This window comes from Pseudomonas sp. PvP089, from assembly GCF_017875165.1.
GTDB lineage: Bacteria > Pseudomonadota > Gammaproteobacteria > Pseudomonadales > Pseudomonadaceae > Aquipseudomonas > Aquipseudomonas fortuita.
Genome location: NZ_JAGGME010000001.1, coordinates 6,154,329 through 6,211,999 on the forward strand (window position 1 = coordinate 6,154,329; position 57,671 = coordinate 6,211,999).

General features: G+C 56.1%; 40 protein-coding genes and 1 tRNA gene (2 of these 41 cut by a window edge). 4 read left to right on the forward strand and 37 right to left on the reverse strand.

Annotated features, from left to right (window positions below):
• Window positions 1–500: the 5' portion of a GntR family transcriptional regulator gene (locus tag J3A71_RS28155; protein WP_016484361.1), read on the reverse strand. It extends 250 nt beyond the left edge of the window; 500 of the gene's 750 nt are visible here — the first part of the coding sequence; it begins with the start codon at window positions 498–500; the stop codon falls past the left edge of the window.
• A gap of 301 nt (window positions 501–801) precedes the next feature.
• Here J3A71_RS28155 and J3A71_RS28160 point away from each other — a divergent pair.
• Window positions 802–878, forward strand: a tRNA-Arg gene (locus tag J3A71_RS28160).
• A gap of 375 nt (window positions 879–1,253) precedes the next feature.
• On the opposite strand, the gene J3A71_RS28165 is transcribed toward J3A71_RS28160, so the two are convergent.
• Genes J3A71_RS28165 through J3A71_RS28175 form a run of 3 tightly spaced genes read right to left on the reverse strand, consistent with a single transcriptional unit; the run spans window position 1,254 to window position 6,620 of the window.
• Window positions 1,254–1,859 (reverse strand): hypothetical protein, encoded by a 606-nt coding sequence (locus tag J3A71_RS28165; RefSeq protein ID WP_209953533.1) that lies wholly within the window; start codon window positions 1,857–1,859, stop codon window positions 1,254–1,256.
• A 52-nt stretch (window positions 1,860–1,911) separates the two neighbouring features.
• Complete coding sequence (locus J3A71_RS28170; RefSeq protein WP_209953535.1) at window positions 1,912–3,804, reverse strand: hypothetical protein; 1,893 nt, start codon at window positions 3,802–3,804, stop codon at window positions 1,912–1,914.
• Window positions 3,801–6,620 carry an AAA family ATPase gene (locus tag J3A71_RS28175; protein WP_209953537.1) on the reverse strand — a complete coding sequence of 940 codons (2,820 nt, stop codon included), beginning with the start codon at window positions 6,618–6,620 and terminating at the stop codon, window positions 3,801–3,803. The genes J3A71_RS28170 and J3A71_RS28175 overlap by 4 nt, the downstream gene beginning before the upstream one ends.
• 231 nt (window positions 6,621–6,851) lie before the next feature.
• Between J3A71_RS28175 and J3A71_RS28180 the strand changes: the two genes are divergently transcribed.
• The gene (locus J3A71_RS28180) at window positions 6,852–8,381 is read left to right on the forward strand and encodes a glycosyltransferase family 9 protein (RefSeq protein WP_209953539.1); all 1,530 of its coding nucleotides are present in this window, start codon (window positions 6,852–6,854) and stop codon (window positions 8,379–8,381) included.
• Here the strand turns inward: J3A71_RS28180 and J3A71_RS28185 are convergent.
• The 27 genes from J3A71_RS28185 to J3A71_RS28315 form a co-directional block, all read right to left on the reverse strand.
• Window positions 8,336–9,070: a capsular polysaccharide synthesis protein gene (locus tag J3A71_RS28185; protein WP_245353439.1), complete on the reverse strand. Its 735-nt coding sequence runs from the start codon at window positions 9,068–9,070 to the stop codon at window positions 8,336–8,338. The genes J3A71_RS28180 and J3A71_RS28185 overlap by 46 nt on opposite strands.
• Before the next feature lie 62 nt (window positions 9,071–9,132).
• Complete coding sequence (locus tag J3A71_RS28190; RefSeq protein WP_079380346.1) at window positions 9,133–10,257, reverse strand: hypothetical protein; 1,125 nt, start codon at window positions 10,255–10,257, stop codon at window positions 9,133–9,135.
• A gap of 2 nt (window positions 10,258–10,259) precedes the next feature.
• Complete coding sequence (locus J3A71_RS28195; RefSeq protein ID WP_209953542.1) at window positions 10,260–11,126, reverse strand: histidinol-phosphatase; 867 nt, start codon at window positions 11,124–11,126, stop codon at window positions 10,260–10,262.
• Window positions 11,123–12,151 carry a radical SAM protein gene (locus J3A71_RS28200; protein WP_209953544.1) on the reverse strand — a complete coding sequence of 343 codons (1,029 nt, stop codon included), beginning with the start codon at window positions 12,149–12,151 and terminating at the stop codon, window positions 11,123–11,125. The genes J3A71_RS28195 and J3A71_RS28200 overlap by 4 nt, the downstream gene beginning before the upstream one ends.
• 159 nt (window positions 12,152–12,310) lie before the next feature.
• The gene (locus tag J3A71_RS28205) at window positions 12,311–12,922 is read right to left on the reverse strand and encodes a hypothetical protein (RefSeq protein WP_209953546.1); all 612 of its coding nucleotides are present in this window, start codon (window positions 12,920–12,922) and stop codon (window positions 12,311–12,313) included.
• A 79-nt stretch (window positions 12,923–13,001) separates the two neighbouring features.
• On the reverse strand, window positions 13,002–14,804 hold the full coding sequence (locus J3A71_RS28210; RefSeq protein WP_209953547.1) for a hypothetical protein: 1,803 nt from the start codon (window positions 14,802–14,804) through the stop codon (window positions 13,002–13,004).
• The gene (locus J3A71_RS28215) at window positions 14,804–17,248 is read right to left on the reverse strand and encodes an AAA family ATPase (protein ID WP_209953549.1); all 2,445 of its coding nucleotides are present in this window, start codon (window positions 17,246–17,248) and stop codon (window positions 14,804–14,806) included. The genes J3A71_RS28210 and J3A71_RS28215 overlap by 1 nt, the downstream gene beginning before the upstream one ends.
• Window positions 17,248–18,738 (reverse strand): hypothetical protein, encoded by a 1,491-nt coding sequence (locus J3A71_RS28220; protein ID WP_209953551.1) that lies wholly within the window; start codon window positions 18,736–18,738, stop codon window positions 17,248–17,250. The genes J3A71_RS28215 and J3A71_RS28220 overlap by 1 nt, the downstream gene beginning before the upstream one ends.
• The gene (locus J3A71_RS28225) at window positions 18,722–19,954 is read right to left on the reverse strand and encodes an AAA domain-containing protein (protein WP_348635374.1); all 1,233 of its coding nucleotides are present in this window, start codon (window positions 19,952–19,954) and stop codon (window positions 18,722–18,724) included. The genes J3A71_RS28220 and J3A71_RS28225 overlap by 17 nt, the downstream gene beginning before the upstream one ends.
• Before the next feature lie 80 nt (window positions 19,955–20,034).
• Window positions 20,035–20,790, reverse strand: coding sequence for an IS21-like element ISPpu7 family helper ATPase IstB (istB, locus tag J3A71_RS28230; RefSeq protein ID WP_019437637.1), 756 nt, complete (start codon window positions 20,788–20,790; stop codon window positions 20,035–20,037).
• Between the two features lie 17 nt (window positions 20,791–20,807).
• The gene (istA, locus tag J3A71_RS28235; RefSeq protein ID WP_019437638.1) at window positions 20,808–22,322 is read right to left on the reverse strand and encodes an IS21-like element ISPpu7 family transposase; all 1,515 of its coding nucleotides are present in this window, start codon (window positions 22,320–22,322) and stop codon (window positions 20,808–20,810) included.
• Window positions 22,323–22,473: 151 nt separating this feature from the next.
• Window positions 22,474–24,717, reverse strand: coding sequence for an AAA domain-containing protein (locus J3A71_RS28240; protein WP_245353438.1), 2,244 nt, complete (start codon window positions 24,715–24,717; stop codon window positions 22,474–22,476).
• A gap of 6 nt (window positions 24,718–24,723) precedes the next feature.
• Window positions 24,724–26,148, reverse strand: a complete 1,425-nt coding sequence (locus J3A71_RS28245; protein ID WP_209953553.1) for a lipopolysaccharide kinase InaA family protein — start codon at window positions 26,146–26,148, stop codon at window positions 24,724–24,726.
• 5 nt (window positions 26,149–26,153) lie between these two features.
• On the reverse strand, window positions 26,154–26,843 hold the full coding sequence (locus J3A71_RS28250; RefSeq protein ID WP_209953555.1) for a PP2C family serine/threonine-protein phosphatase: 690 nt from the start codon (window positions 26,841–26,843) through the stop codon (window positions 26,154–26,156).
• Complete coding sequence (locus J3A71_RS28255) at window positions 26,843–27,514, reverse strand: VWA domain-containing protein (protein WP_209953557.1); 672 nt, start codon at window positions 27,512–27,514, stop codon at window positions 26,843–26,845. Before J3A71_RS28255 ends, J3A71_RS28250 begins: the two co-directional genes overlap by 1 nt.
• A gap of 166 nt (window positions 27,515–27,680) precedes the next feature.
• On the reverse strand, window positions 27,681–29,477 hold the full coding sequence (locus J3A71_RS28260) for a DUF262 domain-containing protein (protein ID WP_209953559.1): 1,797 nt from the start codon (window positions 29,475–29,477) through the stop codon (window positions 27,681–27,683).
• 30 nt (window positions 29,478–29,507) lie between these two features.
• Window positions 29,508–30,482: a 5'-nucleotidase gene (locus J3A71_RS28265; protein WP_209953561.1), complete on the reverse strand. Its 975-nt coding sequence runs from the start codon at window positions 30,480–30,482 to the stop codon at window positions 29,508–29,510.
• 23 nt (window positions 30,483–30,505) lie between these two features.
• Window positions 30,506–31,207 carry a GTPase gene (locus J3A71_RS28270; protein ID WP_209953563.1) on the reverse strand — a complete coding sequence of 234 codons (702 nt, stop codon included), beginning with the start codon at window positions 31,205–31,207 and terminating at the stop codon, window positions 30,506–30,508.
• Between the two features lie 3 nt (window positions 31,208–31,210).
• On the reverse strand, window positions 31,211–32,074 hold the full coding sequence (locus J3A71_RS28275; RefSeq protein ID WP_209953565.1) for a GTPase: 864 nt from the start codon (window positions 32,072–32,074) through the stop codon (window positions 31,211–31,213).
• A 247-nt stretch (window positions 32,075–32,321) separates the two neighbouring features.
• The gene (locus tag J3A71_RS31790) at window positions 32,322–33,434 is read right to left on the reverse strand and encodes a restriction endonuclease subunit S (protein ID WP_348635373.1); all 1,113 of its coding nucleotides are present in this window, start codon (window positions 33,432–33,434) and stop codon (window positions 32,322–32,324) included.
• Window positions 33,431–35,014 (reverse strand): class I SAM-dependent DNA methyltransferase, encoded by a 1,584-nt coding sequence (locus J3A71_RS28285; RefSeq protein ID WP_209953568.1) that lies wholly within the window; start codon window positions 35,012–35,014, stop codon window positions 33,431–33,433. The genes J3A71_RS31790 and J3A71_RS28285 overlap by 4 nt, the downstream gene beginning before the upstream one ends.
• Window positions 35,014–36,864, reverse strand: coding sequence for a DNA recombination protein RmuC (gene rmuC / locus J3A71_RS28290; protein WP_209953570.1), 1,851 nt, complete (start codon window positions 36,862–36,864; stop codon window positions 35,014–35,016). Before rmuC ends, J3A71_RS28285 begins: the two co-directional genes overlap by 1 nt.
• Before the next feature lie 8 nt (window positions 36,865–36,872).
• Entirely contained in the window at window positions 36,873–40,253 is a 3,381-nt protein-coding gene (locus J3A71_RS28295; RefSeq protein ID WP_209953572.1) for a DEAD/DEAH box helicase family protein, read from the reverse strand.
• Between the two features lie 48 nt (window positions 40,254–40,301).
• Window positions 40,302–41,783, reverse strand: coding sequence for a sigma-54 dependent transcriptional regulator (locus J3A71_RS28300; RefSeq protein ID WP_197864455.1), 1,482 nt, complete (start codon window positions 41,781–41,783; stop codon window positions 40,302–40,304).
• Between the two features lie 224 nt (window positions 41,784–42,007).
• Window positions 42,008–42,292 (reverse strand): hypothetical protein, encoded by a 285-nt coding sequence (locus J3A71_RS28305; protein WP_197864445.1) that lies wholly within the window; start codon window positions 42,290–42,292, stop codon window positions 42,008–42,010.
• An 11-nt stretch (window positions 42,293–42,303) separates the two neighbouring features.
• Entirely contained in the window at window positions 42,304–43,464 is a 1,161-nt protein-coding gene (locus J3A71_RS28310) for a site-specific integrase (protein ID WP_197864444.1), read from the reverse strand.
• Window positions 43,457–43,690, reverse strand: a complete 234-nt coding sequence (locus J3A71_RS28315) for a hypothetical protein (RefSeq protein WP_019341962.1) — start codon at window positions 43,688–43,690, stop codon at window positions 43,457–43,459. Before J3A71_RS28315 ends, J3A71_RS28310 begins: the two co-directional genes overlap by 8 nt.
• 147 nt (window positions 43,691–43,837) lie before the next feature.
• Here J3A71_RS28315 and J3A71_RS28320 point away from each other — a divergent pair, with 147 nt between their 5' ends.
• Entirely contained in the window at window positions 43,838–44,050 is a 213-nt protein-coding gene (locus J3A71_RS28320) for a helix-turn-helix transcriptional regulator (RefSeq protein WP_041110558.1), read from the forward strand.
• Between the two features lie 17 nt (window positions 44,051–44,067).
• On the opposite strand, the gene J3A71_RS28325 is transcribed toward J3A71_RS28320, so the two are convergent.
• Window positions 44,068–47,181, reverse strand: a complete 3,114-nt coding sequence (locus J3A71_RS28325; protein WP_209953574.1) for a hypothetical protein — start codon at window positions 47,179–47,181, stop codon at window positions 44,068–44,070.
• A complete protein-coding gene (locus J3A71_RS28330; RefSeq protein WP_197864442.1) occupies window positions 47,178–49,568 on the reverse strand; it encodes a site-specific integrase in 2,391 nt (796 codons plus the stop codon). The genes J3A71_RS28325 and J3A71_RS28330 overlap by 4 nt, the downstream gene beginning before the upstream one ends.
• Window positions 49,569–50,112: 544 nt before the next feature.
• On the opposite strand from J3A71_RS28330, the gene J3A71_RS28335 reads away from it, so the two are divergent.
• A complete protein-coding gene (locus J3A71_RS28335) occupies window positions 50,113–50,670 on the forward strand; it encodes a hypothetical protein (RefSeq protein ID WP_197864441.1) in 558 nt (185 codons plus the stop codon).
• A gap of 65 nt (window positions 50,671–50,735) precedes the next feature.
• On the opposite strand, the gene J3A71_RS28340 is transcribed toward J3A71_RS28335, so the two are convergent.
• The 4 genes from J3A71_RS28340 to J3A71_RS28355 all read right to left on the reverse strand — a co-directional run.
• Window positions 50,736–51,341: a DUF6088 family protein gene (locus J3A71_RS28340; RefSeq protein ID WP_209953576.1), complete on the reverse strand. Its 606-nt coding sequence runs from the start codon at window positions 51,339–51,341 to the stop codon at window positions 50,736–50,738.
• A 2-nt stretch (window positions 51,342–51,343) separates the two neighbouring features.
• Window positions 51,344–51,607 carry a BPSL0761 family protein gene (locus tag J3A71_RS28345; RefSeq protein ID WP_060499449.1) on the reverse strand — a complete coding sequence of 88 codons (264 nt, stop codon included), beginning with the start codon at window positions 51,605–51,607 and terminating at the stop codon, window positions 51,344–51,346.
• 1,665 nt (window positions 51,608–53,272) lie between these two features.
• On the reverse strand, window positions 53,273–54,463 hold the full coding sequence (locus J3A71_RS28350; protein ID WP_232107015.1) for a Wadjet anti-phage system protein JetD domain-containing protein: 1,191 nt from the start codon (window positions 54,461–54,463) through the stop codon (window positions 53,273–53,275).
• A protein-coding gene (locus J3A71_RS28355; protein WP_209953578.1) for an ATP-binding protein crosses the window boundary here: on the reverse strand, window positions 54,414–57,671 show its 3' portion. The gene runs 48 nt beyond the window's last position; the window shows 3,258 of its 3,306 coding nt (coding positions 49–3,306); its start codon lies off the right edge, out of view — the gene reads right to left on this strand; its stop codon occupies window positions 54,414–54,416. Before J3A71_RS28355 ends, J3A71_RS28350 begins: the two co-directional genes overlap by 50 nt.

Sequence of the window (57,671 nt, forward strand, 5' to 3'; positions counted from 1 at the left end):
TCGCGGGTGACCAGGTCGGCCTTCTCCAGTTTTTCGCCGACAGCCTTGGGCAGCCAGGTCAGTTCAAGCGATACCGGCTCGCGGTTGATCAGCCGCACCCGGCGGATCTCGGTCACCAGGCTGCCCTCCTCGACCTGCAGCCGGGCGGCCACCAAAGCGTTGGCCGGCACATGGCGCAAGCTACGCAGGCGGTTGATCACCTCGTAGCCCATCTGCGTCATCGACTCACCCAGGCCCTGCAGGGTACTGACGTTCTGGAACGCCTTGGGCTTGGCGACGAATGTGCCTTTGCCGTGGATCTTGAAGATCAATCCTTCCTTCTGCAGGTCGCCCAGCGCCTGGCGCACGGTGATGCGGCTGACGTCGAAAGCCTTGCCCAGCTCGCTTTCAGACGGCATGCGGCTGTGCGGTGGATAAGTGCCGTCGAGGATGCGCTCGCGCAGCAGTTCCTTGAGCTGGGTGTAGAGCGGTACCGGGGACAGGGGGAGCAGTTCGGCCATGGGATCTCTTCGCTGATCTATTACTTGTTATAACAAGTTGTGACCAGAGGATAGTGGGCATAAACCGCCTAGCGGAAATATTCATTTCGCATATGGATAGATGAAATCCTGGCTGTCGGTGCTGGCAACAGAGGAAAAAAGGCCACAGATCAAGGCGATGGACGCCACCGATTCAGATGGGTATCATGCGTGCGCGTTGCACTCGTAGCTCAGCTGGATAGAGTACTGCCCTCCGAAGGCAATACTCATCGAGTTGAGAAGGGTGTCAGCTAATGGTCAAATAGGCCGCCGCAACAATTACGCACCAGTAGCTCAGCTGGATAGAGTACCGCCCTCCGAAGGCGGGGGTCGTGGGTTCGAATCCCGCCTGGTGCGCCATATCTGTATGATTTAAAAGCCTTTTCCTACAGCTCTGCCGATCCAGATCCCGAATTGGCTAATCTCTCAAAATTGATCTCCATGCGGATACTCAGATTGTGGTGAGTACTGCCCGCAGCGCTCCTTTCCGACTCATTTTCGGGCTGTGCCAATTCTGTGCCTAAACCGTGCCTCAAAGTCTGGCCCCCTATTTTGCGAGCGGGGATTTTGAGTACTAGCCATAAAGAGTTGCAGCCACAACGCTCTGTTCTGTTAAGCAAGGTTGCATGGTTCGGCCATTTGCCCGAGAACTGCTGGCCGGCTTTAGCCGTCCCTGCTGATGCTTTGAGCGCCGCCGGCCACCCTCTGGCAGCGCCGGCAGCGAAAAACACATGATCACTCGTGGAGATATGCCCAGCGCCCCAGCAGGGTTTTCGATTCGACCTGGTCGTAATTCTGCTTTGGTAAATAAACAAGTTGGTCCCAGTTCAAACCACTACCCGCTTTGAACAGCAGGGCCCATTGATTGCCATAGAAATCTTTGAGATCCGCCTCGCCCGTTACAATCTCAAGTGGCGGCAGTCTGCCTGGGATCGCCTCGACAAAATCAGGTACAAGTTGTTCCAAGCGCTCAGGTGGCTCTCCGGTTGCCTCAATGTAATGCTCTATCGCAGTGACCAAAACAGCAGCCCGCTCACCCGCCCGTTCATAGCCTTCCATTCTCATTGCTGTTCCCGCCTGCAAACCTGCAAGGCCACCCAGAAGCACACCCAGCATGATGGCCGGGAAATACTCCCGCCACTTTCGGGTGACCAGCATAACCAGCAGCGCAACAAGCACGTGGATGACGGAATAAGCCACTACGAAGAAAACAACCAACTCCAGGCTGGTACGCCCCCACGGCGCGTAACCCAGAAAAGGCAGCGCCCCCATGATCAGACTTGGAACGGCCGCAAGGGATGCTGCCTTGAAAAGGCCGGACTGCAGAATTTTCTTTCGCAATTATTCGTCAACTCTCAAAAGAGCCAGAAAAAGACCAACGAGTAGCCGCCTGCTACGGTTGGATGGAAATGGCCTTCCATCCCCAGCTTTCACGCTTCTTGTTGTAGGCCTGTACCGCTGTACCGGAAACCTGCTGACCGTCTTTGATCTCGCAGTGCTCCACCAACGCCGCCGGAATAAATATTTCGCCCGGGGTAAAGCCCATGCCGTTAGAGACGCGAACCGCCTCGGTGAAGTCTTTGCGTAACAAATCGCCTGGCACTTTTTTGCTCGCCTTTGCGGCAAGCACGCGGTATTGAGGACCACGCTTCGAAACGTAGCGAACAAGCTGCACCTCGATGGCATCGCCCTCGGCAAACGCACACGGCAATGCCGACATCGGGATCTCACCATTGATCTCCCGGCTGACGATATAGCGAATGGCCTGTTTGTCCTCATTCACCTGGTTCACAACTCCTAAAAGCTCGGGCGCGATATCCCACGCAGTTGCGCCAGTCCGGCGCTCCAACACAAACAGGTTGAAGCGCTGATTATCATCAAACTCACCCTTGACCCTGACGGCATCTCCGGCCGCAAGATTCATCCGCGCGACCTTTGACTCAGGAATCGACACCTCCGAGGGGATTGAGCCTGTTTTCAGGAAAACCTTGCGCTTGGGCTTGTTCTCTCTGCCCGGCACGACAAAGGTCTCGCCCAGGCAGGCATCAATCCAGAGCAGGTCATTGAACAGCAGCGCTTCAGCCGCCTTTGCATGAAGCCTGTAGTAGTCACTGTTGGATGCCTTGGCCTGCACCCCGGCAAACCAATCCTGCGCGGCAATGCTGGCAACAGCCTCGGGGATCTTATAACCCTCCTGCTCCTTGGCTCGAATAATGGCTTCGACTTCGTGCTTGGCTGCTGCACAGTCGTTGGCCTCCAGCATGCGCTCGGCGACTTCCAGGCGAATTTTCCCTGTGAACTTGTCTTCTGCCGGACAGGTCAGCGCCTTGCAGTAACAGCCCAACGCAGCGTCTGGATCCTTCTGCGAGACAATGTCACCCAGCAGTCCCCAGGCCCAGTAGTCGTTTGACTTGGCCTTGGTCACTGCAATCCCGAAAGCCAGCGCCTCGTCATGCCGGCCCAGCGCGAGCAGCAGCTTGGCCTTGTTCAGCTTGAGAAATACATTGTCCGGAAAGCGCCCCATAGCACCATCAATGAAGGGCAGCATGTACGCCTGCCCGTCCGCATCATCGGCAGCAGCCGCTTCCTTGCCAGCCTGCTGGATGACTTTCTCAGCTAGTGACGGAAACTCCCTGCCATCCTCGGCGCGATAGCGCTCATAGTCGTCCTCGCGCAGATGCTGAAGATTCCAATGGCGGGAAAAGGCCAGCATTTTCAGCTTGTCCTGCCCGGCCAGCTTGGCGGCTAAGCGCAGTATGCGAGAGTGGAGCGAAGAGGGCTTTTCGATCGCCAGCTTGAGGTAGTCACTTAAATTACGCTTGGCCTCACCAACGTTGAAGTCCTCCCCGGCCATCAGTGCCTTGGTGTGCTGGTAAAGCTCCCAGCCGAAACTGGTCTGGATATCCTGATCGACAGCGCCGTTCATCCATACCTTGCGGTAGATTGCAGCCGCTTGCGCGTGCTGCCCGCTCTTGCTGAGCGCCTTGGCCTCGCTGATCTGCTGCCCAAAGGGATTGCACAGCGAGAGCGTATGGCGAACGCCTTTACTCAGCACATCGTCAGCAGGATCGACAACAATGCTCTCCAGCTGACTGCGATAGTGCGGCAGGCTCTCCAACTGCCCATCCTTGACGTCACGCTTGATCAGGTCGATCAAGCACCAGGCAAATGCCTTGCGGTCCCATTCATCGGCCTGCGGCGCAGCCATCAACTCAAGCGCCATCGCGTAGGCTTCGTCGATTGCCCCTTCCCTGCGCTTGGCGAATACCTCCTTGTTGCTAATCATGCCTGCATACCTGCGGTAAGCAGTTGCCCGACCTCAGCGACCATAGTGCCCGGTGAGCACGCTGCGACCACGGGCTGGCATTTCGTGAACTGGTCTTTGCCGTTGTACCAGATGTCATAAACGGCCACAGCACCATCGCGGGTAAAGCTGTAGCGCTGGCACCACTGCTGCTCAACCACCTTTTGCAGCGTGATACCACTGTCCGCACACAGGTTCAGCACCTTGGCGTGAAACTCATTGAGGAACGGCTTGGCGAAATGAACATCGGCAACCCCTGCCGTCCCGCCATCCGCAAGCGGCAAGCCCTTGAGCGCGGCCAGCACAGCACTCAGTTCGCCGCTCAACTCGGAAAGATAAGGAGCCGCTACACCGGTAATCTTGCTCTTGCCGTTATAGGCAATGTCTATACGGGCAGACTCCCCATCACGGCTGAAGAGATATACCTCCTGGTACTGGTGATGGAGAACGTCCTCGATACTGATCCCCCGCCCGGCAATTAACCGACGTACCTCGGTCAGCAACGCGAGCAGCACTGTTGCACTGGCGGGGATGCCGAATGTTTCGTCCTGCGGCGCAGGGGCAACCGCTGCAAATGCTGGCGCTGCAACGCTGGGAGCCGGAACCGGAGCCGCGGGCATGCTGGGCGCCGCGCCGAGCATCTCCAGCGCCGGATTGGCCACCATCTGAATACCACTCCACGGCTGGTGGTTCGGCGGATCGAGCAGATACAGGTGGTGCGCCGTGCGCGTAATCGCCGTGTAGAGCCAGCGGAAGTAGTCAGCCGTGAGCTGGCTTTGGTGGCTTTTGCATTTCACAAACACATGATTCCACTCACTGCCCTGCGCCTTGTGGCAGGTGATGGCGTAACCGAACTTGAGCCTCAAGGCATTGAAATACGGATCCGCCATCAGGGCGTCCTTGAACGCCTTAGTCCGCCTTGGCAAGTGCTTGTGGCGCATGCAGAAGTCGAGGTATAGCGCCTTGTTCTCATCTGACGAGAGCGTTGGCTCCTTGCTGTAAAGCAGATCCTCGATGATCTTGGCCGGGAAGAAATGCGCTGTGCCATCAAGGTCACGGAAGCCTGCCAGTACGTCCCTGAAGCGCAGCGGCACAACAATTTCCTCGACCACTGCAGTTTCGGGATTTCTCCGCCTCAGCTTGACGCTGCGCTCTTCAACCTCTCCGAGCACCTCACGAATCAGGCCGAAATCACCGTTCGAGATAAAGAATCCGTGCGCATTGCTATTGGCTACAGCCATCACCTTGTCTCCCGGCATCACCTGCGCGCAGCCGGGGAAGAAGTGTTCGCGAATTAGCCGATTGTAATCGCCCACGTCAGCGTTGGAGTGAGCAATGACGATGGACTCGCCGTTGATCTTGCCGCCACAGGAATCCAGATAACGCTGCAACAGCGCCTGATGTTCGACCTTCTCAACGTCCGGATAGGAGAGGTCCATGGTCAGGCGGTTGAACACCTTGCTCTGCAGTGACTGTCGCAGGGGCTGAGCATTGGCCAGAATGCCGCTCTGCGCTTTCTGCCGCACCACCTCAGACAGCTCGTATTCGCTGCAACGGACGCGATGATGACGCAACAGATACTCCGCATCCAGCGCCGGCGAAAAGCTCATGCCCACGGGAGGCAACTGCGCATCGTCACCGATGAAGATGACCTTCTTGCGGTGATCGTTATGGTCCGGATTGACGAACTCGAATAGGTCGGCAAGCAGATAGCCAGACCCGAAGCGGAAGAACTCCGCCTCCTGGTAGATATCCGCCACCATGGACGCCTCATCCACGATGTACACCGTATCCACAGAAAGCGTGTTCACCGCCAGCTTGGCGTAGAACTTGAAGGTCTCGGAGCCCTCGGTGTCTGCATCGCGGTACTCGTCCATATCGTCAAACGCATAGAGAGTTTTGTGCAGGGTGTAAGCCGGCGACTGGGTTTTGCTGGCGATCACCTTCGCGGCCTTGCCGGTTGGCGCAGCCAGTACATAGTTGCGGCCAATCGCCCGGAAATATTCGGTCAGCCCCTTGGTGATAAAGGTTTTACCGGTACCGGCGTAGCCCTTGAGGAGGAAGACGTTCTGCGTATTGCTGGCGAGGAAATGCTCGAGCTGATTGACCAGCTCCGTCTGGCCGCTGGTCAGCGTATAACCGGCAAAGGCATCGTGAATGCTGAGATGCCGGCGCGTGTTCGCGGCGCTGAAATCGATGCTACCCAAGGCATGAGCCGAGGCGCACTTGAAATCATCCAGCCTGGCCTGATCAGGTGTTGGGGTTATTGACGCAGCTACAGCCTGAGAGTCTTTCTCTGCAGCTTCCAGGCCGCTCAACTCGTCTTTCGCTAAGGCCAACTGCTCGGCAGGGTCTTCTGCAGGGCCGCCCTGCTCCGAGGCTTCTACAGGAGCCGTGAAAGGCGGATAGGTGTCGGCAGACTCACCGCTGTAGGTCTTGAAGAACCACTGGCCGATCAAATACGCATCCCAAATCAGGGCAAGCGAGATGCTGGCGTCGATTAAACTGCCATGGGCGGCTTTATTGCCGATCATCCGCAGGGCGTGCAGCTTCTGCAGCACGATGTCGCCAACTACCTCCTGAAAGGCAGGATATTTGAGCTTCTCGAAGAACCCATCGGACGGTTCACTGGGCAGGCTCAAATCTCTGTAGAGAACGCCAACCAGAACCTCTGCAAAGCAGCGGAGTTTTATGACAGCAGTGTGCGGGTCGGCAAACACATAGCGCTCAGCAAGCGAGGCGTGCATATACAGCTCGGGCCAGCGAGACTTCAGCGGGGCAAAATTATCAGAAACCATTCATTATCCTTACGCGACCAGGCGGCCCCCTTACGAACCATCGATTCCTTTACTAGCAGAGTGCCTTATAGCGCCCTTTAGCAGACTGACGAAAGTCAAATGGCTACTCAATCACTGGCCGTCATTTGCCCTTTCAACGGCGAATGCTCGAGGCCAAGCCTGTTTTGATAGGCAAACACTCAGCTCTGCTTTAGTGTCTATGCGGCCCCGTGGAAAATTGAGCCTACAAAAATGTCATTTGTGCGAAACGCATCTAAAGCATGCATGCGTGTGGTGTTTCGCTTACTGGTCGATAGGTCGCTGCAGCCCAGGCCTACGGAAGGAAACCTGCACATTCTTATCCCTCGCTGGGATGCCAAGCTGGGCGACTCTATCGTTTCATCCTTCTTCTTTCGAGAGGCTCGCAAACTCAATGCCCGCGTGACCGTTCTGACGGTCGTTGAGCTTGCCCAGATGCACGCGCAGGACTTTGGCGTGGATCAAGTCGTGATTACGAACGCCAATCCTGGAGTACTCGAACTTCGCCGCCTAGCGCAGCAGCTTGGACAGGTCGATGTTGTGGTGCATCTGGTAGGGAGAATCCAGCCTGCGGAGATCCTGTTTTTGCGATTGCTGCACCCGGCCCGCGTGTACTCCCTCGATGACCGTTTGCGCTGTGTCAATCGCAAGTTCGGTGAAGCAACTGCCGGTCTCGACATGGCCGAGCGCTACCGATGCGTGCTTATTGACTTGGGTGCACGCATGGTCGATAGGAAGTACATCGTTCCCCTTCCTGACACGATGCCGAGCGCCACCTCAGCCCGGGAAATCCTATTCAACCCCTACGCCAGCCGCACAGATAAAAGCTTGGCCTTCGACCGATCCGTGAGCGTGCTGAACGCCATCGCCGACACTTATCCAACTCGGTCTATTGGAATCCTATACAGCCCCGTGACACGAGCAGATGCGCTGCGCATGGAAGTCGCGGTGGCTAGACGAAACGTGCGCGTCGTCCATGGACTGGCATCCCCTAAGGATGCCGCTGGACACATACGCTGCGCACAGGTCGTGGTCAGTGTCGACACGGCAATCGTTCACATGGCGGTCGGCCTAGAAACAAAGCTGGTGGCAATCTACCCAGCCATGGCTGAACAAGCTAACCCGTGGCTGCCCCCACCTTCTACTTTAACTCGGGTCGTCTATAGCCTGCAACACACTGATCAGGTTCGGCGCACCGGCAAGAGGGACATGAATGCGTTCTCAATAGAGGCTCTGTTGGAAAACCTTCATCAATTGTTGGTCACTACACCAGAAACTGAGCAGCTCCATTCGATCAGAGCGCGGTTAGTACGTGGTCTGGGCGTCGCACAGGGAACCCTCGCCCGTCAGTTACCCCTGATCAGCAAGGACTTCCCCGAGGTCGCTGACTGTTACCCTGGGACCATAAACTTGGAGCTCGAATGTCCTCTCGAAGTGACGCAGCCCGATCATCGCACTGCTCCGCTCGCCTGGACTCCGAGCGGACGGACGACTGAAGTATTCGACCTGGTACGCGTTGAGCTCGAGTTCAGCCCACCACCAACGCGCGTGCCCGCATGGTTGTACATTGCCCACGCATCCCCTCACCGTGGCACACCGACCGTCCATGAGGTGATAACTCAGCAGTTAAACCTTAGTGAGGTCAGTGAGTGCAAAATTCATCTGCGCGCAAGCGCAGTAACACTGACGCTCACACATCAACAAACGGTGCCCATCAGCCGCTCGCTCTCTCCAATCCAATAGCCACGATCAGCCTCGATGTGCAGGAACAAATTGGCCAGCAAGGTACCGCCAGAGAGAAACTCTTCAACAGATTCTATACGCGTGGCCGTACGCCGGAAGTAGGTGTTGTAGAGTTTGAGCATGGCAGTATCTCTCACTAGAAAGTCTACAACGCTGACATCCCGACGACGCATCACCTCACAGCTTGCGAAGTTGTACTTTGGACGGTAGCCGGGGTCGACGATATCTCCGGCTATAGGCACTACTTCGTCACCAGATTGATCCACGATGTCCTTGATACGCCCAGGATTGCCCCAAGCATGGGCGCCTGCCTCAAGCCCAGTAGCCAATGCGCGGGCAAGAAGTGGGTTTCCTGGTTGGGACGCAAAAATACATTCGTCATACCAATGCAGCTTATGACTGAGGCCTGCCGGAAACAGTAAGCTAGTTGGATCGCACAATAACAATGTGTCTGCATCCACCCACGCACCTCCATATTGATGGACGAAGGCCATGCGAATGAAGTCGCTCCTGGCAACTATGGCCTCGATCCCCTCCGCTAGAGTAAATGGCAACGGTTCAAAGGCCCAAGGTTTATTAAGGATTCGAGGGGCGATCAGGTCCTGGACCGTCCGCGGTGTAAGCAATTGAAAGCGCTCACCCAGGGCTCTACGCATCGAGACCAATGCCAGCGCGACATAGGCTGGCATGACCTGCCTAGGGGCATTTTCCCAATAGCTCACATATCGAACGGAACTATGAAGGCAGCTGTTCACGGGTGAATCGCCATGCCATTGGTACTTAGCAACCCGACATTCGTCAGGTACTCCCTCAACAACGCCATTGAAGGAGCGCATTGTGGCTGACCTAGAAACTCGTTACCCAAGGCCGACTTGTAGAGGCGCAGCCAGGTCAGCGCAGGCACCTTCGGCAGGAAGGTGGCGAGCGACTCTCGGTTTCCCTCCCCGAACAACAGGCGCAGGGTGCGCAGGATTGGTTGGTAGTCCCGCGCAGACAACAGCTCCGCAACGGTATCGTCCAGCCGTTGCTCAATCACCACACTATTCAGCCGATCCTCAACCGAGGCGTCGCCCAACGCCACCCGGGGGTCGATCGCCACGGGATAGATTGCGCGGAACGACTTTGCACCGTTACGCATGGATTCATAAAGCAGTTTGTCGGCAGTAGATCCGGTAACCAACACATCGTCGCCGAAGATCACATGCACACCGCTCCAACGATAAAAATTTTCAGCCGGAATGACATGATCCTGGACCAGATTGACGCGCTCCCGCTCCTCGGTGCTGAGGCTGGCGTAGTCCTCGCAGGGCGGCGCAATCCTGGGCAGCTTGACGTTGATGATGGTCGGCAACGCCATATGCGCCAATTTGACGTTGACCTCCTCTACCACGATCTCATAGAGCACGTTCGCCGTGGACGGCACGTTGCGCCAACCAGTGGTCATCATCACCACGTTGTCACCACAGACCTTGGCGTTCTGGAACAGGTATGACCATTGCGAGTCTGGCCTATCCAGCTCGCCACTAAGGTAGTCGATCAGCTGTCTTGCGAGATACCGGATGTCATGCACACCGCCGTATTTTGCACGGCTGTAGATCCCAGCCAGCGCTGTGGCATCGCTGCCCGAGGCCATGTCGCGGAACAACCCCGACTCGGCAGGTGTAAGGCAGTGCAAGGCAGTACCGCCAAAAATCGAAACATACTCGGTCATGCTGATCAGGTCACGTGCAAACAGGTCGGCTGCGAAAGCGCGGAAACCAGTTTTCACATCATCAGCACAGGGCTGAGCGGAAGCCTGACGAAACATCGCCAACTGGACATCAGCCGGGCTATTAAGTACCTCGGACCATAGCGGAGAATTTCCGGGGGAAATCATGTTCAAGGCCCTTCAAGTCCTGCTGTCAAAGTTGCCAGTGTGCCCGGTAACGTCAGGCTGTCGAGAGCGACATCGATTCGACGGCGCTTCTCGTAGTAACTAATGCTCTTCAGCCCCAGGGGCCTCAGGGTCTCAAACAGTTCAGCAATGCCCGCACCAGCGTCACTCGGGTCATGGGCATCAGACCCAACCGTGAAGGGCACTTCGTGTGCGATGAGCTGCGCCACCAATTCCCGAGACGGATAAGACCAACGGCCCTGAACCTCTCTCCCCGTTGCCGGGTCCAGGCTCGACTTTCGAAGACCTGAGGCATTGAGCTCGAATGCAATACCGCTTCGGGCGAGCGGCTCCAGCAAAGGTTCGAAACGGCGCAGGAAGATGTCTTCCGGCACACTGCGCAGCAAGGTGTCGGCGTGCCCTACGGCATCGAACAGTCCACTGTCCAGCAGACCTTCGAGATTGGCGAAGTAGCGATCTAGGAACACCTGCTCGGCAAGGCGTGGCAGCTCCCAGACCTTCACCATCGCTTCATCTGGAACCTCCACGTAATGAATCGAGCCGATTACGAAGTCCATCGGGTACCGAGCAAGCAGCTCGCGACTGAAGGCGTCGGTGCCTGGCATGTAGTCGAGCTCCAGGCCACACAGGATGGTGATCTGCCCCTGATAAATCTCCCGCGCCCGCTCGATGTCAGCGAAATAGCGATCAAGTTCGGACGCGAGCAGACGATTGTGCATATCCACGGGGAACGGTGCGTGGTCGGTGATGGTTAGGACGGTCACGCCGGCGGCGATCGAGGCGCGAACTAACTCGTCGACAGTACCGATCGCATGCTTTGAATAAAAGGTGTGGCTGTGTGAGTCGATCATGCAGCGTCCCACTGTTCAAGTAACCCGGCATGACCTGCCAGCTCCTTCACCAGCCAGTAGGGGTTGTTCGCCTTGGCGATGATCGAACGAAGCAGCTCAGTGTTATCAAGACGCGTCAGCAACTCGGTCAAGGGTTGAGTATAAAGTGCTCGGGTTAAGGGCGTTTCCCGCACGTGGTCGACCAGCCGTTGCCAGTCGACACGGTCAAAATGAATGTTGCCTAGGCGCTGATTCTCGATGCCATAAAGGTATATGTCACCACTAGGCTTCACCGTGACATCCAAGCCGTTGGCCTGCGGCGATTTGTTCAGGCTGCCGAAGGTGAAGGGCTTGTTGACCTTGGACTCGATCGCCTCAATGTAGCCCAACATATCCAGATAGCCGGGGGCGGTTCCCGGAGTAGGGTGTACGAGGTTCTTGTAGTCGATACCGAAGCAATCGCCGCCCGCAACCAGTACATCTTCCAACACGCTCTTCGGCTCGATGGTTGCCTCAAGTCCCCAGCAAGCCAGTTCAGACTTTAGGTAGTGACGAGTGAAATCGCGGTCGGTATCGATTGACCGGAACGAGAAACTCAGCCCAGACGGTCGCCGACGCCGCAGGAAGTCTAAGCTGAAACCGTGGGCCCGCCATTTGACCTTCTCGATATGATGGCTGTCGGCACTGAGGCGGATGTTGCAGGTATCACCATTGTCCATGACAATTTGGTTTGTCGTGTCGTAGAAGTCCGCCATCTTGTCATGTGGATAGAACCCGCTGGTGATGAATTCGAAGCACTTGCCGCCTTCGGACAATCCAAGAATCTCATGGAACACTTTAGCGTTGTTGAGTGGCTCGCCTTCACCACTAATAGAGATGCGCTTGACCTCCGAAGCATTGATCAGCCTGGCAAGGTTCTCCCGAGCCAGCGTTGATAGCTCCATGCTGGTGCCAGATTTGTGCTTGTCAGCATACATACAGAAGGCACAACCGATTCCGCATATCTGGGTGATGTCGATGTAAAGAAGATGACCTTCGAGATCCATGTCTGATGACTCTATAATCCCAGCGCCAGCAGCGCGAGGAACTGTTCTATGGAAAGTGCACAGTTGCTCATCACAGCAATTAACCTGAGCTACGATTTTGTCCTGAGTTAACAACTTTAACTAATTTATATAGACTTCCAGCTCGGAAGGTTGGCCCTGTTATGAGTCAGCTTCTAGCAGCCTGCCCTCTGTGTCGTAAGCCCTGCGAACAGGTTGAATATTTAAGCGCAGTCCATCACTGCAAACTGTCAATTCACCTCCACAACCTGGGTGTGTGAAACCTATTGGCTTTGGATCTGGGTAAATGCGGTCGAAGGATGCCGATATCGGTAAAATTGGCAAAATTGTGGATTGCTCAGAGCCACAGGTTAGGCATCGCCCCCCGCTTTTCCGATTAACCATAAGACTGCACAGTTGCTGCACAAGTCGAAGTCTTTCTTGAGCAGCTACAAGTTCAGATTTAGCGCAAATTAGTGCTGGGGTTTCCACTGCTCTTATCTGCCACCAGCGCCTAATCGGCGGGTTGTTCAACAGCTCGTTTTCAACCACGCCGTGTAGATGCTTAACCTCTTTGGCTATTTCTGCCTCAATGGCCTCATCAGGCTTGACCTCGATACCTGACAAATCGTGGCAGCTATCACACCAACCCATGGCAACACGCATCTTTAGCTCTTTGCCTTCAATTAAGTAAAAGCGATAACCCCAGGTTTGTGCATCCCATGCATGCAGATCACACCCAGTACACCCATAGGTTAAGACAGGCATCGACACATGCTTGCTCCTCAATACGCACCAATCAAAAAGCATTCAGATCTTCAAATTTCGCTATAACTCAATAGCAAATCTAAGATCAGCCTATAATCGACAACGCCCAGCCTCTACGACCCTGCGTCCGGAAATCGTACTTTCCACCCAAAAGCTGCTCATATTGGCGCTGCCCCTTGGGGCCACGCAGGTAGCGAACCGTCCCACACGAGTCACATTCTGCCCTGAATCCAGCCGGACTCTGGAAAATCAAACGCCCCTGTTTTTTGCATACGGGGCAGCACTGCAGATAAGCAAGTTCCTGGTTGCGCTCGAGCAACTCAGAACCAAGCCGAACTGCATTGGCGGACTTCAATGCCGCATGAAGATCCGAAAGGAGACCATCCCCTAGCATGTCTCGAACTTGCATCGTTTTGGTTTGTAGGTCGACTTGCAATGCCGACGCACCCTTGGTCAGGCTGATTGCTACTGTCGGAATTTTCTCCAGCAGCCGACCATAGCTCTCCAGTAAAATGCGTTGCAGCGTTTGGTCTACTAACAAGCCAAATCGTTCTTCGCAGTACATATCTGAAGGTGAAAGTGGCACCCACTGCCCCAGAAAGGCATCTCCCTGAAGATCGTGACCTATAGCAGGCCAGGCGATATACCGATTGGAAGGCACCTCCACCTCTGGTGCGTGATCAGTTGTCAGCCAGGGTACAACCGTCAGCAGTACTTCTTCGCCAGATGCGCGTGTAATCAGTAACTCCCATTCCAACCTCTTCTGACGGAGCTGCAAAGTTTTACCGGCCCAAATACCTTGATCCCTGCCACCAAGATAGGGGTGCAGTGCTCTGCGGAGGACAAGCCCTGCGTAACGTGAGTAAGCTTGAGCAAGATTTTGGTTCCGCTTAAAGCGCTCCTCTGCGTCTACAGTAGCGCCGGCGTGGGTCTTCCCAAGGAGCTCCCATAGTGTGGCCACATGCCTGTAATGTGGGTCGTGGCTGAGGATGTTGGTACGGTGTAACGCACTCGCAACCCGAGCATTGCGATCAACGAGTGTGTAGAGGCCGCTTTGCCGCAACCCAGAAATGGTTTTATGCAGAATTTCTAGTTTGTGTAGGTTTTCATTTAATACCTTGAAAACCTTCCCTGTAGAACTCTGGTCAAAGGTCATACCCCAGATATCGCACACAGCACGGGCAAGCCGATGGTCAATATCTGCTGACTTGTAAAACTCCATCGCTTGCTCAAGCGTTGCCTTCAAACTGCCAAGTGTTGAAAGGCGGGCCCGCAGATACCTATCTGTTTCGTCGAGTAGCCTTGCATAGAGACGGTTTTCGTAAATGCCGTAATCATCCTTACTGAATCGAGCCATCACCTTTCGTGGGATAACACCACTCAGCGTCTGTCGCTGCCAGCACTCCGAATGGGACGCAAGATGGACCAGCGCCCCTTTGGACAACCTACGTGCACGAGCAATATCGGTGACCTCATCCTCATAGTGCATGTCCAGCCGCGGGCGTTGAGAAATTCGATGGAGATGGCCTTCACGTAGTACCTCCAGCAATCGCTCCTCAAACGGCTGGAGATGTCCTTGATCATCGACAATCGCAGCCGGCATAAGCGGAGATATCAATGAACCTGCCTGCTGGAGATCGGCATCTATGGTGGTTATGGCCTTGAACAGAAGGTCGTTGCTCGCAGCATCGACCTGGATTGGCAGGATGAACGAGCGAACCTGATCATTGAGCTGGAAGCGCTGTCCTTCATCGCCCACCAAAATGCCCGAGAAATTGGGCGTATGACCATTCAGGGTCAGCCCGGTGGTGTCTGCCCAATACCGACCGGGTGCCACCTTTTCCGGAAGCACACGCAGCTCGTGACCTGTCAGCCTGTCCAGCCACATCAGTTGACGCCTTCCAGCCGACGGATATCAGCTTCTAACCATTGATTACAGCTTTGCGGCACACCATCAAGACCTGCTTCCTCCCAGAAAGTCAGCAGTGCATCTTGCAGTGATTTCAGTGCATCAAGGCTCACATCGTAGCGGCCGGTAACCTTACCCTTGCGCATCACACGCGTGGACAACAGATGGTCCAGAGCTTCACCCTCGGATCCACCCGCCGCTTTAATGACCGGAATGAAGCGCATCGCTTGCTTCTCAAACCGATTTCCCCAACCCAGCCCAAAATCTGTTTCCAATTGCTTGGTCAGATCATCCTCGCTGAGCCACTTCAGGAGGTCACCGACTTCCTGCCGATGTTTATTGCATGCCTCGTCGAAGGCTTTGTTCAGAGAGGCATACGAGAAACTTGCGGGGTCGTATTGTTTGATCGTGAAGCGGTGGTCCTGCTTCGGCAGTGTCATCACATGCGCGCGGTCATAGGTTTTATCAGCCAACTCATTGGTAGTTTCGTCATGGTTGGCGGTACCGATAAACCAGACGTTGCTAGGCACAAGAATCTTGCGCCCATCACGCAGCATGACAGGCGCATTGGGCATGGCCGTCTCTGCAAGGCTGATCAGACGCTCATCCCGATTGTTTTTCTCAAGAGCCGAGAGAAACTCTGCAAAGTACTGCTCGGGGCGAGAAAGGTTCATCTCGTCGAGAAGAATCACATTGCAGGTATCTCTCCAGCGCGGTGTTTGCGCCTTATAAAGGGCTTGCAGACAATCCTTCTCGTAGAAACGTCGCTCAAAGGCGTTGTAGTGGCCGAGCAAATCATCCCGATCACGCCAGCCCGCCTGGACGGCAATATCGGTACAGAAGCCGCCCATGGCCTTGGCAAAAGCCTTCGCCAGACTGGTCTTACCCGTACCACTAATGCCCTGGAAGACATGCAGCTGACTCATAGCCAATCCGCCTAGCAGCAGGCGAATATCTTCAAGGGGATAAAACAGCTCAACCTGCTCTTCCGCCGTAGCAATACGATGCTGGAGCTCTTCAGCAAACTGTTTGAGTCCAGGCACGCACTCGTGCTCCATGCTTGCTCGATATTCCTTTCCAGAATCCATCAGCGACATGGCTGGGAAAGGCGTCTGAGTCTTCTGGGCACTGGTTAACTGCTCTATGCGGCTTTCCAGATCATCAATGTGCACAGTCAGCGTGTTTTTATGCTGCTCAAGCACACGCTTTTCCCGAGCCACAGCCTCAAGCTCAGTTGAAGCAACACGCTTGCTACTCAACTCGCGCCGCGACTCATCCAACTCGGGTCTTATAACAGCAAGATCACGCTCGAGATCCGCCTTGCTGCTGCGCAGGTAGTCGATTTCACGCTGAAGCTCGGAAGTATCCGACTGCTCCAAACTGCGTTTCAGCATTGCGTTTTCACGCTTTAACTCATCGAGTTGTCCCAAGATATCCGCAGCGGATTGATCTCCGAGTGCCTGCGCCAGCTCCTGCAGGTCAGCGAGTTTCTCTTTGAGTTCATCGGCCTTATTCCAGGCCGAATCGCGCTGGCTTTCAAGTTTTGCTATTGCACGCTCGTGGCTTGCGCGCTCAGCTTCCATTTCAGCTGCAACACGTTGCTCAAGGTTGGCTTGCGTAGCTTTGATATCAGCCCACTCGCGATCCATACGACTGCGCGCACGATCAAGCTCCATCTTGCTCTGCTTGATTTCATGTTCACGATCATCGAGCTGCTTTATGCGCTCCGATTCTTCCTCGGAGCAGTTATATTTGATCTCTGCCAAGCGTCGGGCAGCTTGTGCCAGTTCGGCATCAAGCTTGCGCTTTTCATCCTGCAGCTCTCGTAGTGAGCTTTCTTGCTGCTTGATAAGTTGTTGTTGACGCCCCTCAAGCTGGCGCAAGGCCTGTTCATTCTGCTCGACAAAACCCGCCTGAGCGTTGGCTTCGCGCAGGTTAAGTGAGCGCTCTGCATCCAGCAGCTCTGATTTCTTAAGCGCCAGTTGGGCCTGCTCGTCTTCAAAGGCAGCCTTTGCTTGATCAAAGGCTGCCTTGGCAGTCGCGAAAGCATCCTGTTGCTCTGCAAGTGCCTGCTCCCTTGAGCCAATACCGGCGACTAGGTTGTTGGCCTGATCCCAGCGCTCTGCGTACTCCTCGTGTAAACGCTCCTTGAGCTTAACCAGCTCTTTGCAGAAATCGGCAAATCGCTCAATCCAGCGCGCTAGATCGGTGTCACCTTCGGCCTGAAACCTTTCAAGCACACTAAGTAACCAGTCCTGCTCCACATGGATACTCATGCTCATATCAAACGACTGGTAAACCTTGGAGGCGCTCTCAAATGAAGCCTCCCAAGTATGGAGCTGCTTCTCCAGCGAAGGACGTGATACTGCAGCTGCTGCAGGCACTTGTTGAGGGCCAAATTTATTCGCGCTCTTCTTCCCCATTACATCCATTCCTTAAACTGTGCAGTAAAGCTCAGGGCGAACTGGATACTGTCCAGCGCCACACGCGTCGTGAGTTGAATTGGTTGTTTGCCTGTAAAGCTGCTTTGGGCATGGCTGCTCTGATTTCGCAGATCTGCCAGCTCCAACAGCTTCTTAAGCTGCAGCTCGTTTTGACCCATCACCTTGAGAGGATGGCGTGACTCATTGAGTGTTCCCATGACCGCAGCAAAAAGCAGTGCCTTTAGTGAGGAAACAGGTGTAGCGCAGGCGCGAATGACCTGATCAAGTTTTTGCCTAGCCAGTAGATTGATGACATCAGCTGTTAAGGCAGGCACCTGCAAAGCCTTGAGAAGGTTCTGATTGAGCTTAAAGTCGAGTCTTTGCTGCGCGGGCAATACACCCACATCCGCAGGGTAGGTGCGAATTAGCCACTGCATCAGCACCTCAAGCAGCTTCTGACTTTCTACTAGGGCCGCATCCAGTTCCTGGTGGCTGTTATCACCCTGCTGCAGTTTCTCCCGACGCACCAGCAATGCAGCCAGATGCCGTTTGATATCCGGCTGGCGCTCCACCCAAGGATATTCAATCAGCACCTGAAGCTCTGTCTGTTTGCGCAGCGCTTCAAGCCACTCATCAACAGTCTGGTTTTCGATTCGCGCAATACCGACCAGGGTCTCAAGATGAGTAAGCAAGCGATCATCCTGTTCAATCGCTTGAAGAAGTGACTCCTGCAACCACCATGCATTCTCACGCAATCCAAAGGGATCCTTGACAGCCCACAGGCCCTGTCCATGCTCATCGGCTGTTACCCAAACCAGAACCCGAGCGGGCTGAGCAATGGCGTCCAGACGCTGAACACCTTGCAAGCTAGCGTGCTCAGGTAAACCCGTTGACTCTCCCAGTTGCCGTGACGCCGAGTGATCCTCACGGTAATCACGGTAGGCAAACATCAACGACTCATGATCAAGACTTGGTAGCTTGGTATGTGCAGCGGCAATCTTGAAGGGCCGGATGGATTGACCTGTTTTCCTCTCGATCATGAACTCGGGGAACCGAGCCATTTGGTCCACAGGCTCCATTTGGCTCAGTTGCACAACAAGGCGAGGCCAAAATTTTCCGGTGAGCGCGTCCTGCAATAAATAGCCGGATTTCATATTGGTATCAGCGACATCCTGATCATCCAAGAGCCTTTCGCCATTGAGTGTCAGGGCATCTGCGTTATCAACCAGCCATCCATTACTGACACACTGAGCCTGTATCAACTTGATCAGATTCAGGTGAAGCCCAGTCAATTCAGCAAGTTCCTCTGCACGCACAGTTTTGGCACGAACCAAACCAAGTACCGCTCGCTGCAGTAGGTTCAATTGTGGCCGTTTGGGGGCTGGATACAGAACACGGTGTACCAGTACCGGCCAAAGCAATGCCTTTCTCTTACCTCTGGGCTTAGCATCAAACTTTAGGTACAAGCCCGACTCAACGAATGCGGCCACGTTCACCTCCGCACATCTGATGGAAAGCAGCCAGCGCTGGTACAGCCTCAGTAGCCTCAGGTGCAGTGGCTAAAGCCGCATCACCGACGCAAATCAGCATTTGCCGCTGACGACTCATGGCTACGTTCATTCGGTTGGGTAAGCGTAAAAAACCAAACTGCCGATTTAGTTGCTTTTCACGCTCGGCATTATCGTCGGCGTTATGCAGAGGCTTTGCGGGGGTATAGGTACGAACGCAAGACAAGAGCACAACATCAAATTCTTTACCCTGGAAGGCGTCGACCGATCCGACCCGTAATCTTTCCTCCATACTTTCTGAGCCGTCCCCACGTACCTTTCTTGCCCACTTGAAATGCTCGTGCGGCTCGAAGGCCCCATTGCGGAACTCCATCAGCGGGGTATCGCCGATACGCTGCTCAGCGAGTTTTTCCATGATCAAGTCGCGCTGGGCTGCATAGAAGGTAATAACGCCGATCGAAAGGCTGTCGCCCCCCGCTTTCAGAAGCCTGACCACCTCATCCGCGATGCGTTGCGCCTCAGCCTCTCTGACTCGGCTTGTACCACTGCGCTGATCCTTGCCTTGCGATGCAGGCACATCAATCCACTGGCAAATCCGGTCATGATAATCAGCGGCCAACGGACCAAGACCGGCGAGAAATGCTTCGGTAAATGCAAATTCATCCGCGCAGCGAAGGGTGTGAATCTGGCCCAGGCCGACCGATTCATAAAACTGCTTGCTGACAAACTCACCGAGTAATGGATGCATACGAAACTGGGTATCCAGCATTACGACACGGCGAATGTTGTCTACCTTTTCCAAGTCTTGCAGCTTGACCCGCATGCGTTCGAAAAGACTGGAGCGAAAAGCCATCAACTGCAGTTCGGTGAGCAGATGTTCTTCTTGTAGCTGCCCTTCGATGTCTGGCTCAAGCATGTGCGGCAACTGCCGGTCATCCCCGACCAACACCACACGGCGTTTGGCCATGGACATGGGGATAAAGAGGTCTAGAGGGTTCGCTCGGGCCGCCTCATCGATCACTACAGTATCGAATTCGACACCAGGGCTATCCAGACCAGGGAGAGCCTTAAGGCTTGCCATCTGTTTGCCTGCTGCCTGCTGACAGGTAGCACCCACTACCATGGAATACTCATAAACAATTGCCTGCGCAGCCCTTCGGTCCATTTCCAGGCTGCGGATTCCACGCCATTCGGACACTCAGCCCACGCTGATCCGGACACCTGTTCCACGCTCATTCGGACAGGCAGTCGGAGCGCAGCGACGCAGGGGTGGCATTGTTAGTCCGGGTTGGCTGGCGTCGTCAATTTCTGCGTCCGTTTGCGCATTGATTCACCCTTCAGATTGATCCGATAAGCGTTGTGCACCAGGCGGTCGAGGATGGCATCGGCCAGGGTCGGATCGCCGATCAGTTCGTGCCAGTTGTCCACCGGCATCTGGCTGGTGACGATGGTCGAGCGCTGGCCGTAACGGTCGTCCAGTAGCTCCAGCATGTCGCGCCGTTGCTCGCCGGTGAACGGGGCCAGGCCCCAGTCGTCGAGGATCAGCAGGTCGGTCTTGGCGTAGCTGCTCATCAGCTTGGCGAAGCGGCCGTCGCCATGGGCCAGACCCAGTTCTTCCAGCAAACGTGGCAGGCGCAGGTAGCGCACGCTGTAGCCCTCCCGGCAGGCCTGGTGGGCCAGGGCGCAGGCCAGCCAGGTTTTACCGACACCGGTGGGGCCGCCGATGATCAGGTTGAGGCCGTCGCGCAGCCACTGACCACTGCTCAGTTGCAGGATCAGCGCCTTATCCAGTCCGCGCGGGCTGCGGTAGTCGATGTCTTCGAGGCAGGCGTTGTGCTTGAGCCGGGCCTGGCGCAGGCGGCTGCTCAGGCGCTTGTCATCGCGTTCGGTCAGCTCGCGGTCGACCAGCAGGCCGAGGCGTTCTTCGAAGCTCAGGCTGTCGATGTCCGGGGTTTTCAGTTGTTCATTCAGCGCCTTGAGCATGCCGTGCAGGCGCAGGGTTTGCAGCTTGTCCAGGGTCGGATGGGGCAGCATGGTGGGATTCCTTGGGGTCAGTGGTAGTAGGCGGATCCGCGCAGGTTGGCGTGGTCGTCCGGTAGTAGCGGCAGGTTGGTTTGAGCTAGCGGCAGGTTTTCCAGCCCCTGGCGCAGGATCGATTCGAGGCTCTTGTAGCTGCACGTGCCGAGGCTGATGGCGCGACGGCAGGCCAACTCCAGACGCGCCTCACCGTGGGTTTTACCCAGGCGCAGGATGCCCAGGCAGGCCCGGTAGCCCTGCTGCGGATGGATGCGCCGTTCGAGGATGTGCCGGATCACGCCGGCGGTGTTCGGCCCGGTCTGCTCGGCCCAGCGGATCAGCCGTTGCGGCGTCCACTCGGCATGCTCGCGATGGCTCTTGGGCATGTGCTCGGCCTGCGTGCTGTGCCTGCCCTTGTGCATTGAGCGCAGGTGGCTGGCCACTCGCTGGTTGGCGTGGAAAAACTCGACGGTGCGCGCCGTCAGGCGCACCTCCAGCTGCTTCTTCACCAGTTGATACGGCACCGAGTAGTAATGCCCATCGACCTCGACGTGGTAGTCGATGTGCACCCGCGCCTTCTTCCACTCGGCGTAGACGTAGGGTTGCTCCGGCAGGGGGCGCAGCGCCGGACGATCCAGGCTGTCGAAGGCCGACTGCCGGGAGCCCGGCAGCTTCTTGAACGGGCGTTGGTTGAGCCGCTCCAGCAGCCCGGCGATGGCCGTGTTGAGTTCATCCAGGGAGAAGAACTGCCGATTCCTCAGTGCGGCGAGGATCCAACGCTCGACCACCTGCACGCCGACTTCGGCCTTGGCCTTGTCGCGCGGTTTGCGTGCCCGCGCCGGCACCACCGCCACGCCATAGTGCTCGGCCAGATCGCGGTAGCTCGGGTTGATGTCCGGCTCGTAGCGGTGACTCTTGCTCACCGCGCTGCGCAGGTTGTCCGGCACCACGATCTCCGGCACGCCGCCGAGGAAGGCGAAGCAGCGGGCATGGGAGCCTAGCCAGTCCGGCAGCTGCTGCGACCAGGTGGCTTCGGCGAAGGTGTAGCTGGACGCGCCGAGCACCGCGACGAACACCTGCGCCTGGCGGATCTCGCCGCTGTGGCGATCGATAACCGGCACCGTCTGGCCGGCATAGTCGACGAACAGCTTCTCGCCGACGCGGTGCTCCTGACGCATCACCACGTCCAACTTGCCCTGCCAGGCTCGGTAGTGCTCACAGAACCAGCTGTACTGAAAGCCCTGAGGCTGGCTCAGGCGGTACTCCTGCCAGAGCAGCGCCAGGGTCACCCCGGGGCGGCGCAGTTCGGCATGCACCCATGCCCAATCGGGTAAAGGCCGCTTCTCACTGGCAACCGCCGGGGCCGGCGGGAACAGTTGCTGCTCCAACTCGGCATCGGACAACGAACAGGGCCAGGTGAGGCCGCTGGCGGCAAAACGGCAGAGGTAATCACCGGCACTGCTGTGGCCAATGCCCAGGCTGCGGGCGATCTTGCGCACGGACAGGCCGCAGTCGAACTTGAGGCGTAACACCTCTCGGATTTTACGCATGGATAAACGCTCCACAACGACCTCTCTGCTTCGAAAAAGAGATCGATGGTAGTGAATAAATCCTGCGTGGCTGCCTGCCAGAAAAGTGTCCGGATGACCGTGGAGTCGGTGTCCGGATGCTCGTGGAATGAGTGTCCGGATCAGCGTGGAATCACTGTCCGGATGCGCGTGGAATGGGTGTCCGAGTCAGCGTGGAATCCGCATCCAGGCTGTCAGCAAGTTGTTCCAGTACCCACGCCACGCCCTGCTTTCGTTGGCGCAGCCTGTGGTCAACAAAACGATCAATTTCATCGAGTAAAGCAAGGGCCTCAGGGTCTGCCTGCTGCCTGAGTTGCGCCGGTCGGTAATCGGGCATGAACTGATCGAGCAGTGTGTCTTTCAAGGCCGCCAGGTCATGCAACAGCGCATCCGAGGGCTGCGAGCTGTCTGCCGCTTCTTGCAGCAACGCAAGGCAGTCGGTGCTCGCGTCAGCGATGTCGCGCTTCAACCAACTCAGCAAGTCCCAGGCACGATCAGGCCCGTCGTCGCTGAAAGAATTTCGTTCTACCCGCAATGCCCGGATCCGCCTCAAAGCGAAAACCTGTTGTCCATTCGTCTTGGCAGCCGGGCTCTGTCTTTGTAAGTGCTCGATGTAGTCTTCGAGTCGGGTTTCAAGCTTTGGCGGCAGGATCAAACCGTTACCATCCAGCTCACGCAGCGCACTCAAAATACCGGTGAAGGTCTGCGCTTGATGGTTTGGCGAAATACCAGCCATTCTGGCCAGGGCTAATCGGGTCGACAGGTCCCGGATAAGTTGCAGTTCAGGATACTTGCTGTATTGCTCGGCGATCTTCTCCTGCAAATGAGAGCCTTGCCGATCCAGCCAGGGATCAATTACCGACACCTCATCTTGTGCTCCGCGCTTGCCGCCCACACGAGCCCCCGGCAAGCCAAATACATCGCTACGATCCAGCGCATTGTCTACTGCGTCATGCTGAAAACTGCTGATAAGAACCTGTGCAGCGATATTTCTATCCTGGGTTTCCTCCGCAAGGCGACGCTGAAGTGCGGCGATGACCTGCGTTTTCCCTGTTCCGGGCGGACCAATAATGATGGCGATATCAGGCGTATTGAGTGCTGCATCCAGCGCCAGCGCCTGCTTCTCAGTCGGCTTTCCGCCTTTGAAGGTTTCCAGCGCATAGGGCGTCAACCCATTCATTGTCCGACGCCTTGCAGCTGGCACAGTTACACCCTCCAGCAACCATTTTAGTTGTGGCAGGCGCTTGCCCGAATCAATCGACTGTTTGGCAGCAAGACGTCTTTTACCAACAGTACGGTGCCCAGCTAGTGACAGGTAGAGCCAGCCTTCCGGTTTTTTTGGACGGATTCCGGGCCTGGTTGAAGCCGGCTTGAAAACAATAGCGTCACGCTCAAAACGTATACTGCCTCGCGGAGTACTCTGATCGGCCTTCGCTTCTTCTGTAACAAGCTCCTCTGCCCAATCTGGAGGCTCCACACCGAGATCAACTTGTGTGTTTGATGGCAGTTCAAGTGAGCGCCAACGCTCACGAAACTCCCGATAGTCATCCAGCGATTTCGGGGTCAACCGCCATACATTCTCACGCCCTTCCTCAACGCCCTCCCATTGAACGAAGCGCAGTGCGCGCAAGGTCTCAGCAGTCTTTAATGCGCCCTGCCATTCTTTATCGTTGTAGAGATTCCACAACTCAAGATAACTGGCGCTGTCGCGCAGGGCAGCCTCCAGCAATGCTTGCTGGCTTGCACTTTGGAGAACTGCAGCAACGGACGCATCACGAAACTCAAACTGGCCGATCAGGAGCGAATAGGCGCCGTCACGACGCGAGTGACGTGCAATGCGTTTGATCAGAAGACCACGATCTTGCAGTTGCTCAATATCCGCACGCCAGCCCTTGCCCAGCAACTGGAAACCACCTTTTGAGCTGCTATTACTGAATCGAGCAACTGTAAGCCAGTCGCCTTCTTCAAGACCACGGACAAGGAACTGATCGGCTAACCAGCGGCAAGCTAGGTCTATGTTCCTATCTGCGATTTCCTGCTTGCTGAAGAGGTCATCGGCAATCAGCTCATCGACCCCAATCTCAAGCTGCATGGCCGACACTTCAACCGGCGCACAGTACTGCAGTAAAAGCCTATTGCTGCCCTGCTTACTGGTCAGTAGCCAACGCACCTGATCTCGCAGGGCCAGCCGGCTAAAAAGATCCTGATCGGCTGAAGAACAGCTTACCTTGACGCGTTCGCCGCCCTGCATTGCCAGCCATTCATCCTGATAGGCCTGGATGAAAATTGCCTGGCCGATTTGAAAGCGGTCAATAAGCTCATCCGTGGAAAGAATCAGCACATCCTCAGACAGCATGGGAAAGTCTTTAAGTTCCATATGCCATCACCACCTGAACTGCCAAATGACATAGGACTTACCAAGCTCGGTTGCGCCAAGGCTGGATTTTTCCGGCAGACCTACGTGAATCAGATACGGCTCTTTATGCTGCCCACGCAGGGCCTCGGGTAGCCCTTGTTGACGCTCCAAAGGCTTTTTGGCCTCTCCTCGCTGCAGGTGAAGTTTTTCCTTTGCTAGCGGATGAATAACCAAACCCTTTTCGTTGTATTCGATCCGGATATGATCTGCAGGCCATTGGTCGTAGTTATACGTTGGCATCAGACGTTTCAGTTCAATCTCAACACCAGGCTGAAGCCAGACCTTGCGCCCAGTTGCATACCTCTTGCCTTCCGCAGAATCTTCTTCTGCCGGCAAGGAGATGAACTCTTCAAACAAGACCAGCCGAGTATCGACAGGCTTGTCGCAGAAAAAACACTCAGCTTCTTCAGCTGAACCAAGCCCAGCTGGGAGCAAAGTGGTGCCGCCACAACCTGAGCAGCAATAAATGCGCTCATCAATCTCTGCCAAAGCCTCAAGCCACTCAGCCATGCTTGGACGCTCAACAGGATTGCGCAGGCCCGCTTCAAAACAACGGCCAAACAACTCGGGTAGCTTGCTGTGTTCAAGCAACTGAATCGGCAAGTTGGCAAAGCACTGATTGGCATCGTCCTGCGTGTCATAGATCCAGGGATGCTCGCCGCGAAGCGCAGCTTCTTCTTCCTCGGGCTCGCCGTCACTGACCATCTCACCCTTAAACGGATGGTTATGAGTCAGCAACTGATAGGCGATGACCGCAAAACTCCAAATGTCCGTCAGGCTGGACAAAAGCGCATCGCCACGGACGACCTCGGGCGCACCATAGTCCGCTGTATGCACGGTCAAACCACTGTGAGACTCAAGGCTGATGTTGTCGCAATCAATCAACCAGGTTTCTGCATGGTCAGGATCATCTGACACAAAGATATTGCTGGGAGAGAGATCGCCATAAAGCATCCCACGGGCATGCAGTTGGTTCAGTGTGCGGGCGAGTTGGTTCAAAATGCGGATGCGACGCCGCAAGCCGCCTTGGCGCAGGTAATCGGCTGATGCCTCGTCTTCAGCGGCGACGAAGCTGTCAAACAGACTCTGCAGCGGCACCAGCCCATCCATAAGCTCCATGACATAGCCACAGCGTGGCTCAGCCAGCAACTTTAGCGGCCTCGCCAATTTCAGCCCGCTGAGCTCCGCGCGAGTCAACCAGGCAATATGGCGGCTCCAACGTAAGCGCGCATGGGCATCTTTATTGGTAAAGCCTTTGATCAAAACTTGGGGATACTGAGTGTGGTAAACGATACCCTGCCCACCCCTGCTCAGCTCTCCACGCAATTCATAAACTGAGCCTTCGGTGTCCTTTACGCTGCGGTTACCCGCCGCTTTTGTGGTCGCGGTCATCTGCTTCAATCCGTTCTGAATATTCCAGCGATTGTCTTGTCATCGCCATGACGTGGAGTGGACCACCCGTTTAATTCCCGGGTCAGCCACTGGCGCATGCGGCGTTTGCTACTGCTCAGCTGACGTTGATAAATCGCATCGAAGAATGGCTCCAGCTGTTCCGGAATCAGGTCATCCGAGATGCCATCGGTCATCAGCAACACGCCGTCACCGGCCTGGCATAGCGCGAAAGTTAGGCTGCAGTCGGCCTCTGCCGCCTGCGCCAAGGTCGTGGTCTGGTTGCCAAAGCCTTGGCGCGCATCAGTTACGATTCTGAACACACCCTGACTTCTGACTAGCAATAAGCCATCGCCAACCTGGCCCGCCACGCCGTGACCCTGATCGTTTACCCTGGCCCAAAGGCAGGTTGTTTCATGCAGCCGATAGCGCTCACCAAAATGAGTCAGCCAGGCATCACGCAGGTTGTGGGCTACCGACTCATGGGCAATGCCACGCTGTTGGCGGGCGAGTTGCCGGAACAGTTGCACGGCTTTACGCGAACCCAGATGGCTAAGCGGGCGGCTGCCCAGTCCGTCAGCCACAGCAATACACCACCCGCTGGTGAGGCCGCTGACGCACAGGGCATCCTGATTCGGTGAGCCGTCCAAAAAATGAGCAGGGCCCCGCACCGAAGCCCCGCCAGCCACCAAGCGCATTAGAACTCCCAGTCTTGGTCGTCTGCGCTTGGTATCTGCAAAGGCGTAGCCTGATTAGGTGTTGCCGACTGGCTGCGCGCGCTGACGCTCATAGTTACTGCGCGGAAGAACCGATAGATGTCGCCCGCATTTTCAGCGCGGAACAACGGGGCCTCGGGGTCATTGGCGAAGTCGCTGAGCATGGCTTCATCTGCATCAGCACCAATAGCCATGGCAAAGCGAGTGGCCTTTGAAGAGCGTTCGCCATTGATCAACCGGGCAAAGGGACCCTGCCAGTCATCATTCGGATAACCGTCGGAAGCCAACACGATTACCGGCTTGTAGGCACGGGAGGGAATGCAGTCCTTGTCTTCGATCATGTCGCAGGCAAGCGACAAGGCACCGCCCAGTGGGGTCATTCCTTCTGCCACAAGCGGTGTAAAGCTTTTAAGCTGATGAGCGGGGGTCAGCGGGAGGTTCAACTCAGCCCTACTGCCGCCAAAGGTGATCAAGCTAACCTGCAGTTCTGCACGCAGACGGCTTTCGCCAGCAAAGCTGCTGATCATGTCCTTGAGCCCCTTGTTAAGGGCTTCGATTTTGCCGTTATCCGACATACTGCCACTGGTGTCGGCCAATACGATGATCGGCAGCGGGCGAGCGGTTTGGACTTGGAATTTTTTGAGTTCTGACATTTTCATACTTCCTTGGTAATCAGGTGTGTCTATCCTTTAGCGCATTCCGTGCCAACTCATGTTTTCCTTTGAAAACAGAGTGTTATGCGCCCGGAAAGGCTGAGGGCATTGCGACGCAAGTAATATTTCTTATGAAGCTGAAAATTTATTTACACCACACGACCGCTTACAAACCCCAGTAATACTGCTTAATCTTCTGTGCCATCAGCCGGCGGCGTTCGGCCAGGAAGGTTTCGAACTGCTCAGGCTGATAGGCAGCGAGGTCATGCGGAAGGCAGTTGGCGGCCAGGTTGGCCTTAAGGTCATCCGGGCTGATGATCGCACCGTAGTGCGCAGCGCCTTGCTGACACTGGTCAAAGACCTTCGCCATATAAGCGGCCGGGGCGGTGTCGCCGATCTTGATGTTCACTTCCTGCTGCACGTACACGTAGTTGGCCACCTGGTTGTACTTGCTTCTGAGTAGCCCCCGCTGCTTGAGGAAGTTCTTCGGAAAGATGTGGTGGATGTCACCGTGGTGCGTAAGCATGTCGCGCACGGTGATGTCCTTGGACAGGAAGCCCTTGTCACCCCGATTGGCCTGCGCGGCCCAGAACACCTTGATGGCCGGGGCATTCACTGAAGAGGTGTTCAACGCCTGCGGCAGGCCAAAGTCCCAGAAGGCATCAGACAGGTCAGCCGCTTCGATATCAGCCAGTACGTCAGCAAATGCTCGCTCGTGCACGGCCTTGATGTCCTTGTCGAATCGGGACTCCGGCGAACCCGAATAGCGCCCGGTAAGCAGCGACATGACGAACCAGCGGCGCACCCAGCTTTCGATATTGGGGTTGTTGCCCAGGTCGCGCTTGAGCTTGAGGTACAGCACGTAGGCGAAGTTCAGCGCATTGACCGAGCCAATCATTGAGCTGTCCACGTAGCCCGCCGAACGGATGATCATCAGGAAGCGCTTGAAGTGCGTTTCATTGATGAACTCCTTCACCCCTTCGCTCAGGGTCTTGAAGGACGCTTCTTCGATTTCCTTCTCGTAGCTGCGGGTTTCGAAGTTACGGCCCGAGAGCAGCCCGACCAGATCCGAGAGCCGGCCACGATTGAATTTGGTGGTGAAAGCTACGCGCAGCATGTCCGAATAGCTGGGGTCGTAGAGGTCGTCGTTCTCACTCTTCAACCAACGCATGGCGCGGAAGTAGTCGGTCTGCACGAAGGCCTTATCGTTGTTCTCGATATGTGCGTAGAACTCTGGCGCGATGGACAGGTGGCAGAAGTAGTCGATGGCCTTGCGCAGGGTGTTGCCGTCGAACTCCTCGTTAGCGGCGATCTTCGACATGACGAAATCCGCCTGGCTCAGCACCACACCCTTGGAGTTGATGCGGATAAAGATCTCGGTGACCGTCTCGATATCCAAATCCGCCGCCAGCTCGATGAGGCCGATCTGCTTTTTGGTGATATCACACAGCCGGTCCAGGCGCTCGTAAAGCAGGTCTTCATCGACGTCGGGGTTTAGCTCCAGGTAGTCACGACCGACCTTATGCGCCTTGAGCTCACCATTAACGATGGGCGCGATGTCGGCAAACCAGGCTTTGTCCTTCTCGATGGCCGGGTTGCTGACCTCGAAGCGTTCTTCGATGGGGTGAAAGGCGATGCGGATACGCACCTGCTGGTAATCCTGGTTAACCACCTGCTGCCCGGCGATGGCGGCCGTCAGCGCCGTGACACGCTGCTGGCCATCGATCAACACCTTCTTGCCCTCGGCCAGCGAGCCGTCTTTCAGCTTCACCGTCGGGTTGCGCCAGGCAATGATGTAACCCACCGGAAAGCCCTGATACAGGCTGTCCATGAGGTCACGCACTTTGGTGGCATCCCACACGAACGGCCGCTGAATTTCCGGTATGGCGATCTCCCCGGATTTCACCCAAGTCAGCAAGGTTTCGATCAGGTGCTGATTAACGGAGTACTTCTGCGCTGACATGGGCATTCCTTTGCATGCGTAAAAACGAATCTACCCGCTTGCCGCTGGTAGCAGATCTACCAGGCCCGAGCGGGAAAGGTATGGCACTTTGCCAGAGGGTACCAGATTGGCAGCGGCTTCCAAGTGCACATCCTGATCGTCGAAGAAGATGTGCGGGTTGAAGGCCCTGAGGACTTTGGGCTTACCGACTCCGCCCAAGAAGAACGCCTCATCAACGTACACGCCCCAAGCGCGCAGGGTATTGATGACACGCATTTCCGAGGGCGAATTTCGCGCGGTGACGATGGCAATTCTGATTGGCGAATCCTTGCTGCCAGTGGGTAGGCGCTCCTGCAGGTGGGCCAGTTTTATCAGTAGGCTGGCATAAGGGCCCTCTTCCATCGGTGTGTGCTGCAGCGCATCTTCCTGGGCCTTGAACGCATCCAGTCCCTGGGTCTTGTAGACCAGCTCACTGGCATCGGAGAACAGCACCGCGTCACCGTCGAAGGCAATTCGCACTTGGCCCTCGGGTATTTGCGGGGCGTTGGCGGGTGGCGGCTTGAGGATGGCCGCAGCGCACTGCCGGGAGTCGATGACCTTTTGCGCGTCCTCCACATTCGTGGTCAGAAACAGGTCCACATCGAAGGCGTCCATGTAGTCGGCCACCGATTCGCCGCCGGTAAAAGCTGAACGGGTGATTGCCAACTGATCGCGGCGAATGGTCTTGAGCACGCGAATACCGGTGTCCGGGCTGTTGCGCGACATCACCACCACCTCAACCAGCGGGGAGGTGTCTTCAACTTTCATATGTCGGTTGAGGTCAAGCAATGCCTTGACCAGGTGATAGCCGGTGCCAGGCACCAGTGGCTCGTCCTCACGCTCCTGCATATAGCGACGGTAGTTGTCGATCACGCTTTCCGGGTCAGCCTCCAGTGCCGCCTTGAACATCTGATCGGACTCGCTCATATCGAACAGAGCAGTAGCCGAGATGCCCACAACCAGGGTGTTGCTCAAATCAAGCGCCATAGAGTTAGTCCTTGTTTCAGCAATTACTCACCGAGTGCAACACGAACGATTTCATTACTCAGTACAGACATGTTCCACCCCGTCTCAGCCGAATAAGGCACAACCGGATGATGTGGCGAAAACACCTTGGTAACCTCACGCAGCTTCAGGTCGATATTTTTCAGTTGCTCAACTGTTGGAGCCTCATGCAGGTGACGAGTGATGGGCTCAACTTTGTCGCATTGCCCAAGCGCGTAAATGACTTTGCGCTTAAGCTCTGGCGCCTGGATCAAATGACTTACTGTCTGCTCATCTACGGCATAGTCCCGAGTATCAGCCCTAAGCACATGGACGATCGCGGATGCATAACTAAAAAAATCAGAATAAAGCTTTAAGTACTCCACATCGCGCTCAAGGCTTTCGCCTATACCCGGCAAATCGCCCAATGACAGCCAATAGTTATTACCAACATGAAAGTCGAGACATTGGCATTCGCGGGAACACGCTTCTACGTCACTGGTTTCAAGAATAGGCCGACCGATCAGGGCGTTAACCGTGGTGGACTTGCCATAGCCAGACTTCCCGACAAATAAAACCATTCGTTCCAAGTATCCAAGCCCCGTCGTTTGATCGACCCACTTATGCCAGCCGAAACGATCAGCGTCTTTAAATTGGTCAAACGCCGGGAAGCGCTTGGAGAGCTCGCTGATATCACCGCGGTGGAGGCGGTACTTGGTTATATCCACTGATTACCACCAGCTGAATATTTTGCTGAACACCTTTGTTACCAGTTTTACTGCAGCCTTCGCGATCGGCGCAATAGGAATAATGTCAGTCACTATATTAAACAGCTCGCTAATCAAACCATCCTTAGCCTCTGCTTTTGAGTTTTCAGAGCGATTTTCAGCTTTAACAGAATCAAGAACAATTGCTTTCTTATCCGCCGGTAGGACCTCAATAATCTTTTCAACCAGCTGAACAAGCCCATATTTTTCATTGGCCGATACTGGGATCACGCACGAGTAGGGCAAATCAAAAATCTTTGCCACACTGATACGCTTTTGTTCGATATTTTCTGCCTGCTTGGCCCCTGGCTTTTGAGCGCTTTCATCCCACTCGCGAAACGGCTCAATCTTATCAACTTGATTGAGTGCAATAATAAATGGACGCCCTTTTTCAATATAAGGCCTAACCAGATTCTTATAGAATGTTTCATCTGATGAGAACGCCCGATCATCGCCCTTAATTACCCACAGCACCAGATCAAGCTCAGGCAGTATAGAACGGTAAAGCTCGGCATACTCCTTGTCCCGCTCATTGCTTTCACCAACGCCGGGCACATCCAGCAGTTTAATGCCTTTACCACCGATATCGAGGATGACTTCCTGCGGCTTACGCGTGCAGCCGGCAATATCGCTGATCTCGCACACGTCTTTGCCGAATACCGCATTGCACAGACTGGACTTGCCCGCGCCGGTCTTACCAAAAACACCCACTACCGGCTGGTAACTCAGAACGCTATTGACCCGACTGAATATTTTTCCAATAAAATCAGCACCAATTTGACCATCTTGCTTCAGTGCATCTTCGAGTAATTTGCTGTGATCGCTCATTTTTATTTTCCTTCAATACGTTATTTAAGGCTTTTTAGATTCCGCGGCAACTCATGGTTTCGTCGCCGGGAATAACCGTGGTGGTGCGGTAGCCGCGAAAATGGATGAGTTTGACGGACTTAAGGCGCATGGGGATTTCCTTATCTACAGCTGACCAGAGACAAATGTAACGGGATGACATTTGCACAGCCGCAGGCTGGGGCGAAGCCCCGAGCACAGGGATGTGCGAGTGAAGGCTTATGGGCTATCACAGTTCACCTCGAAATGATTTTTGACTGAGTGAGCTAAACATTGCCTCAGCTTCTAACAACGCAAAGTCAAAGCCTTTGGCCGACTCAAGATACTTTACTTTTATATCCTCGAACTTGAGTTGCTCTTGGAGCGGCGGAAAGATCATCTCAAGTGGATAGATCCTATTTCCGGAAACGAGAGGCTGCGCCGCCTTACCTGCATATTGGTTCAAGTTAGATATATCTAGAAGCTGAGCCAAATAGTGAATATTTACATCTCGAACAAAATCTTTTACGTAAAGTGCGTTATCAGTCACCCAAGAATACGGCTGCGTAATATGAACAACGCCACAGTAAGCACCCACACGACCGATAACCAACTGTGGCTCTTTGAACATATATTCGGAGTGATGGCCGTTTACTCCATTACCACCGTACACCGGATAAGAGCCGCTTGAATCCATTTCTTTCGCAGACAACCCATTACCACTTGATAGTTTTAAAACATCTCCAAGTGGCTTGACTTCCCACCCCTTCGGATTTGTCACCGGGTCGCCGAACATGTCCAGAAACACGGCGCGGAGGAAGTCGTCGGCGAGCTGGATGGCTTGCTGGCGTTTGCGGCGGATGGTGTCGGCCTTGTCGAGGATGGCGGCGATGCGTTTTTGTTCGGGCAGGGGTGGGAGGGGGATTTCAAATCCCTTCAAGAAGTCACTTCCAATGCGTTTCTGCCCAGCAGCACCAGACATAGATTTTTCGCCAAGAAATCGAAACTGCTCGTTCCATACGAGATAAAACAGATAAAGGCCATCTAGCCTTTCTGTGTCAGGGCGAATGACATGAAACTCTGTCGAGCCAAACCCGATTTCGGTAGGAATCTGTCCTGGACGAAGACACTTTCCGTTTTCAAAGCATGGCGTGATTTTTGCCAAAAGCACGTCGTTTTTGTCGAAATAGGTAAACCCCTTTTTGGTCTCAGAAAGAATGCGAGCTTCCGAAGCCAACAGGTATCCATCTTCCGATGCCGAGGCCATAGCGACAAAAGTCACCTCCTGAGATTCATCAACGTCCCTCGGTGGTCTCGGATTAATGGTTGCCACATCACTGAGCTTTACCACCGGCCAACTCACAGCATCCCCTCCAACTCATCCAGATCCGTCAGAATCTCCCGCTCCAGCCCTTTCAGCCGTTGCAGTATCGCTTTCGGGTCGTCGTACTCTTCCTGCTGATACTCCACTTCCTTGTAGCGATTAATGGAGAGGTCGTACTTATTGGCAGCGATATCCTCGGCCGGCACGACAAAGGCCTTTTTGCGCTTGTCGCCGAACAGGGTATTGATGGTACTGGCGCTGATATTGCCCTCGACCATCTGCCGGTATTTATGCCACTGGGCGATGGCATCGGGCAGGTCGTTGCTGCCCTCGCCTTTCAGTTCGGTGCGTTTGTCGTCCAGCGAGTAGCCGTCGGCCTGCAGGTCATAGAACCACACGCGCTCGGTGGTACCGCCCTTGGTGAAAATCAGGATGGCGGTGCTGACCCCGGCGTAGGGTTTGAACACGCCACTGGGCAGGCTGACGATGCCTTCCAGCTGGTTGTTATCCAGCAGCTCCTGGCGCAGTTGCTGGTGGGCCTTGGACGAGCCAAACAGCACGCCGTCCGGCACGATCACGGCGGCACGGCCACCGAGCTTGAGCGAGCGGAGGATATGGACGACAAACAGCAGTTCGGTCTTTTTGGTTTTTACCAGGCCGAGCACGTCGGGGTTGGTGTTGGTTTCGTCCAGGCTGCCTTTAAAAGGCGGGTTGGCCAGCACCACGTCGAAGAAGTTCTGCTCCTGACGCGGGTAGTGCTCCTTGATGGATTTGCTCAGGGAGTCCTGGTAGCGGATGTTCGCGCCGTTCACACCGTGCAGCATCATGTTCATGCTGGAGACGCGCAGCATGGTGGTGTCGAAGTCGAAGCCCCAGAACATCTGGCTGTTGATGTGCTGGCGGTAGGGTTCGAGCAGGTCGCCGGAATAATGCAGGTTGCCGTCTTCGTCGGTGAAGGTGCCTTCTGGGCTGGAGTGCACGCGGTTGAGGTATTCCATGGTGCGGGCGAGAAAGCCGGCGGTGCCGCAGGACGGGTCGCAGATCACCTCGGTGGGCTGCGGGGCGATCAGCTCGATCATCGCGTCGATGATATGGCGCGGCGTGCGGAACTGGCCGTTGATGCCGGCGGTGGTGAGCTTGCTCAGCAGGTATTCGTAGATATCGCCCTTTACGTCGCTCTGGGTCAGCGGCAGGTCGTTGACCATCTCCACGGCGGAGGTGAGCACAGACTCGTTCTTGATCTCCAGATCGGCGTCCTGCATGTATTCGCTGATATGGCCGAGGCCTTCGCGCTCGCCGCCCTCACCTTCAGCGCCGCCGAGTTGGGCGAAGAACGGGTAGACCTTCTGCTTGAGGTGGCTGTGCAGCTCCTTGCCGCTCATGTTGCGGAAGTTCTTCCAGCGCAGCAGCTGGCCGTCCGGGGTATTGGGGAACAACCGGTCGAAGGGCTTGCCGGTGCGGTTGGCTTTGCGCTCAGCCACGTCTTCCTGCATGTCGAGCATGCGGGCAAACATCAGGTAGCTGATCTGTTCGATCACGGTCAGCGGGTTGGTGATGCCGCCAGTCCAGAACTTTTCCCAGAGCTTGTCGATATCGTTGCGGATTTTGCCAGTGAGCATCAGGCGGTCTCGTAGTCGGTTTCAGTGTCGGTTTCGGCAAGCAGGTCTTCATCGTCGGCGCTGTCGATCAGCGCGGTGATGTTCTGCTCGGCAGGGATAAAGTCGATTTCCAGCGCAGCCTTGTCGGCGAAATAGGCTGGTAGCTGCGCCTTGATGGCGGGTGCCAGGTTCTTGAATTCGCCCACCTGTTTGACCAGGTTGCCCTTGCCGCTGACCAGTTGGCCCTCGGCTTTAACGTAGGCTTCGGTGGCGTTCTCCAGGCCCTTTTTGATTTTCTCGAAGCTGGCCAAAAAGGTGTTGAGCTTTTTGAACACGGCCTCTGCCCGGCTGGCCAGGGCGGCAGTGTGCTTGTTCTGGTCTTCGTAGCGCCAGAGCTGGCGCACGATGTTAAGGCTGGTGAGCAAGGTGGTTGGCGTGGCCACCAGTACATTGTTCTCGATGGCCTGCTGAAACAGGGTTTCGTCCGCCTTGAGCGCTTCGACGAAGGCAGACTCGATGGGGATGAACATGAAGACCATGTCCGGCGAGTTCAGCCCCGGCAGCTTGTAATAGTCACGGTCGGCCAGCTCCCTGATGCGGCTGGCGACGGCCTGCACATGCTCTTTGAGTGCCTGCTTACGCTCCAACTCATCTTCTGCGTTGACGTAGCGGGTATAGGCATTGAGCGAGACCTTGGCGTCGATGATCAGGTGCTTGCCCTGGGGCAGGTACACCACGGCGTCTGGGCGCTGGCGGCCCTCCTCAGTGGTGATGCTGACTTCGCGCAGGTAGTCCTTGCCCAGTTGCAGGCCTGAGCGGTCGAGCACGTTCTCCAGCACCAGCTCGCCCCAGTTGCCTTGCAGCTTCTTCTGCCCGCGCAACGCGGTAGACAGCTCGTGGGCCTCGGTGGTGATCTGCTGGTTGAGTGCCTTGAGCGATTCCAGCTCTTTGCGCAGCTCACCCTGCTGGGTGGTCTCGCGGTGATGGATCTCCTGCACTTCGCGCTTGAAGGTGTCGATGGACTGCTGGAAGGGATTCATCACCGCACTCAGGGAAAGCTGGCTGCTTTCCTGCAGTGACTTGGTTTTAGCCTCAAGGATTTCGTTGGAAAGCACCTTGAAGTGTTCGCTCAGGCTGGCCTTCTGTTGCTCGAAGTTGGCCAGTTCGCGGGCGTGGCTGGCCTCGCGCTCGGCCAGCTCGGCTTTGAGTTTGGTTTCCAGGCGTTTTATTTCAGCGAACTCACCTTGCAGCGCTGCGAGCTTATCGTCTGCGCCCTTCAACTGCCCTTTCAGGTCAGCCAGCTGGGCGCGGGCTTCGTTGTTTGCCTCCTCAAAGCCCTTGGCGTTTTTACCTTCCTGCGCCAATTCAGACTTCAGCTGGCTGACCGCCTCGCGCTCTTTTTGAAGATCGGCTTGGGCCAGCTCAAGGCGCTTTTGATAGTCCTCAACATTTGCTTTAAGGCTGCGGACTTCCGTCTGCGCTGTTTCATGTTGAGTGACGGCCAGGTGATGCTGTTTGGTGGACTGCTCCAGCTTTATCTCAAGGGTTGCATAACGATCCTTGGCCTCTTGCTGCTCGTGGCTCAGCCGCGCTTCGTTGTTGAGGGCTGCCTGGAGTTTGGCCTTCAGCGCACTTTCTGCGACTTGCAGTTCCTGAGTGCGTGCATCTGCAGCCCGGAGCTGCTCACTCAGCGCGGTGCCGGCAGCCACAGCAGAGGCCTGCGCCTGTTGCGCTTGCTCAAGCTCTACGGCCAGCCGGCTGAGCTGCCGGCCTTGACGCAGGGCCGCAACAACATAACCGAGTACCAGACTGGCTAGGGCGGCGATCACGCAGATCACGATGATTTCAGTCGTCCATTGGCTGGCTTGCATAATCACTCCTAGTGACTGGCTGGCGGGGTGTCCCCGCGCAAAAAGGGCTTAAGTACGGCGACCAACTCGGTGACATCGGCGGGGGCGAACACGCCGTCGATGCCCTCGTGGGAGATGCTGGAAAACGGCGCGTCGTAGAGGGTTTCAATCACGATACTGCCGTGCTGGGCGATGTAGTTTTTCAGCAGGTTCATAAAGCGCACCTGCTGAGCGGTGAGGCTGGGGTGGGCATGGAGGAACTGTTTGAAGTGTTCCTCGATGGCATGGGCATCCAAGCCGATGATTTCGCGCACGGTGAGGTGCAGTTGATCCGCTGTGCGACCGTAGAACTCGTTAAGCACTTCCAGGCTGACGCCGGGGTGGCTGGTGAGGATGGTCGAGGTCAGCGTCTTCAACTCGCTCTCGGCAATAGGCTCGCCCTTGTGGATTTTCTGCAGGGTCGGGTTGGCGGCAAGCATGCCGGCAAGGATGTCCTTGAGGCGGCGGCGGTAGATCATGGCCTCGCTGGCGCCAGTGATGTACACCGCGCGCTCGTCGCCCAGCAGGTTGCCATCCTTGGTTTTGGTGGTTCCTATGCCATCACCCGGCCCGGTGCCGGTCTGACGGTATTTCATGATGCCGCGCAGTTCCTGGCGGGCGTTTTCCAGCTTGTCGATGCCCGGCTGCAGCCAGAACTCGGCGCTGCGTACTTCGGCGATCAGGGCATCTTTCTGGCGTACGGCCTGAATGTTGACGGCGAGCTTGTCCAGCTCGGCCAGCAGGGCAATTTTGCCGTCCTCGAAGCAGGTGGCCTGCTCGACCAGGCAGCACTGAATACCGGCGATGAGCTTATCCAGCGCGGTGGCGTGTTTGTCGCGCAGCACGCGGGCCGACATCAACGGGGCAATGGTGTTAGTCAGGAGGTGTTGGGTTTTGCCATCGAACTGCTGCAGCTGTTGGGTTTGCTGCAACTGGTGCACGGCGCGCAGCTCACGCTTTACCGCCACGCTGGTATCGGGCAGGTCGTTGATGTCGGCACGCAACAGGGCTATGGCGGCATCGAAAGCGGCGGCATGGTTGTGCCGCAGGGCGGCCTGGGCCAGCGCCAGGCGGGCTTCGAAGGTGGTTTGCAGCAGGGATTTGCTGCCGGTGTCTTCCGGCTCCTGATACTCCTGCTCGAAGAAATCGAAGTTGCCGTAGTGGTCGAAAATCAGGAATTCGGTTTTGTGTTTACCGGGGCCAAACAGGTTGGGGCGCAGGCGCGTGCCGCGGCCGATCATCTGCCAGAACTTGACCCAGGATTTGACCGGCTTGGCGAACACCAGGTTGACCACTTCCGGTACGTCGATGCCGGTGTCGAGCATGTCGACCGAGATGGCGATGCGGAAGTCGTTATCCGGCTTTTTGAATTCCTTGATCAGGGTGTCCACGTGCGGGATGGCGTTGTGGATGACCTTGCAGACCTTGGTGCCGTACTGCGGGTAGAGCTTGCAGAAGAGCTTTTCCAGGTGCTCGGCGTGGTCCTGACGCTGGGCGAAGACGATGGTTTTGCCGACCAGTGAGCCGGTCTCATCCTTGATGCCGTTGTTGATCAGGTTTTCCAGGATGATGCGGTCGGTGTCTTCGCTGAAGATTTTGCGACCGATGTCCTTGCCGGCGATGGTGGTGCGCTTGGCTTCTTCCTCGCCGAGGTCCTCTTCGAGCTGACGCTTCTGATCGTCACTCAGGTCGTTGTAGTGGATGCCGTCGCGTAGGAAGTCCGTGGTGAGATCCTTCACGCGGAATGGCACCAGATACGGCGGCTCATTATTGATGGCGGCATCGAGACCGAACTCGAAAGTCGGGTCGGTGGTTTCGCAGTCGAAAATATCGAAGGTGTTGCGGCTGATGAACTTCACCGGCGTGGCGGTGAGGCCGACCTGCAGCGCGTCGAAGTAGTCGAACAGGTCGCGGTACTTGTTGTAGATGCTGCGGTGGCTTTCGTCGGCGATGATCAGGTCGAAGAAGCCCACATCAAGCTGGGCGAAGCGGTTCATCATGCCCGGGTAGGTGGCGATGTAGATGCGCGCGGTCTGGTCGACCTTGCCGGTTTCGCCGATCACGCAACGGGGCTCGCTGGGCAGGTTTTGCTTGAAGGCATCATCGGCCTGCACGCGCAGCTCTTTGCGGTCGCAGAGGAACAGCACGCGTTTGGCCCAGCCGGTGCGCAGCAGCAATTCAGCCAGGGCGATGGCCACACGGGTTTTGCCGGTGCCGGTGGCCTGGATGATCAGGGCTTTGCGGCGCTGCTGCTGGAAGTGAGCGGCGACCGTTTTGATCGCTTCGATCTGATAGGGACGGTCAGCAATATTCAAATCAGGGTTATGACGCTCTAGCTCCGCTTTGCGGTATTGCCGCTGGTAGATCAGGTATTCGAGGCTGTCCTTACTGTAGAGGCCATACACCGGGCGGTAGGTGTTGTACTGCGCGTCATCCCAGATGAAGGTTTCGTAGCCGTTGCTGTAGAAAATCACCGGGCGCTGCATGCCCATGCGCTCGAAGCCATCGGCGTACATGCGGGCCTGTTCGCGCCCGGTTTGCAGGCTGACATTGCCGGATTTCTTGGCCTCGATCACGGCCAGGGCCTGACCGTTGTCGCCCCATAGCACGTAGTCCGCACGGCCCTTGCCAGAGACGTTGCCGGGGAAATCGACTTCGACTTCCTGGCCGACCTGCGCGGGATTGCTGACATCCCAACCGGCTTGCAGGAGCATGGCGTCGATCAGCAATGCGCGGGTTTTGGCTTCGTTCCACTGCAGGCTGTCGGCCACCTTCTGGCTCTGCTGCTGACGCTTTTGCTGGTCAGGCTTGGCAGGCGGGTCGACCTTGTCGAGGTGGCGGGTGCGCTCCTGCTCCAGCTTGTCCATCACGCTCTGCAGCGCTTCCTGCTGCTGGTTGAGTTCCTTCTCATAGCCGGAGACGGTTTTCTGCAGGCTGGCCAGCATCGCCGCTGGGTCTTTGACCTCGGCAAATGCGGGGATCGAAGCTTGCGCGGTGCCGTAGTACTTGATGGCCATGTACATGGCCAGTTGGTAGGCCGTTTTCAGGGCTAACTGGGCATTGCGCAAATCGCCCTCGGCACCGTGGGCGGTGTCGTTGCCCTGGATGCGCAGGAAATTGATCTGGTGCACCAGCGGCTTGCTGACGCAATCAACAAACACCGGGTTTTTCACCAGGTCGTAGAAGCTCGACTGCGGCATGCGCGGCAGCAGTTCTTCCTTGTAGATGGCTTTGGTCAGTTCTTCGGCAAAGCTGCGCAGACGGGTGAGCGCGCTGCCCGGATCGATGTGCAGTACAGCCTCGGCAAGACCGGCGAGGTTGGCCAGCAGCTCGTTGCCGGGGCGGAGGAACTCGAAGTTGACTGATTTCATAAAGGCGATTCTGTCCATGTCGGTCCTAAAGCGAGGACCGTGCCAGTTTTATTCGATGCCGTATTTGTCCATCCAGTTGCTCAGCGTTTGCTGGCTTTTGAGGCCTAGCAGGCTGGCCGCCCGGGTCTTGTTATTGCCGGTAAGCGTCAGCGCCTTGCGCAGATAATGCCCTGCCACCTCAGCAATTACCTTTTGTAGATCAATACCTTGGGTAACATCCATAGCCAATACATCAGCCTGCGCTTGCGGCAGCTTGAACATTGCCTGCTCGATATCGTGGGCAGTAATCAAATCACCCTGACACCAGAGCGCTGCGCGCAACAAGGTGGATTGCAGCTCACGAACGTTGCCACGCCATGGGTGTTGAAGGATAAGATTTTTTGCTTCTGCGGAAATTTTCTTATCGCCGAGACTGGTGTCCTGGCTGGCAATGCCCGCCAGCAGCGCTTCGGACAGCAACAGCAGGTCACCTTCGCGCTCTCTGAGTGGCGGCAGGTGCAGAACACCCACAGCAATGCGGTAGAACAGGTCTTCACGGAAGCGCCCGTGAGCGACTTCCTGCATCAGGTTGCGGTGGGTGGCGGTGATCAGCCGCACATCGACCTTGAACTCCTGGTTGGAGCCGACTGGGGTGAAGGTGCCTTCCTGCAGTACACGCAGCAGTCGCACCTGCACATCCGGCGTCAGCTCACCGAACTCATCGAGAAACAGCGTGCCGCCATGGGCCTGCTGGAACACTCCGGGCCGATCGGCAATAGCGCCGGTGAATGCGCCCTTCTTGTGGCCAAACAGGGTGGAGTCGATCAGCTCCGGCACAATGGCACCGCAGTTCACCGCCACAAAGGGCGCAGCAGAACGTGGGCCGGCATTGTGAATGGCACGGGCAAACAACTCTTTGCCGGTACCGGTTTCGCCGTAAATCAGCACCGGCACCTGCTTCGCCGCGAGTATTTGTGCCTGCGCCTTGAGTGTCAGCATGCGCTCGCTCTGCGTCACGATGCTGTCGAAGGCTGCATCCACAGGCGCATCCAGCCCGGCGAGCTGAACCAGCTTGTCGGTGCTGATGGTGTTGGCGGCTGGCACATACTCGGCGGCGATCTCAAACGGCACTTCGACTTGCTGAACGCCTTGCTCAAGTGAGGACTGGAAGAAGGTCGCCGGATAGCGCGTTTTGCTCAGCAGAATCCACACCGCTTGCATGGCCGGCGTACCGGGGCTGAGCAGAATGGAGAGTTGATTTGCGGAAGTACTCAGGCGCTTTAAATGCTGACTGGCGGCCTGGTAGATCTCGCCGAAATGAACGGGGGAAGACAAGGACACGTAATGCGCGGTGATGGGTAAATCGACCTGCTGGCGTAGCCAGGTCAGGTATGGCTCAACGCGCTCGGCGGGGTATGAGCAAAGAAGCTCGACGCTATCAACGGAAACCGTGTTCAGGGTCGCCAGGATCGGGCCTGCCTCAGCACCTGCAACTGCCTTTAGATCATTCCCGCCAACCCAACTGGCCAATACGCGTTGCTTGTTTACCACTGTCCCTGTTCTCCCGGCCTCCCTCTTGCCCATCAGCGGGCAGGAGAAAATGTGCTCTGGTTCGCGTCCGGATAGTAAACCAATCCTTCAATCCGGGTCTTTAACTGCCTGACTGGATGTTCAAATTGAGCTGTAGCAACAGCGCGGCTTTTGCTCCCAGCAAATATTGGTATGAGCTGCAGCCGGGGTAGAACGATGAAGGGGCCTTACGGCCCCTTGTGAACTTAGTTAGCCAACAGGCTTTCAAGCTTCTCGATCAGGTAATCCAGCGGGCTACGCCCCTCCAGGCGTTTTTCGAAAACTTCGTTGCGGTGGTAGGCGACCCAGGTTTCGAGGGCATGCCAGTTATCCTTCTCGTAGCCAGAGCCCAGGATGCAAACAAGCTCAGTGCCATAGGGGTTCTCGAGGTAGTGACTCATGGCTGAAGCCAGATGCTTGAGGTACTTATGCTCGCGAGCCTCCATTGATGGATGCAGAGGAGTCACGTTGTCACATTTGATCAGCTTCATGGTGGAACTCCTCAGGCCTTGAGATTGGCTTTGATCAGGTTGTCGAAGGCACTGCCATCACGCCGGGTCAGGTTGGGCACATAACGCGAATAGACACGGAACAGCATCTCGGTGGTTGTGTGCCCCATCTGCCTGGCGATCCACTCCGGGTTTTCGCCTGCAGCCAGCCAGAGGGTCGCGGCCGTATGACGGGTTTGGTAGGGACGCCGCCTGCGCAAACCCAGGTGACGCAGAAGCGGATACCAAACCCGGTCGTTGATGTTGCGGTATGCGTGCGGCGTACCTTCGCGGGTGCTAAAGACAAACTGTCCGCTGCCGGTTTTCTCCCGCTGGCCGAGGAGCGCCTGGTAAACCGGCTCGGACATATCGATCTCACGCTGTGAGCCGTCGTTCTTGGTGTAGTCGAGCTTGCCGCCCACCCAGGTTTCACGGATCAGAATCTGCCGCCGCTGAAAGTCGACATACTTCCATTGCAGACCATCAACTTCGGCCGTCCGCATGCCTGTGAAAAAGCGCACGGTGTAGTAGTTGCGGAAGTCCTCACGCACTGTGCTGAGGATCTGCAGCACCTCATCCAAGGTGAAGGGTTCCACGTCTGTCTTGGGGACTTTCAGTGATTTGATGTTGAGGTATGGCGAGGTAAACTCGAAGCGGTCAGCTGCCTCACTAAGGATCATGCGCAATGGCGTCATGATGTGGTTGATTCGCGTCGCTGTCAGACTCTGACCTTTCTGCCCGGGGACTTTGCCGAGTGCCGAGCGGAATGACAGAAGTTCTGCTTTGGTGATGGCGCTGACCTCTTTTTTGCCGAACTCAGGCAGCAAATGCTTATCGAGGGTAAGGCGCACGGTCTTGGCATGCGTATCCCGCCACTCGACCCTCATCTCCTCAAACCACAGTTCGGCAAAATCCCTGAACAGCGGTGTTTTCAGCGATGCACAGCCAGCCTGCAGCCTACTGATCTCCAGTGCTTTGCTGCTTTGAGGAAAGTAGGTGGCATAGTCGAAGCTCCCAAGGGTGATTTCTGCTTCGATGCGCTCCAGGATCTTCTGCAGTTTTTTCCGGTTTGCGGGCGTATCAGGCAGCGTGGTCTGCTCGCGGCAGCGCTGATCCAGGTAGGTGAAGTCAAAGAACAACTTTTCGTTGTCTGCACGCGCTCGAATCTTACCCATGGCAGATACCCCCGCCGGCCATCGGCACCAGCCCGGAAGTCCGCGAGAATTTCTGCATGTCTTCTTCGACTGCTTCCCAGATGAAAAGAATCTTGCGGCCGCCAAAGGGGCGGAAGTAGTGAATCCCTTCCAGGAGGACTGAATCTTTCAAGCGATTACGGATGGTGCGCGCGTCGTACTTCATGCGCGTGGCCAGTTCCTCGGTAGTCAGGTATGTGTGAGACATGGCTATGCCCTCTCTGCTAAATTGAACGACAGCGGATTCTTATGAGCTTCTGAGTGCTCATAATGATCTCCTGTAGATCAATATAACGCTCATTTTGAGCTTTGCAAGGACAAAATGATCTCCTGCAGATCATTTTTGGAGATTTAGATGGTCAAGTGCCATTTGTCTCGCTTACTCGGCGAGCGGAAACTGAAGATCAGTGACGTGGTCAGGGACACCGGGATCAACCGCGGAACCCTCACGCGGCTCTATCACGAGACCGCGCAGAGGGTAGAGCTCAAGGACCTGGAAATAATCTGCCAGTACCTGAACTGCCAGGTGGGAGAGTTGCTGGAACTGCAGGAGGATCCGGAGAGCTGAACGCCCTCCGGACTGGGTCAGGCACGAAAATGCCAGTCGATGGAAGCCATCAACATCAGGTAGCGAAGGGCAGCGCCGGAGTGATGGTTGTGCTCCTGAGCAGTAGGCTTGGCACCTGGCAAACGCAGCATCACTCGAATGCCTATGTGACTGTTCTGGCTGCTTCGATTCTCCGGGACTTGTTCAATGAACCTCAAACGAGGTTTTCCCAGAACCGTGCGCCAACGACTTTTGGTTTGCCTGGGCGTGCGTTCATCGTAAATGATGAACTCAATATCAGCCCAAGGGACGTCCAGCTCAGATAACAGCCACAGGTCCTCACGAGCACTCTGATCATCCCTTCCGGGGTAGAAGCGCAGTGTCGTCTCGCTCGCCCAGCAGCGTTCCACGAAATCGTCCAGCACTCGACCAGCTTTGGCTTTATGCCGGCTGCTTAGCAGGCGATAGAGCTGATCCGCATAGGCCACCAACCCGGCCAAACCTCCGTGTTTAGGCGGTCTTGGGACAAGCTCAATTCTATGATCAGAGTCAGAAATTGCTGGGCTCTGCAGGCGATGCTTGCCGAGGTGGCTAATGTACCTCGCCCGTTCCAACATGGCCGACCGATCAGCTTCGGTAAACTCAACCCAGTCCATGTTGACCGACTGCCCCGATGCCTCCGCGTATGCCTCATAGGAGAGCATGGATGAGATTTCATTCATTCTCGTCAATGCCCATCCACCGTCACTCCTCTGATGGGAAATCAGCGGACGCTTAATTTTTCCTTGGTTGCTGCGCCTATAGACCCGCATGCGGCCGATGATTCTCCGCATGTGCCGAATCTCTGCAGGCAGGCCAGGTGCAGGTAGGTCGTCCGGCTTGTTTGGCAAACTGACCTGGGCAATTTTCGCAATGACATGGCCAGGCGGCCAAAATTCAGGATTCCACTGCCAGCACAGCGCTGATAACCATGGCATGCAATGGATGTAGTAGAGCAAGGATGTTTTGGGACTCGCATGCCCGAGCACAGCGCTGGTGATATGGATCACACGTCGAGTTGCGGACTCCGGGGAGTGAAGAAAGGCTCGTTTGAACCGTTCTGTGTCCAGCAGCCATTTCATGGTTTGCGGATGCTCACCGAACAGCAACCCAGCCTCCTGACTAATACCGAATGCTGACGCGGCTAACTTAAACGTCAGCCAAGTCGCGGCCGAATGCCTCAGGTGGTGATAGTGCATATCGCTGCACCCAGTCACCCGGCGTAGTGCGTCATGAATAGCTGGCATCAGTGTTGACTCAGATACCCATCGAGTCTGGAATTCCGGGATACAGAACAAGAATTCCGAATATGGACTCTTCAGCTCTTCGTCATCGCGTAGCTGGGCCAGGCGCTCAATGAGCTGCAACTCATCTGGCTCAAGCAACACGTGAAGTTGCAGCATCCGTGTCGAGTTGCGTGTTTTTAACGCGCGCTGAGCATGTGGTCGAATAAGCAAGTTGATCGGTCGCTCAAGAACAGTTAATCGCTCAGGCGATAGCCGCTTGAGGTTCTGATGTCGACGCCTTACTGCAGCGGCTCGCGCATCAGGCAGCGAAGGCAATTGCAGGTCTCGACGCAGCAATTTCAGCGCCTCATTGCGGCGCAATCCCAGACGAAATCCGAAGATCATCATGGCTTGAGCAACGATGGCGAGACGTGGTGAGCGCTGGCTCAAAGGGCCTGTGGCTAAGTCCCGGAGGACCAGGCGATATTGGTCCTCATTGAGGATCTGAGCATCGACGAACTGAGGTGTTTTCCCAATGCCCAGCGTGCTATAGGGGCTGATTGGCGGATACGCAAAAGTTTTCTGCAGGTGACCATGGAACTCCAACAATCCCTTAGCGAGATTCCTCCTCATAGACGAGGTGGGCTGAGCCTCTAGCATCAGCTCATAGAGCTCCTCAAGCGCATCCGGTGAAACTTCCAAGATCGAGTCGGCACATAGCAGATTGTCCAAACCTACACCGACATCCCGAACATAGTTGGCAACTGTTTTGGGCTGTAACATGTTGCCGTAAAACGAGCGGCCGTGAAGCAGGAGTGCCGCCCAGCCATTGATCAAAGCTTCAAGCGTCTGAGGTGGAGGTATATTCTCGACTGGTGAAATTTGCCGCTTGCGGACTTTTCGGCACAATACAGTCAACCATTCGGGAACATTTTGTCGGGGTCTGCGAAACCGGTGCTTTTTCCGTTTCTGCTTCTCTTCGCTACTTGGTACCGGTGCATTCCTGTTCAAATGCAGCCAAGAGTCCGACAAAACAGAATGCGACACAAAGTTTGATCTTGTAGCATAATTTATTGACAACTGTGGCAACTGTGTTTGACGCTCAATACGCAGCAACTCAAACACTCGCTCTAGAGAGGCTGGCTGGTTATCAGGGCAAATTTCTCCTTTGGCCAGCGCCGCTTGAATACACCTTAACTTCCCGCCCTTTCGATCCAAGTAAGACCGGCTCTCGGCTAGATCTGCAGCGCAGCGCGACAGAAGCGAGAGCGTTATTGGGTCTGGAAACCACTGCCGGTTCTCAGCCTCAGGTTGACCTCGGATTGAGAGTTGCAACCGGAACTCTGGTATTCCGGATATCCAAATGACCTGCCCAGGATCAAGCTGAGTCAGCGCGTTCAGTTGGGGAATGTCCATCAGAGCGCCATAATAGGCAGCACTCAGTAGAAGCAGCCCAATCCGCGCATGGGGTGTGAGTTCATCTAGATCACGCCTGATGGCGCGCCTCATCGAATCAACCAAGTCTTGACTGGCCGACAGATTCTCTGGGTTGTACAGGTCTGGGTTAATCGGATTAGGGCGGCGCTGCGTTTCGATCGCTTTCCGAGCCAGCGGCAAGCTCGGATTAAAACGCTGTGCCCGACGCGTCACATCTAGCAGTGTGTTGCGCAATGTCGAGCTTTCGAGCTGATTCTCGAGATTTTGCATTTCCTTGATGGGAAAGGTACGCAGCGAACGCTGTCCGCAGAGCCATTCACCGATGCTGTTGCCGGAGTTTTGGCAGCGCTCCCGGAGTGTTATCAGATATCCGCTTTTCCACTCTGGATCATGTTTATCCGGGCTCCAGACAACAGACAGCATTTCATCCGAAAGTCGTGAGCTATTCATGCATCAGCCTCCACAACCAGGTGGCTGTTGCGAACCGTCCAACCGAGCTCCCGCATGAGTGACAACAAGTAGGTATGAAGGCCCTGGACATAGGTACGCGGACAAAAGCTCGAGTAAATATCTTGTGGTTCTTCGCCGCTCAGCCAATGGCCCATCAGAGCCGAAAGTGTCTCAGGCGGACATCCGCGCTCGGCGAGCTCAGTTCTCAAGAACTTACGGAAGCCATTTACTGCATGAGGTGTGAAACCCTCAATCTGGCGCATTACAGCTTTGATATGGAGCGGCCGAATTTCCTCGTAGCAAAGACAACCATCATCGGTTAAGCGCAGGAAAAATCCGTTGGTAGGAGCCGGTGCATGTAACTCGAGTTGTGCGGTAATTGCTCTGCAGTGAGCCTTATAGGCTTTTAACTGTCGTTTTAGCAGGTCAGTTAACACTACTAGGCGACTCATATGTCCATCATCTGAGCCTTTGTCCCCCAGCGCGCCGTGTCCCCCAGGCGATATAAATTCGTCCTCCTGCTTCAACGGGTCGCGAATAGCTCGACATCCGGTCGCCATAAAGAACATTTGAACCGTCCACAGCGAAAAGCAGTTATGCCAATGAACAAGCTGCTGAAGATTTTTTCGAGGGCGTTTACGCAGCACTACCAGCAACGCCTCGAGATTAGCCTTTACCGTATCCAGTCTAAGGCAGTTTCGGGCACCAACAGCCGCCTCCGGAACGGCGGGCATTGGGGCACTCGGAGCCTCCAGCCCCACGGTGGCATAAACCCCATTTAAAACCTTCTGAACTGACTGGTGATAAAGGCCTCGTAAATAGTTAATGCTGTACTGGCTGTAATACAGTGGTGTGTTGGCCGATAGACAAGGCATCCCCGATAGCATGGTGGCTGCAACCACATCGTGAGAGTCTGTGATGATTTGGCGATGTAGGTAGGAGCGCACTTTGTGCATCGTGTAGCGAGGATCTTCGCCCCCAAGCTCGCTCAACAAAGTGCGGATTTCACGTTCTAGGTCTTTGACCTTGCAGGTGATAACGACAGAGCCATTCACCGGCGACAGGTCCCTGATTGCCATAACTAGCGCAGTTGCCCCAACCATGTCCGGTACCGATATTGTTGGCTGAGATGCTCGAACGGCCTTTCGAGGCAAGTGCTCTTCCGCTGCATAGTCCGGTGTAGGTGCAAAAAATCTGAACTCCGCCGGCCCTGCCTCATCAGCCAAAACCAACTCCAGCACCGAGCTCGGGCGCGCATTGCGCTCAGCTATCCGTAGTTTTTTGCAGTCCTCAAGTGAACGACCGAACCAGAGCATGAGATGAAGTACCAGCAATGCCTCCAAGCGCCTCCGATTCTTTATCTGCTCTTGGGCAGGAGCATTACGAATTCGCTCCCGACAGAGCAAAAATTCATCAGTGACACCAAATAGTAGGTTTGCTAGTTCATACTGCGTGAGCAGGTTGTAGCCAAACGGTAAAAACTGCCGACTGCGAGCAATATGAGCAAGCATACCCTCATGGCTGAGCAATTCAGCTACATATGGTCTGACTTCACCTCTTGTATCGATCAAACATATTTCACTTGCAGCAGTTCTTTCGCCCAGCGGCAGTGCTTCATCTAAATTATCATCTAGCGGTTGAGACGCCACGAAACTTATATATCCAGGGAGCAAATCTGGGTCGTCTGGATCCTCGAGGGGGAACTCGGTTGCCCCTTGGCTAATCAGTACACCTAGGCCTGCGCTATTTGAACCGCCATGCTGACGATGGCCACCTCCACCGTGACGTTCTGGCGGTTCCTCACCACCGAGGTAGCGGACGAGACGAACTATTGGCGGGTAGTACTCTGCTAGGTAATCGATTGAACTGCCGGCGTCGAATTGGCGGCAACCCTGCGCAAATACAGCAGAGCTGGACCATATATTAAGATCATCTGGTATAGACAGTATCTGCAGTGCGCAGAGTGCTCGGAGTTCAAGGTAAGCGCTGTATCTCTGCCCGCGCAGTCCCAGATCATCTGCCCGTTGCTGATAGGCTACAAGAAGTTGACCAATGAGACGGTAGTAATCCAGCTGGCTTTCTGAATCCGCAGGCTCATGCCACAGCGTCGCGTAGGGGAAGGCGTGATCCTGTACGCCCTTACCGATGACCGGATTGCGCGTACGCCGCTCATCTCCCTGGTAAAACATGGGGCCCAAAGCCGCAATAAAATCAGGATTGTTTCGGATTGAAATAATCCAGCAGCACTCGTCCCGCCAGGCTCTGAGATCGTGCGCACCTAGGCTGAGCTCTGGCGCTACGTCCATGGCATCAAGCGCATTAACAAACCCCTGCATGACTCGGGGGAAATCAATTAGCTGCGAATGAACATCTAGATACCTCAGCATCTCCACTATCACACCAACATCACGCCCAGCATCTGCAGCCAACGCTAGCAGCTGTGCATGCCGTGAGTCAGGGCTGATGTGTGGCTGGTCCATACTCTTCGAATGATTGGATGTATCTGGCATTTATGGGCTCTCACTTTTTGGATTACTACCTGATAGTGAAATTCCCAAGGCCACTGGTTTTGGGGGTAGAGCTACGCGCCAGGCAATTTTATTTTTGAGTTGTTCGAAATTCCGCGCATGCGCGGAAAAATCGTCATATCGATACATCCAATATGCCCAAGGCCATTCTAAAGTGGCGCTACGAGACAGACCTGCTGGCCTACTAGCTAATCTTGACTGGACGGCTGAGATCAGAGTCATGCGGCCCGCTCATTCAAAAATCCGCGCATGCGCGGATTTTGGTATTGGTCGCACCGGCCCAGGTGCTACAAACAATGCCTCGCTATGCAGCTTGGTAAGCCAGGGGTATTCAAAGTCGCACTCTGAATACAAGGCCACGCAAATAATTGCCTGGTCGCCTCATGTATTAGGAGAGAGTACGATGAATGACTGGAAAGCATGCGTTGGGAAAATGAGCGATCGGGAGGTGGCCAGGCGCTTTGGGCTGGGCGCCAGCACCGTTCGACGATATCGCCAATTAAATAACATTCTTGGGTTCTGCCCCGAAGACACCGAGCTGTCACCTGATTTGATTGTGCAACTGGCGACGGAAACCAATTACCGACTGGCAAAAAGATTTGGTGTTTCCATCAACCGAATCAAGCGTGCGAGAGCGGAGCTGAAGATCCCAGAGTCAAAGATCAGTCGTGAGCGTTTCAAACCACTGGAGGACATTTGGACCAGCGAAGCCATAGCTCTACTGGGGATGATGCCGGATACAGAAGTCGCTGACCGTTTAGGCGTCAGTAATTTTCCGGTCAAAAAAATGCGTAGGGAGCTTGGAATACAAGCGTACAAGCGATCGTTGCCCGAAATGACACCCGAAATTATCTCGGAGTTCGGGGGCCTTTCCGACGCCGAGATCGCCCGCCGGCTCAGCGTGTCGGTGAGCTATATCCGCAGGGCGCGGATAAATATGGAGAAGGGCAGCCAGCAATAGATGCAGGTCCGACTCTGATAGAGGGATAGGCAGCCAAACGGAGTGTCTGGCTGCTTCTTACCAGCTCATGTTGTCTCCAGCGCTGCGCGCATCCATTTCGGCATTCTGCAGGCCACTATTTTGCTCAGGTCTTCAGGGCTGAGAGCTTTTTTTATTACAGCAACACACTCCGGCGTAGTACCACCTTTGCCGAGATAAAACAGAGCGCTGATGGTCATCCCCACTTTGGTTCCTGCGCACTGCATCACCATCGGAGCGGCATGCACGAGCCTGATCTCGGCCTTCCCCACGAATAGAGATCGACTGGAGCCGCTCGTGTAATAGATCGGGATGACCGGCATCTGTGTACTCAGCCCGAAACGTCTCACGGCATCAGCGCCGTGGATCTGCAGCTTCCAACGGTTCTGCCTGGCAATCAGATTCACCAAGTCCCAAGGCCCAGGACGATGAACCCGACCAGTGTACTGACTGTATTTCGGCCGCATGTAGATGCCACGATACACACGCTCAAGCTCGCCACGGCGAACAAGGTGGGCGACTGCCTTGGAGATGGCCGAGCTCGAACCAAGCCCTGCAAGACACCTGATGCTGAAAGGCCTCCCCTTGCGCAGAAACTTAACCCGCTGCGTGACGAGGTGAGACACCGGCGGCTCAGAATGAGGGCGGGACATTGCTATCGTGTCGACTCCAGCGACGAGCAGAGCAACGGCTGGTGGAAGGCGATTACCCGCCGTCGGTATTCATCTTCAAGCGCTTCGTTTACCAGACATTCCTCAAGGCGCCCCAGCGAGAAAATTTGATCGGCAGATGGATAGTGCCTGAGCAGGCTTTTCGCATAGCTGCGGATATCCTGCGGTAACCCCGAATGACGGGAGAGTTCACGCAGGAACTCCTCTGTTTTGAGGATGGCGCGTGTTCTTTCGTAAGGGAGGGTCAATCTCGTTATCTCCTGGTCATGAACTCAAAGCCCCGGGTAGCTGGCTCACCATCGTCCACCACACTGCGAATAGTTCAGCGCTGCGGCCATTGGGAGATTCAATACGGCCCAATCCTGATCAGCACCTGCGATCAGGATCGCGCTCCGTCTCGGCCTCCTGTTGTTCCATCCACTTGGCCAGGCCCCACAGCGTGGTTCCCAGCGCCAGCAGGAGCCAAAGCAACCATTGAGGAACTTGATATTGGGCGCTTAGCCAGAGACCTGCCCCACCGCAAAGCATCACCACGAAAAACCATCTCATCAGCGTGCGCTCCCGATTACTTACGAGACACACGGTAACTCGATGTTCCGCTGCGCTAACGTAGATGCCGCAAATTTCGTCAGCTCCCAGATTAGGAAATGAGGGTTCATTTGACTATTTCGGCGAAGGTGTTCCTGTGATCCAAGGCGCTCGGCAAATTCCGGTGGATGCAAAACTGGGGCGAGCGCTGGACTCCCGTCGCCCTGTAAACCGAGCAGTAAGTGGTGAATTTCCCTGTGTCGCTGTCTGACCGGAATGCTGTGCGCAGGCAGTCAACCAGCCCCGACCATACTTTCCAGCGCAACCGGAAACAGCCGAGCGCTCCTGGTCGCGTCATCAGACCGGAATCTGGCGAGCGCGAGATCGCGGCTCGGCCATGGTGCGACTCAATTGACCGGAGTTTCGTGAGCGCCCCGACCTGCAGAGCTTTCAGCTGAGCGGCATCCTGAGTGCGGGCAGTCACCCAGCCCCGACCATACGCTCCAGCGCAACCGGAAACAGCCGAGCGCTCTTGGTCGCGTCATCAGACCGGAATCTGGCGAGCGCGAGATCGCGGCTCGGCCATGGTGCGACTCAATTGACCGGAGTTTCGTGAGCGCCCCGACCTGCAGAGCTTTCAGCTGAGCGGCATCCTGAGTGCGGGCAGTCACCCAGCCCCGACCATACGCTCCAGCGCAACCGGAAACAGCCGAGCGCTCTTGGTCGCGTCATCAGACCGGAATCTGGCGAGCGCGAGATCGCGGCTCGGCCATGGTGCGACTCAATTGACCGGAGTTTCGTGAGCGCCCCGACCTGCAGAGCTTTCAGCTGAGCGGCATCCTGAGTGCGGGCAATCACCCAGCCCCGACCATACGCTCCAGCGCAACCGGAAAAGCCGAGCGCTCCTGGTCGCGTCATCAGACCGGAATCTGGCGAGCGCGAGATCGGCTCGGCCATGGTGCAACTCAATTGACCGGAGTTTCGTGAGCGCCCCGACCTGCAGAGCTTTCAGCTGAGCGGCATCATGAGTGCGGGCAGTCACCCAGCCCCGACCATACGCTCCAGCGCAACCGGAAACAGCCGAGCGCTCCTGGTCGCGTCATCAGACCGGAATCTGGCGAGCGCGAGATCGGCTCGGCCATGGTGCAACTCAACTGACCGGAAATCCGTGAGCATCCCGGCCTCCGGCGCTTTAAGTCGACCGGAATCGTGAATCGCCCTTAGTCTCGTCGAGGAGGTGGAAAGGCTCGCTGCAGACCAACGCTGAAAACCGGCCGCCTAAAGCGATCAACGTTGGCAATTTCAGAGAAGGAATATCTGAAGATTGTGGTTTAAGGGTAGGCGGTCTCAGGATTACAGGGCTATTGAGCCCACCGCCAGCCGCTCTATACAGGGATCTTTCGAGCCCACTGCTCGATAGCGCGCTCAACTTGTTCCTTTGGCAGGTACTCCTGCTCAAGACGTCCTCGTTCTTGCACCAGCAGATACCGATAGAAGTCCGCTTCGTCAGCCAGCAAACCAGGTGGGGCCGAATCCAGAGCTTTGGTCGGCTCGACGACTGCGCTCACCGGTGAGTGTTGCTCGAACAGCTCCCGTTCCATCAATAGTGCTTCGACCGTAGGTTGATGAAGTCTCGCTCGCGCCAACATAAGCAAGCCCCAAGTATCCATATCGCCCCAGTAAGCGATATGTTTACCGGCCAGGTGCGCGGACGCTAGCCACTGCAAATCGAGTCCTGAGCCCAGCACAGCCAGGGTGTCCGGTAAGTTCTCAGGCAGCAAGTGAATGCATTGCTCATTTTCCACCACGAGCAATCGCGAACCGGGAAGTGGGGTTTCGGCCAGTTCCGCAGTGGTGAGTCTGAGCCGCTTGAAGGGCAACAGTTCAGGCTGAAGGGGAACGACCAGAACCCAGTGGCTGCTTTCTTCAAAGGCATCCAGAAAAGTCGTCAGGCCTTGCTCGGATGCCGCGCCTCCGAAGCGCTCGTCGAGGAGCCAGGTCAGCAAACTGGCGTTGCGCTCGAAAAACTTGGTGTCGACGCCGTGCTCGGCAAGCAGGCGCAGCGGACGGCCTCGGGCACAGCCTGGCGACAACCGGGTGGCGAGTCGCGCCGTGGCGACGACTTCTTCAGACGGCTTCGTCAACCACAAGCTCCGTTGTGCTACCAGCAGCGCATGAAAGGCACTGTCTACCTGCTCAACCAGATACTCGAGTTGAGCGTATTCCTGGCTGACCGCTGGATCATTGGTCGCGGCAATCCATTCGGAGGGGCTACGCAAGTGCCAACGCATCGGCAAGGAAATGGGGGACAGCCCTGCTCGGTAGCTGACGGGCTCCCAGTCGACTTTACCCACGTTCACGCTCCGCCAGTTCTCCACATGCCGGAGTACCGCCTGGATGTTGTCAGTGAATAGACGTGCCGAAGGCTTGCCGATGTTGAGGCTTTGCGGCCAGCTAGCGGGATTGAGCAAGCGTTCCAAGCGTACGCTGGAGCGCTGCCATTGTCTGGCCAGGCTGCGACTGATGTCAGTGGGCGACTTCATGCATGGCCTTGATGCGCTGTTGATGATGCTCATCCAAAGCTTCCCAGCTCAGGGAAACCAGACTGGATTCCATGCCGCGCCGATGAACGACGACTGCCGAACGCGTATGGTGGCGCAACAGGCGCATTTCCTTGTTGGGCGTGATGAAGACAGCATGCAGGCCGAATTCCCTCAGCGCTGCGATGATCCGACCGGCAACCGCATGGGAGCTGCGCGAGAACGCCTCGTCGAGCACGATGGTGCCGAACAACGGCCGGCTGCTGCCGTCGGGACAGAGCGCATAGCTGAGGGAAGCGGTCAGCACATAGGAGGCGATGATCTCTTTCTCGCCACCACTACCCCCCTGAGAACCTGTTCGGGTTTCGATGACACTCCTGCTTTCGCGATCGATCACCGAGACCGCGAACTCCAGGCGGAAGCGCGGATCCAGCAGCGCCTTGGCGCCCTGATTCCTGCTGTGCTCGCAGGCATCTTTGAGCAGTCCAACGAGCTCCTGTAATGCCTTGTAATGGCTCTCGCCTTCATCATCGATGAAACGCGCCGAGTTCAGTTGGCGCTGAGCCTGTTGCAAGGTGCGCAGGCTTGCATGGATGACCTTTGTCGCAACCAAGCGCAGATAGCGCCCGGGCTGAAAGTCAACACGCTGCATCGTACTGTTCAGGTCATCCAGACGCTCCTCGATCACCGAGACTTCATGGTCGATATAGCTAAGTAGCTGGGTGACGCCGTCATCCGAGGAACGATCGAGGTATTCCAGGAAGCGCTTGAGTTTCTCGGGCAGGGCTTCCTCGGTCAGCACGCGTAGACGCTCCAGATACTTGGGTACGTCCACCAGCTCTCGCCCAACTTCTGCAAGCGCCCCGGTGTCTACCTTCAGGGCGTCGGACATCCGTTTGGTAAGCTCGGATTTCTGATCGCCTAGTTTTTCGCCGAGTGTTTTGAGCTGCCCTTGCAGCTCATGCGTATGCTTGCGCTCCAGCTCGACAATATCGCCGAGGTCATCAGCACTCAGGGTCGGGAAGTGCGCTAGCGCCAACTCACGTTGCGTATCGCTCAGCCACTTTTCGGCGCCGCGATAAGCCTTACGGGTAGCGGATGCGGCCTGCTCGAACTGAATTTTCAACTGACCGCACTGCTCGATAAGTTGTTGCCTCTGTCGATCCAGAGAGTCCAGCAATGCCTCAGCTTCATCCAGCTCAGCCTTGATAAGGGCGAGGTCAGAGTCGGGACGTGTCAGGGTGTCCAGCTGAGCACGCAGCGACTCCAGCTGACGCTCGGCGCCCGGCAGATCAATCTCCTCGAACTGCAGTTCTTCGACGCGCTGCAGCAGCGAAGCTTGATCCTCCAACTTGCGGACATCGCCCTGGGCAGCATCCAAGGCCAGCTTGGCAGGCGCGAGCTGTTCATTGACCTCGCGAATTTGTTCAGTCAGGAAGGCCAGACGGTCGAGGTTATCGAAGCCGGTCAGCCAGTCTTCATCGAGGCGCTTCTGGTCCTGCTTGTCGAAGAAGCGTTCTTTACCCGACATCAGCCCCTGAGCCGTCATGGCGTGCGGGGTATGACGCAATTGCTCCGTGCTCTCCACGCAATGTCGGTCGTTGTCCGCCAGTAGCGCCTTTACCGCTTCGCGGTACGGATGCTCCTTGAAGGTCAGCTTGCGGGTATAACCATCGTCGAAGAACACAGGGCGCGACGACGGTTCCTTGACCTCCAACAAGCGCACATGCAAGCGGTTGTGTCGTTGGTTCACCCAACGCAGTGCAGCCTCGGACGCACCCTGCGGCACCAGGATACGCAGGCGGTGGCTGCCGATTGCCCGCTCGATGGCCCCCCGCCAGGCCAGCTCCTCGGGCTTGACCTGCACCAGCTCGGCAACGAAAGGCAGGGCCGATTCATCGACGCCAAGCATCTGCGCCAGCTCCCCTCGAAAAGCATGAAAATGCCCAGGCAGGTTCGAGCCTGGCCGTCGTTCGACCTCGGCACGCTCCTGCTGCAAGCTCTGCAGGCGGCCATCGAGTTCTTTCTGGACAATGCCTGTATCGAACGCCTTTTGCCGTGCCTCAGTAATTTGCTCGGCCAGTACTTCCAGGCGTGCCGTGATCTGCTGCTGATTTTCCTCGAGCGCAGCGGCTGATAACTCCTCCACGAGTCCTAGCCCTTTGGCCAAACGCTGGTACTGCTCGGCTTTCAGGCGCCGTTTATCAAACTCCCGAACCCAATCCGCGATGCGCGCGCGCAATAGATCTATCTCTGCACCGCCTACTCGCAGGTAGCGCTGACGATGCTGATCGACCACGCCCTTCTGGATATCAAACTGTCCCCTGCATTGCTCCTGATTCAGTTCGGCCTGTTTTTGCGCCTTCTCAAGCCTGTTGGTTTCAGCCAACCACAGGCGATACCCCTGTTCGGCGAACCAGACCGGGAGGATGCCTTCGAGCGCTTGTTTATCCTGCAACTGTTCTTGCAAGGCCCTATAACGTTCCCAGCCATCGGCGACAGGTTGCAACGAGCGCTGCTGCTTTCTAGCGGTTTCCAGTTCTCGGTGGATGTCAGTTAGATCATCGAAGCTGCTGGCGACCTCGGCAGCCCGCTCGAAGGCGGAGCGGTCATCCAGTACCAGCTCTCGAAAGATCTCATCAATACTGTTGAGCTGCTTCAGGCCGGCAGCGCGGTTGAGCAAGGTGAAAGCGTTTTCACCGACCTCGAAGTAATCCCTCAGCCTGGCCAAGAAAGCTTTCTTGCTGGGATAAGGCCAGATACCCGTCCCATCCTTCTCCATCTGACGCAGCGCCCGCATGCCACCTGCGTGATGCTGGCTGAGCCAATGCTCCAGCGTCTGCTCGGGGGACTCGCTTAAAAGCCAAAGTTTTTTCAGATCGGACGCCGAGGAGCTTGTGCCCTCGAACCAGAGCACAGCACCCAGTCGAACCTGCGTACCATCACGCTCGAGCGTGGCGGCAATGGCGGTGACCGTCTTACCCTGGCGAGCGATATGAGATTGCTCCACACCCCCGTCCCCTGGGCCGGTTACTCCCCGCACATAGGACACCAGATCCCGGTCACTTTCATGTCCACCCGTGGAGGCCAGGTTGTAGCGCGGATTGGCGCACAGCAAGGTCATCAGTGCGTCCACCAGCGTCGTTTTACCGCTACCCGTTGGGCCGATCACGGCGGTGCCTGAGGGATCGATCTCGGCACGGTGATAGCCCTGAAAGCCGCCCCAGTTATAGAGTTCGATGCT

Coding starts and splice junctions, on each gene's coding strand:
- J3A71_RS28170 (WP_209953535.1), bottom strand. CDS start 3,804: ATGATTAGCAACAAGGAGGTATTCGCCAAGCGCAGGGAAGGGGCAATC.
- J3A71_RS28175 (WP_209953537.1), bottom strand. CDS start 6,620: ATGGTTTCTGATAATTTTGCCCCGCTGAAGTCTCGCTGGCCCGAGCTG.
- J3A71_RS28180 (WP_209953539.1), top strand. CDS start 6,852: ATGTCATTTGTGCGAAACGCATCTAAAGCATGCATGCGTGTGGTGTTT.
- J3A71_RS28185 (WP_245353439.1), bottom strand. CDS start 9,070: ATGCCAGCCTATGTCGCGCTGGCATTGGTCTCGATGCGTAGAGCCCTG.
- J3A71_RS28190 (WP_079380346.1), bottom strand. CDS start 10,257: ATGATTTCCCCCGGAAATTCTCCGCTATGGTCCGAGGTACTTAATAGC.
- J3A71_RS28195 (WP_209953542.1), bottom strand. CDS start 11,126: ATGATCGACTCACACAGCCACACCTTTTATTCAAAGCATGCGATCGGT.
- J3A71_RS28200 (WP_209953544.1), bottom strand. CDS start 12,151: ATGGATCTCGAAGGTCATCTTCTTTACATCGACATCACCCAGATATGC.
- J3A71_RS28210 (WP_209953547.1), bottom strand. CDS start 14,804: ATGTGGCTGGACAGGCTGACAGGTCACGAGCTGCGTGTGCTTCCGGAA.
- J3A71_RS28215 (WP_209953549.1), bottom strand. CDS start 17,248: ATGGGGAAGAAGAGCGCGAATAAATTTGGCCCTCAACAAGTGCCTGCA.
- istB (WP_019437637.1), bottom strand. CDS start 20,790: ATGCTGCCCCATCCGACCCTGGACAAGCTGCAAACCCTGCGCCTGCAC.
- istA (WP_019437638.1), bottom strand. CDS start 22,322: ATGCGTAAAATCCGAGAGGTGTTACGCCTCAAGTTCGACTGCGGCCTG.
- J3A71_RS28240 (WP_245353438.1), bottom strand. CDS start 24,717: ATGGAACTTAAAGACTTTCCCATGCTGTCTGAGGATGTGCTGATTCTT.
- J3A71_RS28245 (WP_209953553.1), bottom strand. CDS start 26,148: ATGACCGCGACCACAAAAGCGGCGGGTAACCGCAGCGTAAAGGACACC.
- J3A71_RS28250 (WP_209953555.1), bottom strand. CDS start 26,843: ATGCGCTTGGTGGCTGGCGGGGCTTCGGTGCGGGGCCCTGCTCATTTT.
- J3A71_RS28255 (WP_209953557.1), bottom strand. CDS start 27,514: ATGTCAGAACTCAAAAAATTCCAAGTCCAAACCGCTCGCCCGCTGCCG.
- J3A71_RS28260 (WP_209953559.1), bottom strand. CDS start 29,477: ATGTCAGCGCAGAAGTACTCCGTTAATCAGCACCTGATCGAAACCTTG.
- J3A71_RS28265 (WP_209953561.1), bottom strand. CDS start 30,482: ATGGCGCTTGATTTGAGCAACACCCTGGTTGTGGGCATCTCGGCTACT.
- J3A71_RS28275 (WP_209953565.1), bottom strand. CDS start 32,074: ATGAGCGATCACAGCAAATTACTCGAAGATGCACTGAAGCAAGATGGT.
- J3A71_RS28285 (WP_209953568.1), bottom strand. CDS start 35,014: ATGCTCACTGGCAAAATCCGCAACGATATCGACAAGCTCTGGGAAAAG.
- rmuC (WP_209953570.1), bottom strand. CDS start 36,864: ATGCAAGCCAGCCAATGGACGACTGAAATCATCGTGATCTGCGTGATC.
- J3A71_RS28295 (WP_209953572.1), bottom strand. CDS start 40,253: ATGAAATCAGTCAACTTCGAGTTCCTCCGCCCCGGCAACGAGCTGCTG.
- J3A71_RS28305 (WP_197864445.1), bottom strand. CDS start 42,292: ATGAAGCTGATCAAATGTGACAACGTGACTCCTCTGCATCCATCAATG.
- J3A71_RS28310 (WP_197864444.1), bottom strand. CDS start 43,464: ATGGGTAAGATTCGAGCGCGTGCAGACAACGAAAAGTTGTTCTTTGAC.
- J3A71_RS28315 (WP_019341962.1), bottom strand. CDS start 43,690: ATGTCTCACACATACCTGACTACCGAGGAACTGGCCACGCGCATGAAG.
- J3A71_RS28320 (WP_041110558.1), top strand. CDS start 43,838: ATGGTCAAGTGCCATTTGTCTCGCTTACTCGGCGAGCGGAAACTGAAG.
- J3A71_RS28325 (WP_209953574.1), bottom strand. CDS start 47,181: ATGAATAGCTCACGACTTTCGGATGAAATGCTGTCTGTTGTCTGGAGC.
- J3A71_RS28330 (WP_197864442.1), bottom strand. CDS start 49,568: ATGCTGAGGTATCTAGATGTTCATTCGCAGCTAATTGATTTCCCCCGA.
- J3A71_RS28335 (WP_197864441.1), top strand. CDS start 50,113: ATGAATGACTGGAAAGCATGCGTTGGGAAAATGAGCGATCGGGAGGTG.
- J3A71_RS28340 (WP_209953576.1), bottom strand. CDS start 51,341: ATGTCCCGCCCTCATTCTGAGCCGCCGGTGTCTCACCTCGTCACGCAG.
- J3A71_RS28350 (WP_232107015.1), bottom strand. CDS start 54,463: ATGAGCATCATCAACAGCGCATCAAGGCCATGCATGAAGTCGCCCACT.